The sequence below is a fragment of the Kordiimonas aestuarii genome (genome assembly GCF_025574465.1).
Lineage (GTDB): Bacteria > Pseudomonadota > Alphaproteobacteria > Sphingomonadales > Kordiimonadaceae > Kordiimonas > Kordiimonas aestuarii.
The window spans coordinates 54,019-111,689 of record NZ_JAOBPP010000020.1; the positions used below are offsets into that span (position 1 = coordinate 54,019).

50 protein-coding genes and 1 tRNA gene (1 of these 51 running past the window's edge) are annotated in these 57,671 nt (G+C 55.7%); 23 read left to right on the plus strand and 28 right to left on the minus strand.

Annotation, left to right across the window (positions count from 1 at the left end; all coding sequences use genetic code 11):
- A protein-coding gene (locus OEU85_RS09620; protein ID WP_262691258.1) for a TerB family tellurite resistance protein crosses the window boundary here: on the plus strand, positions 1–492 show its 3' portion. The gene continues 15 nt to the left of window position 1, outside the view; 492 of the gene's 507 nt are visible here — the last part of the coding sequence; the start codon falls outside the window, past its left edge; its stop codon occupies positions 490–492.
- Between the two features lie 66 nt (positions 493–558).
- On the opposite strand, the gene OEU85_RS09625 is transcribed toward OEU85_RS09620, so the two are convergent.
- Positions 559–1,020: a cupin domain-containing protein gene (locus tag OEU85_RS09625; RefSeq protein ID WP_262691259.1), complete on the minus strand. Its 462-nt coding sequence runs from the start codon at positions 1,018–1,020 to the stop codon at positions 559–561.
- Between the two features lie 107 nt (positions 1,021–1,127).
- Positions 1,128–2,279, minus strand: a complete 1,152-nt coding sequence (locus OEU85_RS09630; RefSeq protein WP_262691260.1) for an acyl-CoA dehydrogenase family protein — start codon at positions 2,277–2,279, stop codon at positions 1,128–1,130.
- 159 nt (positions 2,280–2,438) lie between these two features.
- Here OEU85_RS09630 and pcaF point away from each other — a divergent pair, with 159 nt between their 5' ends.
- The 3 genes from pcaF to OEU85_RS09645 all read left to right on the plus strand — a co-directional run bounded on the left by pcaF (position 2,439) and on the right by OEU85_RS09645 (position 6,639).
- The gene (gene pcaF / locus OEU85_RS09635; protein WP_262691262.1) at positions 2,439–3,644 is read left to right on the plus strand and encodes a 3-oxoadipyl-CoA thiolase; all 1,206 of its coding nucleotides are present in this window, start codon (positions 2,439–2,441) and stop codon (positions 3,642–3,644) included.
- 104 nt (positions 3,645–3,748) lie between these two features.
- Positions 3,749–5,848, plus strand: coding sequence for a 3-hydroxyacyl-CoA dehydrogenase NAD-binding domain-containing protein (locus OEU85_RS09640; protein ID WP_262691263.1), 2,100 nt, complete (start codon positions 3,749–3,751; stop codon positions 5,846–5,848).
- A gap of 8 nt (positions 5,849–5,856) precedes the next feature.
- Positions 5,857–6,639 carry an SDR family NAD(P)-dependent oxidoreductase gene (locus OEU85_RS09645; RefSeq protein ID WP_262691264.1) on the plus strand — a complete coding sequence of 261 codons (783 nt, stop codon included), beginning with the start codon at positions 5,857–5,859 and terminating at the stop codon, positions 6,637–6,639.
- Between the two features lie 114 nt (positions 6,640–6,753).
- Here OEU85_RS09645 and OEU85_RS09650 read toward each other — a convergent pair whose 3' ends face one another.
- The gene (locus OEU85_RS09650; RefSeq protein WP_262691265.1) at positions 6,754–8,961 is read right to left on the minus strand and encodes a TonB-dependent receptor; all 2,208 of its coding nucleotides are present in this window, start codon (positions 8,959–8,961) and stop codon (positions 6,754–6,756) included.
- Positions 8,962–9,417: 456 nt separating this feature from the next.
- On the opposite strand from OEU85_RS09650, the gene sfsA reads away from it, so the two are divergent.
- From sfsA to OEU85_RS09675, 5 genes are all read left to right on the plus strand, one after another.
- Positions 9,418–10,128 carry a DNA/RNA nuclease SfsA gene (gene sfsA / locus OEU85_RS09655; protein WP_262691266.1) on the plus strand — a complete coding sequence of 237 codons (711 nt, stop codon included), beginning with the start codon at positions 9,418–9,420 and terminating at the stop codon, positions 10,126–10,128.
- Positions 10,129–10,166: 38 nt separating this feature from the next.
- Positions 10,167–10,997, plus strand: coding sequence for a type I methionyl aminopeptidase (map, locus tag OEU85_RS09660; protein WP_262691267.1), 831 nt, complete (start codon positions 10,167–10,169; stop codon positions 10,995–10,997).
- An 18-nt stretch (positions 10,998–11,015) separates the two neighbouring features.
- Positions 11,016–11,708, plus strand: a complete 693-nt coding sequence (gene radC / locus OEU85_RS09665; protein ID WP_262691268.1) for a RadC family protein — start codon at positions 11,016–11,018, stop codon at positions 11,706–11,708.
- 92 nt (positions 11,709–11,800) lie between these two features.
- On the plus strand, positions 11,801–12,247 hold the full coding sequence (locus tag OEU85_RS09670; protein WP_262691269.1) for an NUDIX domain-containing protein: 447 nt from the start codon (positions 11,801–11,803) through the stop codon (positions 12,245–12,247).
- A gap of 16 nt (positions 12,248–12,263) precedes the next feature.
- Positions 12,264–12,767 (plus strand): CYTH domain-containing protein, encoded by a 504-nt coding sequence (locus tag OEU85_RS09675; protein WP_262691270.1) that lies wholly within the window; start codon positions 12,264–12,266, stop codon positions 12,765–12,767.
- Here OEU85_RS09675 and OEU85_RS09680 read toward each other — a convergent pair.
- Positions 12,764–14,083 carry an amidohydrolase family protein gene (locus OEU85_RS09680; RefSeq protein ID WP_262691271.1) on the minus strand — a complete coding sequence of 440 codons (1,320 nt, stop codon included), beginning with the start codon at positions 14,081–14,083 and terminating at the stop codon, positions 12,764–12,766. The two genes, OEU85_RS09675 and OEU85_RS09680, sit on opposite strands and share 4 nt — an antisense overlap.
- A 142-nt stretch (positions 14,084–14,225) precedes the next feature.
- On the opposite strand from OEU85_RS09680, the gene purB reads away from it, so the two are divergent.
- Positions 14,226–15,527: an adenylosuccinate lyase gene (gene purB / locus OEU85_RS09685; protein WP_262691272.1), complete on the plus strand. Its 1,302-nt coding sequence runs from the start codon at positions 14,226–14,228 to the stop codon at positions 15,525–15,527.
- Between the two features lie 77 nt (positions 15,528–15,604).
- Here purB and OEU85_RS09690 read toward each other — a convergent pair whose 3' ends face one another.
- From OEU85_RS09690 to OEU85_RS09700, 3 genes are read right to left on the minus strand one after another with little or no spacing between them, the layout of a single operon-like run.
- Positions 15,605–16,555, minus strand: coding sequence for a proline iminopeptidase-family hydrolase (locus OEU85_RS09690; RefSeq protein ID WP_262691273.1), 951 nt, complete (start codon positions 16,553–16,555; stop codon positions 15,605–15,607).
- A gap of 10 nt (positions 16,556–16,565) precedes the next feature.
- On the minus strand, positions 16,566–17,405 hold the full coding sequence (fghA, locus tag OEU85_RS09695) for an S-formylglutathione hydrolase (protein WP_262691274.1): 840 nt from the start codon (positions 17,403–17,405) through the stop codon (positions 16,566–16,568).
- Complete coding sequence (locus OEU85_RS09700; protein ID WP_262691275.1) at positions 17,405–18,508, minus strand: S-(hydroxymethyl)glutathione dehydrogenase/class III alcohol dehydrogenase; 1,104 nt, start codon at positions 18,506–18,508, stop codon at positions 17,405–17,407. The genes fghA and OEU85_RS09700 overlap by 1 nt, the downstream gene beginning before the upstream one ends.
- Positions 18,509–18,666: 158 nt before the next feature.
- Between OEU85_RS09700 and OEU85_RS09705 the strand changes: the two genes are divergently transcribed.
- Together OEU85_RS09705 and OEU85_RS09710 are read left to right on the plus strand one after the other, a co-directional pair.
- Positions 18,667–19,419, plus strand: coding sequence for a competence/damage-inducible protein A (locus OEU85_RS09705; protein ID WP_262691276.1), 753 nt, complete (start codon positions 18,667–18,669; stop codon positions 19,417–19,419).
- A gap of 75 nt (positions 19,420–19,494) precedes the next feature.
- A tRNA-Leu gene (locus OEU85_RS09710) sits at positions 19,495–19,581 on the plus strand.
- A 9-nt stretch (positions 19,582–19,590) separates the two neighbouring features.
- Here OEU85_RS09710 and OEU85_RS09715 read toward each other — a convergent pair.
- Together OEU85_RS09715 and OEU85_RS09720 are read right to left on the minus strand one after the other, a co-directional pair.
- Positions 19,591–20,814, minus strand: coding sequence for a folylpolyglutamate synthase/dihydrofolate synthase family protein (locus OEU85_RS09715; protein WP_262691277.1), 1,224 nt, complete (start codon positions 20,812–20,814; stop codon positions 19,591–19,593).
- A gap of 67 nt (positions 20,815–20,881) precedes the next feature.
- Positions 20,882–21,394 (minus strand): S24 family peptidase, encoded by a 513-nt coding sequence (locus OEU85_RS09720; protein ID WP_262691278.1) that lies wholly within the window; start codon positions 21,392–21,394, stop codon positions 20,882–20,884.
- A gap of 338 nt (positions 21,395–21,732) precedes the next feature.
- Here OEU85_RS09720 and flgK point away from each other — a divergent pair, with 338 nt between their 5' ends.
- The 5 genes from flgK to OEU85_RS09745 all read left to right on the plus strand — a co-directional run bounded on the left by flgK (position 21,733) and on the right by OEU85_RS09745 (position 28,514).
- Entirely contained in the window at positions 21,733–23,871 is a 2,139-nt protein-coding gene (gene flgK / locus OEU85_RS09725) for a flagellar hook-associated protein FlgK (RefSeq protein ID WP_262691279.1), read from the plus strand.
- A gap of 11 nt (positions 23,872–23,882) precedes the next feature.
- Positions 23,883–24,800, plus strand: coding sequence for a flagellin (locus OEU85_RS09730; protein WP_262691280.1), 918 nt, complete (start codon positions 23,883–23,885; stop codon positions 24,798–24,800).
- Between the two features lie 71 nt (positions 24,801–24,871).
- Positions 24,872–25,372, plus strand: coding sequence for a flavin reductase family protein (locus OEU85_RS09735; RefSeq protein WP_262691281.1), 501 nt, complete (start codon positions 24,872–24,874; stop codon positions 25,370–25,372).
- Positions 25,373–25,640: 268 nt separating this feature from the next.
- Positions 25,641–26,759 carry a DUF2336 domain-containing protein gene (locus OEU85_RS09740; RefSeq protein ID WP_262691282.1) on the plus strand — a complete coding sequence of 373 codons (1,119 nt, stop codon included), beginning with the start codon at positions 25,641–25,643 and terminating at the stop codon, positions 26,757–26,759.
- Between the two features lie 48 nt (positions 26,760–26,807).
- On the plus strand, positions 26,808–28,514 hold the full coding sequence (locus OEU85_RS09745; protein ID WP_262691283.1) for a sensor histidine kinase: 1,707 nt from the start codon (positions 26,808–26,810) through the stop codon (positions 28,512–28,514).
- A gap of 74 nt (positions 28,515–28,588) precedes the next feature.
- On the opposite strand, the gene OEU85_RS09750 is transcribed toward OEU85_RS09745, so the two are convergent.
- The 4 genes from OEU85_RS09750 to OEU85_RS09765 form a co-directional block, all read right to left on the minus strand.
- Positions 28,589–30,100: a S10 family peptidase gene (locus OEU85_RS09750; RefSeq protein ID WP_262691284.1), complete on the minus strand. Its 1,512-nt coding sequence runs from the start codon at positions 30,098–30,100 to the stop codon at positions 28,589–28,591.
- Between the two features lie 95 nt (positions 30,101–30,195).
- Positions 30,196–30,954, minus strand: coding sequence for an NAD kinase (locus OEU85_RS09755; RefSeq protein ID WP_262691285.1), 759 nt, complete (start codon positions 30,952–30,954; stop codon positions 30,196–30,198).
- 94 nt (positions 30,955–31,048) lie between these two features.
- A complete protein-coding gene (gene moaA, locus OEU85_RS09760; RefSeq protein ID WP_262691286.1) occupies positions 31,049–32,077 on the minus strand; it encodes a GTP 3',8-cyclase MoaA in 1,029 nt (342 codons plus the stop codon).
- A gap of 67 nt (positions 32,078–32,144) precedes the next feature.
- Positions 32,145–32,471 (minus strand): hypothetical protein, encoded by a 327-nt coding sequence (locus OEU85_RS09765; RefSeq protein ID WP_262691287.1) that lies wholly within the window; start codon positions 32,469–32,471, stop codon positions 32,145–32,147.
- A 114-nt stretch (positions 32,472–32,585) separates the two neighbouring features.
- Here OEU85_RS09765 and OEU85_RS09770 point away from each other — a divergent pair, with 114 nt between their 5' ends.
- Positions 32,586–33,212 carry a DsbA family oxidoreductase gene (locus OEU85_RS09770; protein WP_262691288.1) on the plus strand — a complete coding sequence of 209 codons (627 nt, stop codon included), beginning with the start codon at positions 32,586–32,588 and terminating at the stop codon, positions 33,210–33,212.
- Positions 33,213–33,398: 186 nt separating this feature from the next.
- Here OEU85_RS09770 and OEU85_RS09775 read toward each other — a convergent pair whose 3' ends face one another.
- From OEU85_RS09775 to OEU85_RS09785, 3 genes are all read right to left on the minus strand, one after another.
- Entirely contained in the window at positions 33,399–33,950 is a 552-nt protein-coding gene (locus OEU85_RS09775; protein WP_262691289.1) for an outer membrane protein, read from the minus strand.
- Positions 33,951–34,158: 208 nt separating this feature from the next.
- Positions 34,159–37,653, minus strand: a complete 3,495-nt coding sequence (mfd, locus tag OEU85_RS09780) for a transcription-repair coupling factor (protein ID WP_262691290.1) — start codon at positions 37,651–37,653, stop codon at positions 34,159–34,161.
- Positions 37,654–37,665: 12 nt separating this feature from the next.
- Positions 37,666–37,968 (minus strand): FAD assembly factor SdhE, encoded by a 303-nt coding sequence (locus tag OEU85_RS09785; RefSeq protein ID WP_262691291.1) that lies wholly within the window; start codon positions 37,966–37,968, stop codon positions 37,666–37,668.
- Positions 37,969–38,085: 117 nt separating this feature from the next.
- On the opposite strand from OEU85_RS09785, the gene recG reads away from it, so the two are divergent.
- A complete protein-coding gene (gene recG, locus OEU85_RS09790) occupies positions 38,086–40,170 on the plus strand; it encodes an ATP-dependent DNA helicase RecG (protein WP_262691292.1) in 2,085 nt (694 codons plus the stop codon).
- 29 nt (positions 40,171–40,199) lie between these two features.
- Here the strand turns inward: recG and OEU85_RS09795 are convergent, their stop codons facing one another.
- Positions 40,200–41,666, minus strand: a complete 1,467-nt coding sequence (locus OEU85_RS09795; protein ID WP_262691293.1) for an MATE family efflux transporter — start codon at positions 41,664–41,666, stop codon at positions 40,200–40,202.
- A 61-nt stretch (positions 41,667–41,727) separates the two neighbouring features.
- Positions 41,728–42,636 (minus strand): hypothetical protein, encoded by a 909-nt coding sequence (locus OEU85_RS09800; protein WP_262691294.1) that lies wholly within the window; start codon positions 42,634–42,636, stop codon positions 41,728–41,730.
- A gap of 247 nt (positions 42,637–42,883) precedes the next feature.
- On the opposite strand from OEU85_RS09800, the gene OEU85_RS09805 reads away from it, so the two are divergent.
- Positions 42,884–44,407, plus strand: coding sequence for an acyl-CoA carboxylase subunit beta (locus OEU85_RS09805; protein ID WP_262691295.1), 1,524 nt, complete (start codon positions 42,884–42,886; stop codon positions 44,405–44,407).
- Here OEU85_RS09805 and OEU85_RS09810 read toward each other — a convergent pair.
- The 6 genes from OEU85_RS09810 to lptF all read right to left on the minus strand — a co-directional run bounded on the left by OEU85_RS09810 (position 44,400) and on the right by lptF (position 50,517).
- Positions 44,400–45,086 carry a hypothetical protein gene (locus OEU85_RS09810; protein ID WP_262691296.1) on the minus strand — a complete coding sequence of 229 codons (687 nt, stop codon included), beginning with the start codon at positions 45,084–45,086 and terminating at the stop codon, positions 44,400–44,402. The genes OEU85_RS09805 and OEU85_RS09810 overlap by 8 nt on opposite strands.
- Before the next feature lie 12 nt (positions 45,087–45,098).
- Entirely contained in the window at positions 45,099–46,235 is a 1,137-nt protein-coding gene (locus OEU85_RS09815) for a hypothetical protein (RefSeq protein WP_262691297.1), read from the minus strand.
- Positions 46,236–46,299: 64 nt separating this feature from the next.
- Positions 46,300–46,641 (minus strand): tRNA-binding protein, encoded by a 342-nt coding sequence (locus OEU85_RS09820; RefSeq protein ID WP_262691298.1) that lies wholly within the window; start codon positions 46,639–46,641, stop codon positions 46,300–46,302.
- Entirely contained in the window at positions 46,638–48,170 is a 1,533-nt protein-coding gene (locus OEU85_RS09825) for a lipopolysaccharide biosynthesis protein (RefSeq protein ID WP_262691299.1), read from the minus strand. The genes OEU85_RS09820 and OEU85_RS09825 overlap by 4 nt, the downstream gene beginning before the upstream one ends.
- On the minus strand, positions 48,167–49,327 hold the full coding sequence (gene lptG, locus OEU85_RS09830; protein WP_262691300.1) for an LPS export ABC transporter permease LptG: 1,161 nt from the start codon (positions 49,325–49,327) through the stop codon (positions 48,167–48,169). Before lptG ends, OEU85_RS09825 begins: the two co-directional genes overlap by 4 nt.
- Positions 49,327–50,517, minus strand: coding sequence for an LPS export ABC transporter permease LptF (gene lptF, locus OEU85_RS09835; protein ID WP_262691301.1), 1,191 nt, complete (start codon positions 50,515–50,517; stop codon positions 49,327–49,329). The genes lptG and lptF overlap by 1 nt, the downstream gene beginning before the upstream one ends.
- Positions 50,518–50,703: 186 nt before the next feature.
- Between lptF and OEU85_RS09840 the strand changes: the two genes are divergently transcribed.
- From OEU85_RS09840 to OEU85_RS09850, 3 genes are all read left to right on the plus strand, one after another.
- Positions 50,704–51,240 (plus strand): DUF2141 domain-containing protein, encoded by a 537-nt coding sequence (locus tag OEU85_RS09840; protein ID WP_262691302.1) that lies wholly within the window; start codon positions 50,704–50,706, stop codon positions 51,238–51,240.
- A 136-nt stretch (positions 51,241–51,376) separates the two neighbouring features.
- A complete protein-coding gene (locus OEU85_RS09845; protein WP_262691303.1) occupies positions 51,377–52,375 on the plus strand; it encodes a diacylglycerol/lipid kinase family protein in 999 nt (332 codons plus the stop codon).
- A 6-nt stretch (positions 52,376–52,381) separates the two neighbouring features.
- Positions 52,382–53,323, plus strand: coding sequence for a hypothetical protein (locus tag OEU85_RS09850; protein WP_262691304.1), 942 nt, complete (start codon positions 52,382–52,384; stop codon positions 53,321–53,323).
- 44 nt (positions 53,324–53,367) lie between these two features.
- Here OEU85_RS09850 and spt read toward each other — a convergent pair whose 3' ends face one another.
- From spt to OEU85_RS09870, 4 genes are all read right to left on the minus strand, one after another.
- The gene (gene spt / locus OEU85_RS09855) at positions 53,368–54,570 is read right to left on the minus strand and encodes a serine palmitoyltransferase (RefSeq protein WP_262691305.1); all 1,203 of its coding nucleotides are present in this window, start codon (positions 54,568–54,570) and stop codon (positions 53,368–53,370) included.
- A gap of 6 nt (positions 54,571–54,576) precedes the next feature.
- Positions 54,577–54,822 carry an acyl carrier protein gene (locus tag OEU85_RS09860; protein ID WP_262691306.1) on the minus strand — a complete coding sequence of 82 codons (246 nt, stop codon included), beginning with the start codon at positions 54,820–54,822 and terminating at the stop codon, positions 54,577–54,579.
- Between the two features lie 70 nt (positions 54,823–54,892).
- Positions 54,893–55,864 (minus strand): NAD-dependent epimerase/dehydratase family protein, encoded by a 972-nt coding sequence (locus OEU85_RS09865; RefSeq protein ID WP_262691307.1) that lies wholly within the window; start codon positions 55,862–55,864, stop codon positions 54,893–54,895.
- Positions 55,865–55,876: 12 nt separating this feature from the next.
- On the minus strand, positions 55,877–57,628 hold the full coding sequence (locus OEU85_RS09870; RefSeq protein ID WP_262691308.1) for a fatty acyl-AMP ligase: 1,752 nt from the start codon (positions 57,626–57,628) through the stop codon (positions 55,877–55,879).
- Positions 57,629–57,671 lie beyond the last annotated feature (43 nt).

Sequence of the window (57,671 nt, forward strand, 5' to 3'; positions counted from 1 at the left end):
ATTTGGGTTGGTATCGGCGTGAACTTTATTCAGCATTTTGATGAGGGGAAGGGTATTATGCCGCTCGCACAACTAGAAAATATTCTAAACCTTTTTCGGGGCACGGAGCTCGACGAAGAAGGTAAACGCCAGTTGGTACGCGAGGCGCTGTTGATGGCGCTGTCCCGCGCCACCAATGCCGATACCAATATTTCAGGTATCGAGATTGCGACAGTACAACGTATTATCAAGGATCGCACAGGTGATGATGTCAGCGAAAAAGACATCCGCGTCGCTGCAATTTCGGATCTTTATAAAGAAGCCACGCTTGAACGATATCTGTCCAAGGTTCGGGGCAAGATTGGCCCAGATGATTGTAAAATGATTGTTGGTGCGCTTGCCGAGGTCATCAAGATTGATGGCAAGATCAGCCCGTTTGAAGTTGAATTCTTCAACAGCGTTGCATCGGCTCTTGGTCTTTCACACGCCGATTGTGCTGGTCTGATTGAATAGACTTAATCTCATAGAACGCGAAAAAGGCGGGTTTGGGCCCGCCTTTTTTATTGCTGCTTATCGGCTTTACTCAAGTGGCTCATCTGGCGAATAGATGACATAAATTTTCATGTAACCATCTGATTCCCAGACGCCGTGCCAGTCCTTACCAATGGTAACCGCATCCCCGGCCTTGATCTCGGTAACGGTGCCGTCGGCGGATGTCAGCGTCACGCCGCCCTCAATAAAATACATGAATTCGTCAACGCCGTAGTGCTCTATGGTGAACTTGCTGGGGCCTGACTTGTACATGCCGCTATCAAACTTTTTGTCGGCGGACAGAAAGTTCTCGAGATCTTCGGTTTTGTATTTCCCCAGTTCGCTATCGTGCATCTTTACAAGCGGTCTGTGGTCGTCAAAAAACTTTCCGGCAATCTGTTCCCTGGAAATTTTTTTTGGGTGGCTGTGGTCGCTTTTGCCCGGCATGTCTGCGGTTGCAGGCAGGGTGAACATCATTGTCGCCAAGACAGCGGCTGCGCTGAATTTCATTTGTCACTCCCCTTGATCATCGGTTGCCAACCTGCCTGCAGGCAGGTTGGCGTAATGCAGGGTATCATCAGATTGACATAAATGTGATCACATTTATGTGCGAAGGATCAGTTCGTGCCGGCGATTACATCCTTGGCAATGATCAGCTGCTGGATCTGGCTGGTGCCCTCATAGATGCGAAACAGGCGAGCATCACGGTACAGCTGCTCAATACCATAATCAGCAATATAGCCCGCGCCACCATATATCTGCACAGCCCTGTCGGCAACGCGGCCAACCATCTCTGAGGCAAACAGTTTTGTACATGACGCTTTGCGCTTTGTGTTCTCACCAGCGTCACGTGCTTTGGCGGCATCGCGAATCATGCACTCCGCAGCGTAAATATCGGTCTGGCTATCAGCAATCATGGCCTGGATAAGCTGGAAGTCGGTGATCGCACCACCAAACTGGCGCCGCTCTTTGGCATAACGCACAGTGTCGCGCAGGATGCGTTTGCCGAGACCTGTGCATACGGCGGAGATATGCAGGCGGCCTTTATCGAGCACTTTCATCGCAGTTTTGAAGCCCATATTCTCAACGCCGCCAATGATGTTTTCTGCAGGCACACGGCAGTCTTCAAAAATGACATCAGCAACCGGTGCGCCTTGCTGGCCCATCTTTTTCTCCGGCTTGCCGACCCTCAATCCGGGCGCGCCAGCTTCAACGAGAAAGGCTGAAACACCGTGCGCGTCCTTGCTGTCTGCGTCTGTACGCGCCATGACTGTGAACAGGCCCGCAAACGGTGCGTTTGTGATGAAGCGCTTTGTGCCATTGAGCACGTAACAGTCACCGTCTTTCCGGGCGCTGGTCCGCAGGGACCCTGCGTCGGAGCCGGCCTCGGGCTCTGTCAGGCAGAAGGAACCAATCAGTTCGCCGCTCGCAAGCTTGGGCAGGTATCTGCTTTTCTGTTCAGGCGTTCCGTCAAGCACAATCGCTTGCGAGCCGATACCCACGTTCGTGCCGAATATAGACCGGAAAGCCGGAGCAGCTTCGCCGATGACCATGGCAACTTCAACCTCTTCCTGCATGTTCAGGCCAAGGCCATCGTACTCTTCGGGAATAGACAGGGCAAAAAGTCCCAGCTCTCTGATTTCAGCTAAAATATCTTTCGGGATGGCATCCGTCTCTGCTACCACACGTTCGTGTGGGATCAGGCGCTCATGCACAAAACGTTCAAGGGTGGTGCAAAGCTGGTGCAGTGTTTCTTTTTCTAACGCCATGATCTGTCCTTCTCCGGTTCCGGGTTATAATTAATGTAAATGATTAGTTTGGCAAGTGGTCGCCCGTGTTACGCTTTTTATGTCATTCGGGTGGTCTTTTGTGAGCGATGATTTAGGTTAATCACCAAAGCTCTATGTGTCTGATTTCGGGAGGGAAGCATGCAACATGCGTTTATTTGTGATGGGCTCAGGACGCCCGTTGGGCGATATGGGGGCGGTCTTGCAGGTGTGAGGACAGATGATCTTGCCGCGCACCCGGTCAAGGCGCTGATCGAGCGGTATCCCGATGCAGACTGGGCTGCGGTTGACGATCTGTTTTATGGCTGCGCTAACCAGGCGGGTGAGGACAATCGCAATGTAGGGCGGATGGCAGCATTGCTTGCAGGTCTGCCGGCCGATGTGCCCGCCGTCACGGTGAACAGGCTGTGCGGTTCCGGCCTCGAAGCTCTGACGCAGGGCGCGAGGGCGGTGATGACGGGAGAGGCTGAATTTGTGATTGCGGGCGGTGTGGAAAGCATGTCGCGTGCGCCGTTCGTGATGCCAAAGGCGACGAGCGCGTATTCCAGGCAGGCAGAAATTTATGACACCACTATCGGCTGGCGTTTTGTCAACAAGGCCCTGAACACAGCTTATGGCACTGATTCTATGCCAGAGACAGCCGAGAACCTTGTTGAAGATCTGAAAATAAGCCGAGACGATCAGGATGCATTTGCCTATCGCTCACAGAGGCGGGCCGAGGCCGCGCAGAAGGCCGGGCGGTTTGAGCGCGAAATAACACCGGTGATCATTCCTCAGCGTAAAGGAGACCCGGTTATTGTCTCAACGGATGAACATCCACGCCACGGCACAACAAGGGAGGCCCTCGCCCAATTGCGTGCGCCGTTCCGCGCTGATGGGACCGTTACCGCAGGGAACGCGTCTGGCACCAATGATGGTGCGGCTGCTCTTCTCGTTGCCAGCGAAGCCGCCGCAACGAAACATGGCCTGACACCGATGGCGCGTATTGTGGGTGCGACCTGTGCCGGTGTGCCCCCGCGAACCATGGGTTTTGGTCCAGTGCCTGCAACCCAAAAGCTTCTGAAGCGACTTGGCCTCAGCCTTGGCGATATGGACGTTATTGAACTGAATGAAGCTTTCGCAGCGCAAGCTTTGGCCTGCACCCGTGGTTTGGGCATCGCCGACGATGCGGTGCACCTGAACCCCAACGGTGGTGCCATCGCGCTTGGCCATCCACTTGGCATGTCTGGCGCGCGTCTCGCGCTGACACTGGCTCATGAACTGGAAGCTCGGGGCGGCCGTTATGGCCTGGCCACCATGTGTATCGGGGTCGGGCAGGGTATAGCCATGGTGATCGAACGCGTCTGACTGTGCTTTTGTATGCGCATCTACTGGCTTTGGCGCATGTGCGCCCTAGTCTCTCAATCAAGGCATGCATGACTGTGCGCATGCAAAGTGAATGAGGGGAAGATATGACAACTGTTTCAAAAGAAATCCGCGAAGGTATCGCGATCATCACTGTCGATAACCCACCCGTGAATGCGCTATCGCACAGTGTGCGGGAAGGTCTGGCGCGCGAGATGAGGGAGCTTTCATCCAATGCGGATGTCAGGGCTATTGTTATCGCTTGTGCGGGGCGCACGTTTATTGCGGGGGCTGACATCCGCGAATTTGGCCGTCCGCCGCAGCCACCGCATTTGCCGGATGTCGTGACGGAAATTGAAGCCATGGAAAAGCCGGTCGTGGCGGCCATCCATGGCACGGCGCTTGGAGGTGGACTTGAGGTTGCACTGGCATGTCATTACCGGGTGGCCCTTGGCTCTGCCAAGATTGGCCTGCCGGAGGTGAAGCTCGGTATCCTGCCGGGGGCGGGGGGTACCCAACGCCTGCCGCGGATCGCGGGTCCAGCGAACGCTTTGGACGCTATTATCAGCGGTCGTCACGTTGGCGCAGGCGAAGCGAAAAACTGGGGTGTGCTGGATGAGGTCGTTGAAGACGATCTGCTAGACGCAGCAATTGCCTTCGCCCACGCATCGGCAGACAATGGCCCGCGCCGTACTGGTGAGATGGAAATTGACAGTGACAAGTTCGGGCCGGAGTTCTTCGCGCAATTCCGCGAATCCATTGCCCGCAAAACACGTGGCTACTTTGCACCGGAACGCTGCGTGCAATGTGTTGAAGCAGCGGTCAGCCTGCCGCTCGAAGAAGGCCTTAAGCGCGAGCGTGAGCTGTTTCAGGAATGTATGTCAAATCCGCAGGCCAAGGCCTTGCAGCATATGTTTTTTGCGGAACGGCAAGTCAGCCGAATTCCTGGTATCGACAAGGGCACCCCACGTCGGGATATCAAGCGGGTTGGCATCATCGGGGCGGGCACCATGGGCGGTGGTATCGCTATGAACTTTGCCAACGTTGGCATCCCCGTCACCATCCTTGAGGTGGAACAGGAAGCGCTGGACCGCGGCCTGGGTGTGGTGCGCAAGAACTATGAGCGCTCAGCTGCCAAGGGCAAGCTGACGGCAGAGCAGGTTGAAGGCCTGATGGGCCAATTTACCGGCACGCTTTCCTATGATGACCTTGGCGATTGTGACCTTATTATCGAGGCAGTCTTCGAGACCATGGAGATCAAGAAAAAGGTGTTTGGCGAATTGGACCGTGTGGCCAAGAAGGGTGCTATCCTCGCCAGCAATACCTCTTACCTTGACGTAAACGAGATTGCCGCCTCTACCAGCCGGCCTGACGACGTGCTGGGGCTACATTTCTTTTCACCCGCCAATGTGATGAGGCTGCTTGAGATTGTGCGCGCAGACCAAACAGCGCCGGATGTATTAGCGACCTGTGTTGGCCTTGCGAAAGCTATCCGCAAGGTGGGCGTAGTTGCCGGTGTATGCCACGGCTTTATCGGCAACCGAATGCTGTCTCCATATGGTCGCGAAGCTGCACTTTGCGTGATTGAGGGCGCGAAGCCTGAGGAAGTGGACGCGGCACTATTCAACTTTGGCATGCCCATGGGGCCGATGACCATGTCAGACATGGCAGGTCTTGATATCGGCTACCTGAACCGTCAGGGTCTTGGCCGCGAAAGCTATGAAACCAAAGCATACGACTGGATGGACCGGCTGGTCGAGTCCGGTCGCAAAGGGTTGAAAGTGGGCGCGGGCGTTTATGCCTATGACGAGGGGAGCCGCACACCAAAGCCCGACCCGGCAGTGCTGACGTTGATTGAGACCGAGAGCGCCAAAGCCGGTATTGAACGCCGTGCAATCTCATCTGAGGAAATTGTCGAGCGCTGCATGATGGCGCTCATCAATGAAGGGGCAAAAATCCTTGGCGAAGGTAAAGCATACCGGGCCAGCGACATCGACGTTGTCTATGTGAACGGCTATGGCTACCCGCCTTATCGCGGGGGGCCGATGCATTATGCTGACAGCCTTGGCCTTGAAAATGTTTATGCGAAGATTTGTGAGTTCGGTGAGAAATTTGGCCCGCGTTGGTGGCAACCCGCGCCGCTTCTGAAAGAGCTCGCCGAAGCCGGTAAAAGCTTTGCTGATTATGACCGTGAAAATGCAAAATAGGATGTGACATGAGTGATTATGTGAATGGAATTTTCGGCCTAAAGGGCCAAGTGGCCCTGGTAGCGGGTGCATCCTCGGGCATCGGTTCAGAATTTGCACGGGCACTGTCTCGGGCAGGCGCCGACGTGGTGCTGGGTGCCCGGCGTACCGACAGGGTGGAAGCGCTGTCGGTAGAAATTGCTAACGACACCGGTGGACGCACCCTGGCGGTAGAGTTGGATGTCACCAGCCGCGAGAGTGTTGAGAAGGCCTTTGCCAAGGCGAAAGAAGCGCTCGGGACACCGACGATTGTGTGTAACAACGCAGGCATTGCCCGGCCGAACTGGGCTCTGGAGGATACTGAAGAGGACTGGGACGCCACCATGAACACAAACCTAAAGGGTATGTGGCGTGTGGGGCAGGTAGCTGCTAAGGCGATGCTGGAGAACGGCAAGGGTGGGTCAATCATCAATACGGCATCGATCTTGGGGCTGGGCGTAGGCCCTCAACAGTTGACCTATGCAACCAGCAAGGCGGGCGTGGTACAAATGACCCGTGCCATGGCGATTGAGTGGCAACGCTGGAGCATCCGCGTGAATGCCATTTGTCCGGGCTATTTCAAGACAGAAATCAACGATACTTTCCTTGATAGTGACCTTGGCCAGCAGATGCTTAAGCAAAGCCCTGCCAAACGGGCGGGCAATCTGTCGGAGCTTGTCCCGGCGATGCTGATGCTGGCCAGCCCGGCATCCAGCTTCACCACAGGTGTGGCTTTGCCGGTTGATGGCGCTCATTCCGTACGGCTGGCTTAACCGCTGAAATGTTCAGATTAAAAGGCGACGAAAACTCGTCGCCTTTTTTGTATGTATCAGAAATGAAAACGGGGACCACAGGCCCCCGTTAAATTTGTTTGTAACCAGGCGGACTTAGAAATCAGCGCGGAACGCAACACCCAGAACGCGGGGTTCATTGACGAAGCCGGTCAGGTTGTTGAAGTCGATCACGCCCTTGACGTTTTTCTCGTCCGTCAGATTGCGGCCGAAGAAGGCAACTTCATAACGGTTATCATCCCAGCGGTAACCAAGGCGCAGGCCCAACTCATATGTGCCGGTGGAGCGGAATTCAGCAGCTTCATAAAGGGTGAAGTTGGTATCGCCCTGATAAGCCCAGTCAGTGAAGACAAAGAACTCTTCTCCGTCACCGGTTGGCTGTACATACTCGGCAGTAACGTTGAACGTCCAGTCAGGTGCCTGTGGCAGCGGGTTGCCATTGATGATGGCACGGCCAAAGTTGTCCAGCCGGTCCGTTGGTGTACACATGCCTGAGCCACAGACCGGAACCCTTACGCTGTTGTCATAGATTTTGGTGTGCGCGTAAGAAGCACCTGCTGTCAGGGTCAGGTTCTGGGTCACAAGGAACTCAAGATCGGTTTCAAAGCCATATGCTTTTACTTCGTTCAGGTTCAGCAGGCGTACATTGTTGGAGCCACCGCCAACGGCGGTAACCTGGAGGTCGTCCATTTCGTAGTAGAAGACGGCGCCATTCCAGCGCATGCGTCCCTCAACGAGGTCAGCTTTGAACCCGGCCTCATAGGACATGATGGTCTCTTCCTGAGCCGTTGTTGGCGCGCTGCCAAAAGCAACGTCACGGCCCTGAATTGACGGAGCACGGAAGCCTGTTGCAACACGCGCGTAGATTGACAGGTCAGGGTTGAGGATATGGTTTACGGCCACGTCCCAACTGAAGTCGTTCCCATCAAGATTAACGGTCGGAAGGGGCGCGCCCGCAGCACCGTCAAATGCGTCAGCAGATTTTTTATCATCTGTATAGCGTGCGCCAACGGTAAGTGTAGTGGCATCGCTCAAGTCATAGCTGACCTGACCAAATAGCGCCCAGCTTTCGTTCTGGTGACGGACTGTAGAATCTGGCACGAAAAACGGACGGGTGCGGATCGTAAAATCGCTATCAAAGTAGAAAAAGCCCATTTGATAGAAAAGCTTGTCAGTACCTTGACCGGAAAGGCGGACTTCCTGAGTATATTGGTCGAGGTTATCGATGCAGTCTTCCGTCGTGCTTGGGAACGGGATGAAGCCTGGTCCCATTTCGGGCAGGAATACCGCGCCATAACCGCCGTCAATGTCGCCGATACCACAGCCATTGGTGGTTTCGTAAGCGCTGACAGAGGTCAGGCTCATTTCATCACCAAAGTCCCAGACGAGCTTGGCAGATGCGCCCCAGCTGTCATAGCTTTGAGTGTTGTGGTGCGTGTCGTCGTGATAAACCGTGTCACGGTCGAAATTCTCATTTAGCTCAGGAGAACCTGTGTCGAAGATGTTGGCGCGGAAGACCTCCGAGGTGCCGTCAAGCGACCGGTAGTGGAAGTTCAGCAGCGCATCGAAATTCTCTGTTGGTTCGATCAGTACCTGTGCTCGCATGGCCGCTTCAACAAAGCCACCCATCACGTCTTCTTCACCGGTATAACCGTTATCAATCCAGTCGCTACGGCGGGTCATCAGGCCGGAGATGCGGGCGGATACTGCTTCGCTGATACCCCCGCCATATGCTGCTTCAACGGAAGATGTGCCGAGGCTGCCGTAGCTTGCACTGACATAACCTTCAGGCTCTTGCGTTGGTTTGCGTGTGTCAAACTTCACGATGCCAGCAGGGGTATTGCGACCAAAGAGCGTGCCTTGGGGGCCGCGAAGGACTTCTACGCGCTCGATGTCAAAGAGCGGGAAGCTTTTGAGGATCACGTTTTCAAGCACCACATCATCGACGATGATGGACACCGGCTGGGAAGCAGCAAGGTCAAAGTCGGTATTGCCGAGACCGCGGATATAGAAGCGTGGTGCAACCCGACCGTTTGAAGATTCTGCGTTGAGACCCGGTACGCGGCTTGAAAGCAAACGAATGTCTTCACCACCAGCCGCGAAATCTTTCACCTTATCGCCAGCAATTGCGCTGACCGAAATTGGAACGTCCTGCAGGCTTTGTGCGCGTTTTTGTGCAGTTACAACGATTTCTTCAAGTGCGAAGCCGCTGTCGCTGCTTTGCGCATGGGCACCGGCGGAGAGTGCAATCATCGAACAGCCGGCAATCAAGCGCGCGCTATTGTTAAACCAGGTTTTTTTCATGGTGTCTTTCCTCATTCGAAACACGCAGCTTCGTTTAGTCATTTTACTGTGGGGATTCACCCGGGCCGGCAGGACATTTGCTGGCGGACCAATCTGTGGGCGCCCGGGACTTTAGTTTGCATAGAAGCCAAAGTTTTGCGACGCAAATCCACAATATATAGAGAGGTCTAGGCAAGCAGGGCACAAGAGTGTTGCACTTTCGCAACCCGCCTTTATGTCGCCTATGGTTTCCCCGGAATTGAAATGCTGCGTTTCCTTTTAATGTTTTTCATTGGCGGGTTTCGAAAATGGGCGCTGGCCTATCCTGAACGCGTCGAAACCTGACCCTATAAACGCAGGGCTGAAGCCAACGGTACAATAGTGGACCGATCAGTCAAGGAAATCAGCGTCATCACCTTGGTGTGGCGCGAAAGGTGTTGCTTGATTGTAACACGGGGGGCAGGCTAGGGTGCCATCATGATTTTCGACCAAACATTACAGGAAGGTCGGCTGGTCAAGCGCTACAAGCGTTTCCTGGCTGATGTGGAATTGCCAAATGGTGAGGTTGTTGTCGCGCACTGTGCCAACTCCGGGTCAATGCTTGGCTGCAAGGAGCCGGGCAGTCGTGTCTGGCTTTCCCCGAACCAAAACCCGAAGGCCAAGCTGGATTGGCGCTGGGAAATGCTTGAGGCAGACGGCGCGTTGGTTGGCATCAACACCAGCCACCCCAATGGTATTGTTGCAGACGCGATTGGCGCTGGGCTGATAAAAGAACTAACGGGCTATGGCTCGTTGCGCCGTGAGGTGAAATACGGGGTGAACAGCCGGATCGACATTCTACTTGAGCGGCCCAAGACGGTTGAGGCTGCTGATAAGTGCTATGTTGAGGTCAAGAATGTGACGCTTAAGGTTGGTGCAGAGGCACAGTTTCCCGATGCTGTCACCACACGTGGCGCCAAACATTTGTGCGAGTTGATGGCCATGATTGACGAGGGCCACCGTGCTGTCATGTTTTATCTTGTCCAGCGCGGAGATTGCGAGGCCTTTGCTCCCGCTGAACACATTGACCCGGTATATGCAGGTGGCCTCAAGGAAGCTGCACAAAAAGGCGTTGAACTTCTGTGTTACTCATGCGACCTGACGCCTGAGAGAATAGAAATATCGGGAACACTTCCCATTCGGCTGTGACCGGCATAAAATAACGGGAAGCCGCGAAGGATAGATAAATGAACTATGTTGATGCATTGAATGCCCCGGACACCCGTACAGGGTCGATTAAAATATATGGCCCGGAGGCCATGGACGGTATGCGCGCGGCGGGTCGCCTTGCGGCTGAAGTGCTTGATTATATCACACCACATGTTGTGCCCGGCGTAACGACAGAAGAATTGGACCGGTTGTGCCATGATTTTATCACAGATAATGGTGCTGTCCCCGCCCCGCTGAATTATCGGGGGTTCCCAAAGTCGATCTGTACGTCGATCAACCACGTTATTTGTCACGGCATTCCGGGTCCGAAAAAGCTTCGTGAAGGCGATGCGCTTAATATTGACGTCACGGTCATTCTTGATGGCTGGTATGGTGACACCAGCCGGATGTTCTTTGTTGGTAAACAGAAGTTATTATCGGAACGGTTGTGCAAAGTGACCTTTGAGGCCATGTGGAAAGGTATTGAAGCTGTGAAGCCCGGCGCAAAGCTCGGCGACATTGGACATGCGATTCAGACCCATGTGGAAGCGCATCGTTATTCTGTCGTGCGGGACTTCTGTGGCCACGGCATTGGGCGTGTTTTCCATGATGAGCCCAGCGTAATGCATTTTGGGCGTCCAGGCGCCGGGCCCGAGCTGCGCCCTGGCATGTTTTTTACCATTGAACCCATGGTGAATGCCGGCAAGCCAGGCTCAAAAATTTTGGCGGACGGCTGGACGGCGGTGACACGTGACAAAACGCTCTCCATGCAATTCGAGCATACACTGGCTGTCACCGAAGATGGATATGAAGTTTTCACCAAGTCGCCAAAGGGCTGGTATTGTCCGCCATATGACCTGAGCGCCTGAAAGCAGGGGTAGGGGCTGATGGGGGATACGGCCAAAACAGCAAGCCACATGAACGGGCACCGCGCCCGTTTGAGAGAACGTTTTCTTGCGGGCGGCGCTGACGCCCTTCAGGATTACGAACTGCTGGAGCTTATCCTGTTTCTCGCCATTCCCCGCCGAGATGTTAAACCACTCGCCAAACAACTCATAGACCGTTACGGCAGTTATGCTGGCGTACTGAGTGCGGATGTGGATAGCCTGCGGGCAACAGCAGGGTTGGGCGACACGGCCGTGGCGGCGATCAAGTCCGTGCAGGCGTCGGCCCTTCGCCTATCCAAGGCTGGTGCAAGTGCACGACCGGTGATGTCAAACTGGTCGCTGGTCTCAGACTATCTTCAGGGCGCGATGGCGCACATTCCGCGTGAGCAATTTCGAATTCTGTTCCTTGACCGCAAGAACGTATTGTTGGCCGACGTGGTCATGAGTGACGGCACCGTGGACGAGGCGGCGGTTTATCCGCGTGAAGTGGTGCGCCGGGCGCTTGAACTTGACGCAACGGCGCTTATACTGGTGCATAATCACCCATCCGGGGACCCGACACCAAGTCAGGCCGACGTGATGATGACCAAAAATATTGTTGAGACCTGCGATCGCATCGGTATACGGGTTCACGATCACATAATTGTTGGCAAAACAGGCCAGGCGAGCTTTAAAGAACTTGGTTTAATGTAGTTTTAAAAATACAGGGCTAGCGTAAAGCCCTGAGCTGGGGACGGCACAACGAGGCTGGGCATTATGCCTCGCCCCCGGAGATTGAGAGACTGATGTATTGGGAACAGGTAAAATCCACCCGCGAAGCGCTTGAAGACCTGCCTATTTCTGCAAAAGTTGTGTTGATGTCAGCCGATGGCAAAGCACTCCTCATGCGTAAGTCCAGTGGCATATTTGACCTGCCGGGCGGCAAGGTGGAAAGTGGGGAAGACCTTTTTGGCGCGCTCAAGCGTGAAGTAAAGGAAGAGAGCGGGATCAAGGTGAAGAAAGTCGAATTCATCTCCTCGTGGGTAAAACACCACCCCACACTTGGCGATCGGCTCATGCTTGTGTTTCATGGACAGTTAAAAAAAGATGCTGCAGACATAATAGTGCAACTTTCTGACGAGCATAAATGGGGTGAGTTTAAAGGGCCGAAGGGCACCTTTAAACTCAAGGATATTCCACCGGGCTATGCCAATGCATTGCATATCTGTTTTGCACGTTACGGCATGCAGTAACGCATGAAGGTCTATCTTGTACGAGATCGAACGTAAATTCCTTGTCGACAAGACACGGTTGAAGCTACCGAGAAAATTCAAGTCTGTCGAACAGGGCTACCTGATGCGGGCCGAAAGCCGGTCCCTCAGAGTCCGGAAAATAGACGGGGATTATATCCTGACGTTGAAGATCGGAAAAGGTGCGAGACGGGTGGAAATAGAACGTCCACTGGGCAAAGCCGAAGGCGTTGCACTAATCTCCAAGGTACTGGACCCACTGATTGTCAAGAAGCGGTACGCAGTCAAATGTGATGGTCACGTGTGGGACGTTGATGTCTTCAAGGGCGAAAATAAGGGACTCGTGCTAGCGGAAATTGAGCTGGAGGATGAGGACGAAGCCTTTACCCGCCCTGACTGGGTAACGCGGGAAGTCACAGGCGACCGGTTATTTCAGAACTCGACTCTCGCAAGCCATCCGATTTCCATGTGGCGGGAAGCATTCGACGAATTCTGCTATCCCGCCGCCAGCTTGGTTGGCTAGTTTTTATACCTGTTGGCTATCTTCGCCAGGCGATTGTCGATATCTGCACGACTATACCAGCGTCCGGCTGCTATGACGCCGGCCTGTTTTGTGAGGTTCGCTGCATCGGCGCGGGGGTCTGCACCAAGAAGGATCAGGTCCGCGCGTGCCCCGACCTCAATCATGCCAAACTTGTCCTTATCGCTGAAATAGCGGCCAGGTGCCGCGATGCCGATTTCCAGAATCTGCGCAGGTGTTAGCCCTGCCTCGACCATCACGTCAATCTCGCGCCAGATTGAAAAGCCGGGCACCGAGAATGTTTGCGGAGCGTCGCTACCCATCGCGAGATTGACGTCTGCGTCTGCAAAAGCCTTTAGCAGTTTCTGCCGGTTTTTGATTACCAGCTTATTAGGCTGCGCATTGCGTGCTGTATTTTCCCATTGCTCGCGTGTTGTTTCAGGCACGTAAGCATTCTCTTGTCGGGCAAGAAGGGCGTCAATTTCTATTGAACTGAGCACCGTGCCAGCACCGTAGCCGCTATAGAAGGTGTTGAAAAGAACCTGCGTGGGCACGATCCACGTACCGCTTTCAAGCGTGATAGCGGTGGCGCGTTCAAGCTCCGCCTCGCTCAACTCATGGCTTTCGCCGTCCAGCCATTCGATATAACCATCCATATGGTCGATGGATATCTGTCCGGCCTCAAGCGCACGCTCGATACCCACATCCGCAGGCACATGGCCACCGAATGGATAGTTAAGGGCATGCGCAATTTCCGCCATCGCGTCATATTCCGCGCGTGTTAGGCCCGGGTGAATTTTCTGCAGGTCCCAGCCTTCGCCTGCATATTGCTTGGTCTTCGCTATCGCTTCCTCGACTGAACTGACTGAGTTGCCGTTAAGGCTGGGTGCAGCGAGATACAGCGTCGGCCCCGCGATCTTGCCTGATTTGATTTTCTCCCTCATGTCAAACTGCGCCGGGTCGCCCAGCATGCCGCGCACAGTGGTGACACCCCCTGCAATATAGAGGAATAAGGTCTCCTCCGCCCGCTCATCGCTCCAACCCGAAGGGGGCAGGTGGCCATGCATTTCAGTCATGCCTGCGATGAGGAATTTGCCGGTGCCGTCTATGCTGGGAAGCGTTTCCTTTAACATATCTGACGGTGGCTCGGAGCCCAATGTGTAAATACCAACAATACGATCACCGACGACAAGTACATCGGCATTTTCAATCACATCGTCCTCATGCATGGTAAGGACGGTGACATTTTTGATGATCGTGTCGGCACATGCGCCGACAGTAAACCCGAGAACCAGAAAAAGGCCGAAAATGAACCGCATGATGATGCTCCACGCCGGATAAGAGATGCGACAATGCTCTTTCTGAAAAGCCGGGGTGTCAAGGAAACTTGCGGTTGGCGGTCGTTTCTGCTAGCAGGTCGGCAGATTTTTATTTCTGTATTCCCCGTGAGGAGCGCGCCCCATGATCCCTCGTTATGCCCGCAAACAAATGACCGATATTTGGGAAGCTGAAAACCGTTTCCGTATCTGGTTCGAGATCGAAGCCCATGCCTGTGACGCCAATGCCAGACTGGGGCGTATTCCGGAGGCAGCAGCCAAGGCTGTATGGGAGCGCGGCAAGTGGGAAATTGACCGCATCGACGAGATTGAGCGCGAAGTAAAACATGATGTAATTGCCTTCCTGACTAACCTGGCGGAGCATGTTGGCGACGAGGCGCGTTTTGTGCATCAGGGCATGACGTCTTCTGACGTTCTGGATACCTGCCTTTCCGTGCAGTTGATGCAGGCGGCGGATATCATCATCGAAGACCTTGAGAAACTTCTGGCCGTGCTCAAGCGCCGCGCCGAAGAGCATAAATATACCGTGTGCATTGGTCGGAGCCACGGCATCCATGCCGAGCCAGTGACCTTTGGCCTGAAGATGGCACAGGCGTATGCAGAGTTCGATCGCTGCCTGAAGCGTATGAAAGACGCACGCGCCGAGGTGGCAACCTGTGCAATTTCAGGCGCGGTGGGGACATTCGCGAATATCGATCCGTATGTGGAAGAATACGTAGCTTCGAAAATGGGCCTCACGGTTGAGCCTGTCTCCACACAGGTTATACCCCGGGACCGTCACGCGATGTATTTTGCCGTGCTTGGTGTGATTGCAAGCTGTATCGAGCGACTGTCAGTTGAGGTCCGTCACCTGCAGCGCACAGAAGTGCTTGAGGCGCAGGAATATTTTTCCAAGGGCCAGAAAGGCTCAAGCGCCATGCCGCACAAAAAGAACCCGATCCTGACCGAAAACCTGACGGGGCAAGCCCGCTATATCCGCGCCATGGCGATCCCGGCAATGGAAAACGTGGCGCTGTGGCACGAGCGGGATATCTCCCACTCTTCCGTTGAACGCTACATCGGGCCTGATGCTACGATTGCCCTTGATTTCAGCCTGGCGCGCCTCACGAACGTGATGGACCAGCTTCTGGTGTACCCGGACAATATGCTGGACAACATGAACAAAATGGGCGGTCTGCCAAACAGCCAGCGCGTGTTGCTGGAGCTGACGCAGGCTGGTGTCAGCCGTGAGGACGCTTATCGGCTTGTGCAGGCGAACGCGATGAAGGTTTGGGAAAGCCGGGGTGAACTGCAGTTGCTTGATCTTCTGAAGGCGGACGAAACCGTGACATCCAAGGTGTCAGAAGCAGAACTAGATGAGCTGTTCAATATGGATTACCATACCAAACATGTGGATACGATTTTCAAGCGTGTGTTCGGCGAATAAGCTGGATGCGATATACGGAATAGAGAAGGGCGGCTCTCAGGCCGCTCTTTTTTGTATCTTACGCTTGGCAAAGGCCCTTAGTTCACGGACTGATGCAGGAAGTCACGCAGGGTCTTAAGGTATAGCGCTTCGTTTTCGCCCATCGTGGCGTGTCCTGCCTCGGGTATTATCATGGTCTCTGCGCCATCAATCATGCCTGCGTATTTTTTGCAGCTTTTAGGTGCGGCTTCGTCAAATTCCCCACAAATCATCAGGCTTGGCACATTGATATTCGGAAGACGTGGGCTAACGTCATAGTTCCGAAGCGTGCCGGGGGCAAAAAACTCTGACGGGCCCCACATATATTCATACATGTCTTTGTTGCGCATGGGGCCGTCCACGCGGTAGCGGGCGCCAGGGCAAGGGGATTTTCGGCACATGTGGCGCTGGTAAAATTCATCCTCAGCCGCGCGGTATTCAGGTGTATTGGTGGTGCCTGCTGCCTCATGGCGGCGGATTGTATCAGCCACATCTTTGGGTAGTTGGTCGATCCAGACCTGATTGTCGGCAATCCACTGCTGTGTGGAGATGAGCGGGCTCGAGAGGATGGCGGCCTTAAGGCCCTTCGGGCGGCGAACGGCGTATTCAGCCGCGAGTGTACCGCCCCAGCTGTGGCCAGCGATAATCACTTCCTCCAGGCCAAGGGCATCACGGATGTGGTCAATTTCGGCTACGAAACGTTCGACGTTCCAGTTGGCTCTGTCGTCAGGCCGGTCAGAATTGCCCGTGCCAAGCTGATCATACAGTATGACCGGGTACTCATCCGACAGCGCGACATAGGGCATGTTGCCGCGGTGCGTGCCGCCGGGCCCGCCGTGCATGACGACGATGGCCGGCTTTTTATGCAACAGCGCCGCGCCATTCATCCGGTACCAGATGCGACCACCATCCACTTCAATATACCCGGCAACCTCGGGGTCCTGATGGGCAGAGGCATTGGGGGGCAATAAAGCCAAAGCAAGAAAAGTCGCAAGGATAAGGCGGTACATAGATGTCTCCTTAACCAAGCTGGGTCGCGTGGTGGCGCAGATGGTCTTCAATGAAAGTCGATATAAAGAAATAGCTATGGTCATAGCCGGGGTGCCACCTGAGTATGAGCTTCTGGCCAGCCTTGTCACATGCTTTTTCAAAGAGTTCTGGCTTGAGCTGTCCTTCAAGGAAATTGTCAGCGAGGCCTTGGTCGATCAATACTTCGCTGTCATCAGCGCCGAGTTTTTCAAGAAGCGCGCAGGCGTCATAGGCAGCCCACGCTCCGCGGTCATCGCCCAGATAACCGGAAAGCGCCTTTTCGCCCCACGGGCAATTGAGGGGGGAGACGATAGGCGCGAAGGCGGAAACACTTTTATAGGTGTCCCGGTTTTTGAGCCAGATTGTAAGCGCACCATGCCCTCCCATCGAATGGCCGGTGATGCCTTGCCGGTCCATATCGGCAGGGAAGCTGTTCGCCACCACATCCGGCAATTCCCTGGTGATGTAGCTATACATGCGGAAGTTTTTTCCCCACGGGTCTTTGGTGGCGTCTACATAAAAGCCCGCGCCTTTGCCGAAGTCATAGCCCTCATCGTCCGGCACATCGTCGCCGCGTGGGCTGGTGTCCGGGCAGATGACCATGAGGCCGAGCTCGGCAGCCACACGCTGGAATCCAGCCTTGACGGTGGCGTTGTCTTCCGTACAGGTCAGGCCTGAAAGGTACCAGAGCACCGGTACCTTTCCGTGGCGTGACTGCTCAGGAGAGAAGACGGAAAACCGCATCTCGCAGCCAAGCTCTCTGGACGCATGCCTGTAGTGGCCTTGCGTGCCGCCGAAACAGGCTGTTTCGGATATAACCTCGAACGACATCAGTACATCACCACGGAGCGGATTGATTTGCCTTCGTGCATCAGGTCAAATGCGGTGTTGATCTCATCAAGTGGCATCTTGTGGGTGATGAGGTCGTCGATGTTGATCTTGCCGTCCATATACCAGTCCACAATCTTGGGCACATCGGTGCGGCCACGCGCGCCGCCAAAAGCAGAGCCGCGCCACACCCGCCCAGTCACAAGCTGGAATGGGCGGGTGGAGATTTCCTGCCCTGCGCCCGCAACACCGATGATGATGCTTTCACCCCAACCCTTGTGACAGCACTCCAGCGCCTGCCGCATGGTGTTCACATTGCCGATACATTCGAAACTGTAATCCGCGCCACCATTTGTCAGGTCCATGATGGCCTGCATTATGTCACATTCCTTGGGGTTGAGAAAGTCGGTCATGCCAAACTGGCGGCCCATTGCTTCGCGTGCAGGGTTGATGTCCACGCCGACAATCTTGTTGGCACCCACCATTCGAGCACCCTGAATGACGTTCAGACCAATGCCGCCAAGTCCGAATACTACCACGTTTGAGCCTGGCTCAACTTTCGCGTCGAAAGCAACGGCGCCAACACCCGTGGTTACACCGCAGCCGATGTAGCAGATTTTGTCAAACGGCGCGTCTTTGCGCACTTTTGCCAGCGCGATTTCGGGCAGTACCGTGTGGTTCGAAAAGGTGGAACAGCCCATGTAATGCAGGATCGGCTTGCCATCGATGGAGAAGCGGCTGGTGCCGTCCGGCATCACACCTTTACCTTGCGTCTCCCTGATGCTTTGGCACAGGTTGGTTTTTGGGTGCAAGCAATAATCACATTCCCGGCACTCAGGCGTGTAAAGCGGAATAACATGATCGCCCGGCTTCAGGCTTTTCACGCCTTCACCCACCTCCAGCACAACGCCTGCGCCTTCATGGCCAAGGATCGCGGGGAAGGCGCCTTCCGGGTCATCGCCGGAAAGCGTAAAGGCGTCCGTGTGGCAAACACCGGTGGCTTTGATCTCGACCAGGACTTCTCCGGCTTTTGGGCCTTCGAGGTCGACTTCTTCAACGGAAAGCGGTTTCCCCGCGCCCCAAGCGACAGCAGCACGTGTTTTCATGATTATCCCCTCTCAGGTCTGATACGTTTCTATGATCCAGTTTGCAGATCTGAGTGTACTAAAACCGAATGAACGATTAGAGTGCAACCCTTCTTGGGAACCGGTGTACCGAATTAACGGATCACCTTCAAGGAAACCGCATAAAGACGGGGGATTAAATGGCTGAGGATGTAAGCGCCGCACTATTGGTGATCGGGGATGAAATCCTCTCCGGCCGCACGCAGGACAAGAATATCGCCTATCTGGCAACCTGGCTTAATGAGGCGGGAATCCAGTTGAAGGAAGTGCGGGTGGTGCCTGACATTGAAGGCGACATCGCAAATGCCGTGAACGCGCTGCGCAGCCGCTATGATTATCTGTTCACGACAGGTGGTATCGGCCCGACACATGATGACATCACTGTCGACAGTATTGCTGCGGCTTTTGGTGTGCCGGTGGTGACCCACAAGGAAGCTTATACGCGCATGGAAGCGTATTATGGTGCCGAAAATTTTACCCCGGCCCGTCAGCGCATGGCGCGAGTGCCCGAGGGCGGTACGCTGGTGGATAACCCGGTCTCGATCGCACCCGGTATCAACATTGAAAACGTGTTTATCCTCGCTGGTGTGCCCAAGATCATGCAGGCGATGCTTGAAGACCTGCGCCCGCTGCTGAGAAGTGGACGGAAGGTTTGGACACAATCTCTGACCATCCATGCGGCGGAAAGCAAGCTGGCGGATGGCCTGACAACACTACAGGGTAAACACGGTGGTGTCAGTATCGGCAGTTACCCGTTTTATCATGCAGGTGTCGGCGCGCAGGTGGTAGTACGGAGCCCGGACAAGACGGCAGTATCTGCAGCGATGGATGAACTGAAGCAGTTTTGTCGCGACAATGCGTTTTCAACCGACGGCCCCAGCGAGATCGATTAATTTCTCTGTGGCGACGTTTCGTCATTGTTCTCGACATTTTTTTTGGTCTATAACGCCTGTGTCCAACCGACATGTGCCCGCATGGTGGAATTGGTAGACACACAAGACTTAAAATCTTGAGACCGTATGGTCGTGCCGGTTCGAGTCCGGCTGCGGGTACCATCTCACTTTTCAAATGTCGTTCATTGCCAGTTTGAACAGGCGGATATAGGTTTGCGTGCCTGCGATATAGATCATCTCGGGCGTGAATTCGACGATGGCGTTATCCAGCACTTTGCGGAAGGCGATGGGGTCATTGAAGGCGATGTCTGCCAACAGCCGTCCGTCCTCTCTCGCCTTTTCATAACGCAGGTAGCCGCGGGTGCCACTGAGCGAGACTTCCTGTACATCTGCGCCGGTTTCCTCAAATATCGTAAACAGGCCTTCCCTATCCTTGTCGTCAGGCAGGGACGCGAGGATGAGCGTGCGGTTGTCTTTGAAGGCTTCCTTATACAGTTTCGCGTCGGCCGAGGCGGCATTGATGATGGCGTCGTAGGCGATGCGGACACCGCTGTATTCAATCCAGCCGAAGGAAGGGGAGGCAAGCGTGACTTCCGTTGTCACCGCGCGGCCCAGGTGCGCCTCCACGGCGGTGCGGGCAAGGCGGTCGTTCACCTCAAACCACGCGGGGTAGGCGGGCAGGCTTTTTGCTTCCGCAAGCGGCGCGGGTGGCGCCGGGATGAGGTGTCCATAGGTTTCATAAAGCGCGGGCAGGCAAACAAGGTGGTCGCTTCGGTGCGCGACCGAAAGCTTGTCAGCCGCAATATCATGGATGGCGGGGCCGAGGTTTGCAGCATGCTCGAGCAGGATACTGGTCACCACCGAAACATGGCTTGCGATCTGCCCCATTTCATCATGCCGAGCGCCGCGCCCGGTCTCGAGCACAAAATGTGTGGCCGCCTGTTCCTTGAACCACACAAGTGCGATGAGCATGAAAAGCCCGGAAGGCGAAAGGTATGCCCCTTCTGGCATGGCTTGGAGAAGTGCTTCAAGTTGTGGCGCGAGCGCGGTATAAATACGGGTAAAGACGGTCTCGCTGATGGGTGTGCCGTTTATCTGTATGCGGTCCGTGTGTTCAAGTTCTTCGGGGGAGACGAGAAGGGCCACAGTGGCGTCCGGCACCTCGGCCTTGAGGTGTCGCGCCACCAGTCTGCTTGTAGTACCCTTGCCCTTGCTGCCGGTAACGCGGATGGTACGCGCGGCGTCTGGAAGCAGGTCAAGTTCCTGCGCAAGTTTGATGAGGCCTTCAGGCTGCCGGAACTCACGGTCAAACTTGCCCTTGTGTCGTGGCTTGGCCAGCATGTAGGAAGCAAAGATATCGTCCAGTGCGGCTTGGTATGTCAGCGTGTTGGGCATAAAGCGATCTTATAGAGAAGTTCCTCGCAGCTTTATGCCCCTTTATGAGCGTGTGCAATAGCCAATGTTAGGCGTCCATGCTGCCGATGATCAGCAGTACCCGCAAAATTTCCCGCCGGTCAAACCGAAGTTCAGATGCCGGATTGAACTGGTGCAGCACAAGTGTATCGCCATCCCAGCGATCAAACTGCTTTACAAGTCCCTTGTGGCCATCAAGTTCCACCAGCACATAGCGGCCTTTGCGTGGCTGTTTCTCCGGATTCACATAAACAAGGTCACCAGCGGCGTATTTGGGCACCATGCTATCGCCTGTCACCAGAACAGCAAATGCATCGGCAACACCTTCCAGGGGGACCGGGCGGTACGCCCAGTCTATTGCGCTGTCTTCCATGACGATGTTGCCGTCGCTGCCGCCCTGGGCGCGGCCAAGTACTGGCAGGTCTCGGACAAACTGGGATGACCAAAGGCCCGAGAGGCTGGGGCGTTGCGGCGAACTGCCTGTGCCATGCGTGTTGCGGAAGGGGCGCGACAGCGCACGATGAAGGCGCGGGCGTGGGGGGCTGTATGATGCTGCTGACATATTTGTTCTCCTTTTGTTCTATTATGCAAATTTAGCAGCCTTAGAAAAGCGTAAAAGTTGTAAGGGTGCATTTTTGCCGGAGTTTAATGTGAGGATGGTGCTTGGCATGCCTCTTGCTGTTGTACAGACGAGGCGCTCTGTCGGAATCATCCCGATAAGGGCAGGGCAAAAAGAACGTAAGCATAACAAGCATATGATTTTGAAAGATAAAATACTGAAGTGTGAACCAAGCTCCGCGCACGTGAACAAGCCAAAGTGCGCGTTTGTTGCCGGGTGGGGGAACATGTTGACGGTATTTTTTGCCTTGGTTTTCGGTTGCTTGATGCGGGAGGTGTCTGATGTCGCTTAACGGTATTCTCAATACGTCGCTCAGCGGCCTGTTTACCAACCAGTCAGCGATCCGCGTTACGTCGAACAATATCGCTAACGTCAATACCGAAGGTTACGCTCGTAACCGTGTGGTGACCGAGAGCCAGATCCTTCAGGGCGCATCCGCAGGCGTTAATATTTCCGAGATTCAGAGGGTTGTTGACCGTTTTCTCGAAGGGGCACTTCGCACCGCAGGTTCCAACACGGCGGAATATTCGGTCCAGCGCGAGTTTCATGACCGCTTGCAGGGCGTGCTGGGTGACCCCGCGTCCGGCAGCTCCCTGTCAGCACGCATCGATGATATTTTCTCCGCGGTATCCGATCTTGCCCTGAACCCGGCTGATGTGCTGAGGCGGCAGCAGTCGTTGTCCGAGATCGAAAGCTTTACCGACCAGATAAACCTGTTTCAGCAACAGATCCAAAACTTGCGGGCAGAAGCGAGCCAGCAGATATCTGAAACAGTTAACGATATTAACAGCGAACTTCAGCGTATTGCAGAACTTAACCCTTTGCTGGTACGCCAGAAGGCAACGGGTGGTGAAACAGGCGGCCTGGAAGGGCAGCTTGGACAGTCCCTGAATAAGTTGGCTGAATTGGTGGACATCAAGGTTGACCGCTTGCCTTCGGGCGGTGTGACTATTGCGACCCAGTCGGGCTATCCACTGTTTGATTCGTCCCTGACGCAGTTGGACTATGACGCGCCGGGCGTGGTGGACGGCAGCACGCAGTTTCCAAAAATCAACATTCACCATGTAGATGGCGACACGCTCGCGCAAACCTCGTCCTCGAAAAATTTCACGCAACACATTCGGTCGGGTAAACTGGCCGGGCTATTGGCAATGCGGGACGAACAGTTGGTTGATCTCTCCTTGTCGCTGGGTGAATTGTCCGCGCGGGTAATGGACGAGTTCAACGCGGTCCAGAACCAGTTTTCCGCCGTGCCGGCACCGAACACAATGACCGGCAAGCAGACCATTGTGGACGGCGGCCATGCGACGGGCTTCAGCGGCGTGGTTACGTTTGCGGTTGTGGATGCCAGCAATGATCTGGTTCAGAAGGTTACGGTGGATTTTGACAGCGCGCCGCCCGCGGATTTTGATGCGTTGATAAGCCAGGTAAATACAGCACTTGGCGGGGCTGGTACGCTTTCTCTCACCAATGGTGTGATGAGCTTTTCTGCAGCCAATTCTGCAAATGGTGTTGTTATTGCTGACGACGTAACCACTCCCAGTGATCGTGGAGGCCGTGGTTTTAGTCATTATTTTGGCATGAACGACCTGTTGTCTGCGTCGTCGCCCGGCATCTATGACACGGGACTGATTGGCACCGAAACCCACGGCATGGGCGCCACCGAGACAATGAGTTTCAAAGTCGTCAGTGCGACGGGTGCCGAGCTCGATACGGTGACGCTGACGGTAGGCAGTAACTCCACCTTTAATAACATGGTCACCGCTTTGAATAACGGGGCGACCGGCCTTGGCAACTATTTCAACTTCACTCTTGGGGCTGACGGCGAGATGACTTACGCGCCGACGTCCACTTATAGTGGCATCAAGCTTGAAGTGATAAGTGATAATACCAGCATTGGTGGCACAGGCTCGACCGGGGATACCGGAGTCACCTTTACCCAGGCATTTGGTATCGGTGATAACCACCACGTCAATGCAGCCAAAGACATTGAACTGAAGCCGGCGATCAAGTCGGACCCAAATCTGTTGGCGCTTTCTGTCTTTGATACCAGCGCAGCCATTGGCGAAGTCGTCCTGACGGATGGCGATCAGCGCGGGGCGCTTGCGTTCCAGCAACTCGAGACATCATTGGTCAGTTTTGCCGCAGCGGGTGAGCTCAAGAGTAGTTCGGTAACCCTTAGCCAGTATGTGGCGCGTTTCCTGGGTAACGCGGGCCTGCAGGCTCAGCGGGCACAAAACCTAGAAGAAGACAATATCGCGCTGCAGCAGGAAGTGGCGCAACGTAATGCGGATGTGTCAGGCGTTAACATGGACGAGGAGCTTGCCAACCTTGTTGTGTACCAGAATGCCTATAGTGCCGCTGCCCGGGTGCTTTCAAGCGTGCAGGAACTTTACGATAACCTCCTCGCGGTGGTTTAAGGAGACGATAGATGGTTCGCGTATCCTCATTTGGCCAACAGCAGCTTCTGATCAGAAGCATTATGAACAATCAGCAAAAGCTGTTCGATGGCCAGCGCCAGATTTCAACCGGCAAAAAGACTGACGAATATCGTGGCCTCGCCGGCGAAACGAGCACAGTGCTTGGTGCGAGGTCTTTCAAATCGCGTGTGGATACTTATCAGCAGACCATTGCGACCATCCGCGGCAAGCTGGACGCCAACGATGTTCAGCTTGAGGGCATGATCGGCGCCATGGAAAAGCTGAAAGAGACCATGCAATCCACGCTCGCGAACGGTCAGGCAGAAGGCTTTTCCGAGATGCTGAGCCAAACCTTCAAGTTCGTCGTTAACTCTCTTAATACCAACTTTGACGGCACGTATCTTTTTTCGGGGGCAAAAACAGGGTCCGCTCCTATCAATGTGAAAGAGCTGTCGGATTTGGCTGGGCTTGGTACGGTTGCTGAGGCATTTGATAATGGCAACGTCGGGTTTGAAGCCAGGATAGCTGATGGTGTCGAACTTGATTTCGGCCTGCTGGCGGACGATGTGGCCAGTGGCATGTTTCAGGAAATGCTCGACCTCTATAATTTCGATCAGTCTGACCCGCTTCAGGGCGAACTTTCCCAGACCCAATTTGATTTTCTGCAGGGCCAACTCGCATCGCTTGATACGGCGATTGATAACATGCGCCAAGTCCATGTTTCCAACGGGTTGGCCTATGAGCGCCTTGAGGTGGTGGACGAGCAGCACAAAGACACGGCAGTCTTTCTTGAGACCTTCATCTCCGATCTTGAGGATGTGGATATTGCGGAAGCAGTGACCCGCCTCAACAATGATCAGGTTGCGCTCGAGGCGTCCTACCGCGCCATTGGCACGCTTTCGCAGCTTTCGCTGCTCAATTTCCTGTAAGCTGCGCAAACCCGTTGCATTTCTCTCAAGGCCGGATAGATTGGGCAGCCCAATCCTGGTGAGGAAATGTCATGCCCGTTTCAGCTGAAGAATTCCGGCAAGGAATGCGCCGCCTTGGCGGTGCCGTGAATATTGTCACGGCAGCCAGCGGAGATCTGTGGGCAGGTCTGACAGCAACGGCCGTAACCTCGCTTTCGGCGGAGCCGCCACGTCTTCTGGCCTGTATTAACAGGCAGGGGGCGACATATGATATTGTCTCCAAGGGCCGTACGCTTGCAATCAACGTGCTTGGCTGCGCCCACCAGGCGCTGGCAATGCGGTTCGCGGGATTGAGCGGTGAGCCGGAGACCGAACGCTTCAGTGATGGCGAGTGGGAGACCTCTGTGACGGGCGCACCACTCCTGCGTGATGCACTCGTTGCTTTTGACTGTCGTGTTGAGAGTATTCTTGACGCCGGCAGCCACGCCATCGTTATTGGCAATATTGAGGCCGTGCAGGTACGCCCTGGCGACGTTGAAGACCCGCTTTGCTATATTGACGGAAGATGGGCAACACTTGCGCCATTTGAATGATTTTCCCCTGACGACAGCCTGAACTTTACCGAATGCCGGTATTTTGTCAAAAGTCGAATCGCCATATATAGACTCTGCGAATCAATATGATTCGATATCTAGTGGTTTTTCATTGGCTTAGCGTGATTTGCTTGAACAATATGCTCTAAGGTATTGATTCTTCGTCTGGAATCTATATTCTCTAAGCCTGCTAGGTATATGTGTGCGTTTTTCAGTGCCTGAATGATGGGTGGCGGAGTCGCGCCAAGGGGCTGTCGGGAGACAATTGTTGGTCAGCAAGGAACTGCAAGAATTGCTGTTGTTGGCGAAGAATAAATCTTCGGAAGGGCGCGCGCGCCTTGTTGAAAACATTACCGATCTCTTCCTGTCTGATGATGGAAGACTAAGCGAGCATGAACGCGCGCTGATGTCTGATATACTTGGTAAACTTGTAAGTCAGGTGGAGACCGATATTCGTAGGGAGCTGTCAAATGCGCTGGCAGTGTCAGGTGTTGAATTGCCCGATATCGCGAAGATGCTTGCAAATGACGATATAGAGATCGCTCGTCCCCTCTTGGAGAAGAGCGCGCTTCTAAAAGACCCGGATCTTATTGAGATTATCCGCATGCGAACGGACGAGCACCGTATGGCGATTGCCATGCGCGAAGATGTGTCCGAGCAGGTCTCAAACGCGCTGGTGGAATATGGCAGCGAAGATGTGATCGAAACGCTGCTGAATAACCACGATACGACCATTTCCAAACGGGCCATGGAATATCTGGTGGCGGAATCCCGTCGTGTGGACCGGTTCCAGGAGCCGCTTTTGCAGCGCTCGGACCTGCCGGGCGATCTGGCCTACCGCATGTATTGGTGGGTGTCGGCGGCGCTCAGGAAACGCATTCTCACAGATTATGAAGTTGACCCCATGCTGTTTGAACAGGCGGTTCGGCGCGCAGCCAACACAGTGCTTGTTGATCAAGGTGATCAACAAAGTGCCTATGTGCGGGCGCAAAAACTTGTGCGCCGCATGGTAGAAAATGGCGAGTTGACGATCCAGTTTCTTGTCAATGCGCTTAGGCAACAGCGCGTCGCGGTCTTTATCGCGGGGCTTGCTGAGCTTGGTGGCATTAACTTCCGGACGGCATGGCGTATTTTTACCGACAAGGGCGGTGAAAGTTTTGCCATCCTTGCCAAGGCGATTGGGGTTGACCGCAACCAGTTTACCAGCATTTACCTGCTTGTTGTGCAGGCGCGCGAAGGCGGCGCGGCCAAATCGCCCGGTGTGTTGAAAGAAATTTTGGCGCTTTTTGATTCGACATCCGAAGCCAATGCAAAGGGAGCCTTGCAGGTATGGCAGCGGGACAATGCGTATCAGGAAGCAATCGAGGAACTAGAAAGGGTAGGGTAGCCTTGGCCTGTAGGGGGCAACAGGGGCATGCTCGGGAGGACACCTGAAATGAAGCTCGAGAACCAGTTGAATGATCAGAAGATCGTCGATCTTGCCGTGCGCAGATCGGGCGAGACCGTGGACGGGGCATTTGGGGCCAGCATCCGCCGCGAGGGCAATAAGCCTCCTGCGGCAAACGAGCAGGTCATGGGGCTGGTGGCTCGCATCATCGTTGATGAATCGCTGCCGTTTTATGTGTGCACGCTCGATGGCACCGTAATGCATGTGAACGACCATTATAGTGCGCTCGACAAGGCGCTAGGAGAGGTGACCCTTGCGCCGGGTGAAGCAGTGCTGGCAGGCCGTTTCCAGGTACCATCGCTCAAGCCGGTTATTGATGATGTGCTGGCCAGCGACACCACTGTACGCGCGGAGGAAATTGTGCGTATCGGGGGCCATGAACGCATTTTTCTGGGCCGGCACTCGCCGGTGAGGAATGAGCGCGGCGATGTGGTCGCGATTGCAGGCACATATGAAGATGTGACTGCGCAGGTCCGCGGCATCGAGGAGGCCAACCGCACACAAAGCCGCTTTCAGGATTTTGCGCGCGCAAGTTCTGACTGGTTCTTTGAATGTGATGCAGATATGCGCATCCGTTCGCTCTCAGATCGCTTTACCGCTATCGTCGGCCAGCCAGCTTCCCTGTTTATTGGATCACGGTTTGAGCAGTTTGGCCGTTTTGAAGAAAACCTTGAGGGACGCCTTGACGGCGCACACAGTATAAAGGCACGCAAACCCTTCCGAGAGCAGCTTTTCATTATTGCAGAGCCTAGTGGGGGGGAACTGAAGTTTCATTTGTCTGCTGTGCCGGTTTTTGACCGGCAGTCAGGGGATTTTCGAGGATACCGCGGTGTGGGCATGGACGTTACTGCCCGCTATAAACAAGCTGCAGAAGCGGACTATATCCGGCAAAACCTCGAGGCGTTGCTCAAGGAGTTGACCCGCAAGAACCTTGCCCTTGATGAAGCAACGGTGCAGGCGACGAGTGCGCTGCGAGCCAAAAACGAATTCCTTGCCGCGATGAGCCATGAGCTCAGGACCCCGCTGAACGCGGTTATTGGGTTTGCGGAAGCCTTTGAGCACCAGACCTTCGGCCAGCTCGATAAATCCTATCTCTCGTATGCTACAGATATCCGTAAATCCGGCCAGCACCTTCTGGGGCTGATCAATGATATCCTTGATGTCGCGGTCATTGAAAGCGGTGGTTTGTCGTTGTCGGTTGATGACCTGCCACTTGAGCAGGTGTTCGCAAAAGCGGTGCAAATGAACAAGGAAGCCGCTGTCAAGAAGAGCCTTGATACCAACGCACTTCAGATAAAAACAGACGCACTCATTCGCGCGGATGACCGCCGGACCACACAGATTTTTGTAAACCTTCTTTCGAACGCCATCAAATTTACCCCGGAAGCGGGGGCGATTGGCGCTGAAGTGACGCTGGACGCCGCCAAGGGCCATGTCTGCCTCACGGTATGGGATAGCGGGATTGGTATCGCTGAAAACCATATGGAACATGTGTTTGAAAAGTTCCATCAGGTGACCGATCACATCTACTCCCGCAAGCAGGAAGGCACAGGTCTTGGCTTGCACATCAGCCGCGAACTGGCGCGCAAGATGGGTGGCGATATTACGCTGACCAGTGTGGAAGGCGAGGGCAGTCGCTTCACTGTGACCTTGCCGGTTGCAACAGGCGTGAATGAGAACGCAGACTTTATCTAGACTATAAAACCCGGAAAAATTCGGGACGGGAGTTGGGGCGCGTGCGGGATAACCTGCTGCGCCCCAATTTAATTTTATTTGCCTTTCAGGAAGGCACGAATGTCTTTCACCAGTTTCTCGATTGATGGCTGATGCACATACATCATGTGGCCACTTTCATAGTAGGTGAACTCAACGCGGCTTGTATCTATACCGTTGGCATTAAAGGTGTTTTCCGTCGCGAAGAAAGGTGTTGCAAGGTCATAGTAACCATTTGCCACCATCACGCGGAAATCCTTGTTCTGGCGCATGGCCTCCCCAACGTGCGGCGCTACATTGGGGTAGCCTTCGCTGTAGCCGCGCTTGCGCGGCTCCGCCCAATGGCGTCCGGGCGTGCCGGAAAGTACCTCATAGCGGCGCTCTATATCCACCCCCAGATCGTTTTGCAGATACTGGTATATGCCCGCGGTATAGGCGGCATCGATACCGTAACCTGACGGGTCACCATCAAAGGTGTCACCCGTGCCTTCATAATCCTTGCCTTTATAGCGGCTATCGAGCCGACCTGTCACATAACCTTCGTCTCGCAGCAGCTCTTTCATGAAGCGCATGTTGTTGACGCGCAGGTTGGCATTTTTCACATATTGCAGCTTCAGGCCCGTATAACCTGCTACTTTTGCTGCGGTGTCGTTGAAGTCGGCGTCGCTCAGGCGGTTGCCCTGCAGAAGCGCACTGGCATATTCGCCCAGCGTAAAGGCGCGTACCTCGTCAAGGAAACCTTCGAGCGTACGGCCTGCCTTATCCACTTTGCCGTGATACCACGCCGTTGCGGCCATGGTTGGCAGGTAGGAAATGTAGGGTGTGTCATTACCGGGTTGGTAGCGTGCTGTCTGAAAATCAAGGATTGACGAGATGAAGACAATGCCGTTCATGGCAATGTCGGACCAGCCGCCCTGCAGCTCTTCCATCAGTGCTGCCGCACGGGTGGTACCGTAGCTTTCGCCAGAGAGATATTTCGGGCTGTTCCAGCGCTTGTTTTTCACCAGCCACAGGCGAATGAACTCGGCGATGGATTTGGCATCATTCTCAATGCCCCAGAAATCCTTGCCTTCACCTTTGCCAACAGCGCGGCTGTAGCCGGTGCCTACTGGGTCAATGAAGACCATATCGGCAACATCAAGAATGGAAAGCGGATTATCCTCAAGCCGGTAAGGCGCGGCGCCGTCATCCTGGGCATCTGACGGAAGCACAACGCGCTTTGGGCCATACACGCCCATATGCAGCCACAGGCTAGCCGAGCCAGGGCCGCCGTTGAAGATGAAGAAAACCGGGCGCTCGGCACTCGACTTCACGTCTGTGCGCAGATAGGTGACGGAGAAGATAGAGGCAGTTTCCTCACCCTTGTCATTCTTAAGGTGGGTTTCCCCAGCGATGGCTTTGTAGCGCAGTTTTACACCGTTGAAGGTGCCGGACTTTTCGCTTTCAAAGGCTTTTGCTGCTTCAACAGGCGCAGGCTTTTCCCTGGCTTTTTTCTCGTCGGCGTATGATGGCAGCGCGACGAGACTGATCAGCGCTAGGCTGGCTAGAATTTTGGGTACTGTATTCATTGTCTGTCCCCCCGATTAAGACTGGTATTATGGATGCTCCCTCGCTAACGCGAGGGAGGGGTGCCTGTCCGCCCAAAAGCGACCAAAGGTGCGCGTCAGTAGGCGAACTGTTCGGTAAAAATACGCTCAGCCAGCGTATGTTCTTTGTCAAACATGAGTGTGAAGGAAACATCGTGGGCTTCTTCCACCACAACATGGCGCACGTCGCGCACCTCATGCATGTCAGCAACAGCGGAAACCGGCCGCTTTTGCGGCTGATTGATGGTGAAGGCGACACATACGTGATGTGGCAGCAGCGCCCCGCGCCAGCGCCGTGGGCGGAAGGCCGACAAAGGCGTCAGCGCCAGTAACTCGGCACCCAGCGGGATGATGGGCCCATGGGCCGAGAGATTATAAGCTGTGCTGCCAGCTGGTGTGGATACCAGCACGCCGTCTCCCACCAGTTCAGGCATGCGGACCTTGCCGTCAATTGAGATACGGATTTTGGCGGCCTGGCGCGTTTCCCGCAACAGCGAGACTTCATTTACGGCCAGATATTCAACCACCTCACCGTCACAGCGCGTCGCTCGCATCCGCAAGGGGTGCATGGTGTAACTGTCGGCGCTGCTGATACGGGCCATCAGTTCCTGATCATCAAACTCGTTCAGCAGGAAGCCAACGGTGCCCTTGTTCATGCCGAATATAGGTATATTACGGCCCATGTAGGCGTGCAGGGTTTGCAGCATGAAACCATCCCCGCCCAGAGCGACGATAACATCTGCATCCTTGGTGCTTACGGCCTTATACCGGTTCCGTAATAATTGAGCCGCTTGGGCGGCCTCGCCAAATTCACTGGCGATGATGGCGATTTTCATAAGTCTACGTCCCTATATAGCACGGCAGTATAGGGAAATTTTGCGTGAGGGCGAGGGGATTTTAATGCCTGAAAATACAGCGGTTTAGCAGAGCCTAGCCACCGGTATGGCTCATGTGTCGGCCAACTTTGCCAACCATGCGGCCATCGGACATGGCAAAATCATGCCCCTTGGGTTTCGCCCCGATGGCTTTATCGAGCGCGGCATGCAGGTTCGCCTGCGGGTTGTCAGACCTGAGCGCCGCCCGAAGGTCCACGTGGTCGTCTTGACCGAGGCACATGTAAATACGGCCGGTACAGGTGACCCGCACCCTGTTGCACCCGTCACAGAAATTGCCGGTCAGCGGCGTGATAAGCCCCAGCTTACGGCCAGTTTCGGCGATATCATAATAGCGTGCCGGTCCACCTGTGCGGTGGCCAGACGGTGTGAGGGCCCAACGTTCCCCGAGGCGTGGCAGCACGGCGGTGAGGGGCAGGTAATTATCTTCGCGGGCGTCGGCGACGTCACCCAGCGGCATGGTTTCAATGAGGGTCAGGTCCAGGCCTTCGCTTACGCACCAGTCAAGGATATCAATGAGTTCATCTTCGTTTTTACCTTTCAGTGCGACAGTGTTGATCTTTACTTTGAGGCCTGCGTCACGTGCGGTTAAAATACCGTTCATGACATCCGTGAGCCGGTCGCGGCGGGTGATTTCCGCGAATTTATCGGCCTGCAGGGTGTCGAGCGATACATTGATGCGCTTGAGCCCGAACTGTGCGAGCGTGTGCGACATGTGTGCCAATTGTGTGCCATTGGTCGTAATGGTGATCTCATCCAGATTGCTGCGTTTCACTTCGTCGCCCAGCGCCTCAATCAGCCACAGGATATTCTTGCGGACAAGCGGTTCGCCACCGGTAAGTCGAATACGCCTCACGCCCCGTTCCATGAACGCGCGGGATAGTGACAGCATCTCCTCAAGGGTCAGAACTTCCGGCTTGGGCAGGAAGGTCATGTGTTCCGCCATGCAGTAGCGGCAGCGCAGGTCGCAGCGGTCGGTGACCGACAGGCGCAGATACGTGATCCTACGCCCGAAGGAGTCCTGCAGCGGCGTCGAGGCCGGGATATGTGAAACGTCGTCAGGCATGGCTATAATGTTGGCGGTGGGAAGCCCGCCGTCAAGTCATTTGCATGTGAGAAAAGTGTTATCCGGCCTAGCCCTTGTCGTCCAGAAGTGAGCCAAGCGTATCGTCAATGCGCTTGAAAGCCTTGGCATTGGCTTTGAACGTTTGCTCTTCAGCCTTGAGGTCAACCATTTGCTGGAGAAGGTCGGAATAGCCAGCGTTCCCCCCGGTGCTGCGCGCCACTGGCGCACCGGTTGCAGCAGCGGACGGCGGTGAGGTGGTGTCGCTGGCTTCGGTCACATCAAGCTTGAACGATGCCGCTTCACCCGACAGCCTCAATATCTCTTTTGCGATATCGGTTGCGCGGCGTTCAGCCTCCAGCATTCCAGTAGCGGCGGTGTTCAAAGCTTTGATCATATTCTGTGACCCTCCGAATTCGGCGCCATCATACACAGGTTATGCTAAAATGCGTCTTAAGAAATAGACCCAATTTTATTTAGTTGGCTGAAAAAGGCGGAAGTGGAGCGATTGATGGAAATGGATGTGGTGATTGATGTGGTTTGCCCGTGGTGTTTTGTTGGCAAACGTCAGCTTGATCGCGCGCTTGAAATGCGCCCCGGCGTGGTAAGTGAAGTACGCTATCGTCCCTATCAGCTTTCGCCGGAGACACCGGCAGAAGGCGTTGACAGAAACGCTTATTACGAGAAGAAATTTGGTAACAGTCCGCAGTTTCAGACGGCACGCAAGCATCTCCTTGAAATGGGTGAGGAGCTTGGCATCACTTTCGACTTCGAGAGCGAATGCCGTATTGCCAATACGCTGGACGCACATCGGCTGATGCGTTGGGGGTTGAGTGCGGGCGCGCAGGAGGCGGTGGCTGAAGGCCTGATGCGGGCTTATTTTGAAAAGTGCCAGTTTATCGGTGACCATGGCTTGCTTATCGAGATCGCGGCGGGCGCCGGTATGGACAGCGCGCTGGTCGCAGACCTTCTGGCAAGTGATCGCGATAAGGAACTTGTGGAACGCGAAGTGGCAAACGCCCGTCAGATGGGCATAAGCGGCGTGCCGATGTTTATTTTTGACGGCAAGGGCGCACTATCGGGGGCACAAGGGGCCGAGATGATCGTCAAGGCGATTGATCAGCAGGAAGCTGCCTGAACCAACGCCGTTCCTGAAGAGGGTGGAGCATCCCTCAGGGAAAAAGGGATGCTCCGGCTCGGTACAATGGGGTACTCGAAACTCCGGCCAGGGGTGGTGGCCGGGTGGATAACCGGGAGTATAGGGGGGCTCCCGGGTGGGGTGGGCGCTGCCATCAGGAGGAAAAGCGCCCGAATTCTTCAAGGCTTAGAAGCTTGCCAGCAGACCTGCTTTACCGGTCCACTGTTTAACGCCATCACCATAGCTGGTGTAATCCACGCCGGTACGGAAGCTCAGCCCGTTCATCAGGGCACGCTCATAGCCCGCACCAAAACGCCAGCCACCGTCGTTATAGGCGCCGCCTTCAGTGGAGTCCGTCAGGTCAAAGCGGGTGCGGGCATAACCAGCCTTACCGTACACAAGGTTGCGGCCGTCAGGCCCGAATGCCTGGCCAAGAATCAGCGAGCCGCTATATTCGTAATCAGTGTTGCGGGCATCAAGCTGGTTGTAGCCGGTGTCACCAAGCGTGCCTTCCACGCCAAATACCATATTGGTATCTGATTGCATGCGGTAGCCAAGCACACCGCCATAATAAATACTGCGGTCACGTTTTTCGGTTGCACTCATTTTGGTCCAGTCAACACCTGCTTCGATCCCGCTGTAGATGCCCTCAAAATATTTTGCGTCTTGCGCGGTTGCTGCGCCTGCAAACAGGGCGGTTGCTGCGGTCGTTGCAATAAGAGTTTTGGTAAATTTCATAGGTCGTCTCCAAGTTCTATCCGTTGCTGCTAGCCAATTGTTTTTTTCTGGCTCGGTGATTGGACTTTCGCGCCGGACTAAGGCCCGGAAATGGATGGGAAACGGCGGAATTAAGAAAAATTGTGTCCTTTTGTGGCGGCCAGATGAATGGCCGTTCAGCTTGGTCGGAAATAAGGAGGACCGGGGTGCTCGCTGGCGGTCTTGGGCCCTATGTTGCCAGGGATGCCAACTTGCGGGTGATAGACGCCACGGTCTTGAGCCGTGCGCCGATTTTATCCATGCGAGCGAAGTAAACCAGTTTGTGATCGGGCCTGAGTTTGGCAGTGGCTCCAGTGGAGGAGATAAATTCAACAAGGCCCGCCGGGTTCGCATATTTGTCGTCCCGGAAGGAGATGGTCACGCCCTTGGCACCCGCCTCAAGCTTTTCAATGCCTGCACGTTTAGCGTGGCCCTTGATGATCATGATGGCAGCAAGCTGTTTCACTTCACCGGGCAGCGTGCCAAAGCGGTCTATGAGTTCCGCACAGAAGGCATCTACGTCTTCACGTGTGTCAAGGTCGGCCAGACGGCGGTATAGCGCCATACGTTGCGTGAGATCAGGCACGTAGCGCTCAGGGATCATGACCGTGGCACCCAGATTGATGGTAGGCGACCACTGGGTATCCTCATATTCATCATCCGCACCGCCTGCGCGTGCTTCTGCTACGGCTTCCTCCAGCATTTTCTGGTACAGCTCAACGCCCACTTCCTTGACGTGGCCGCTTTGCTCGTCGCCCAGCAGGTTACCGGCGCCGCGGATGTCCATATCGTGGCTGGCGATGGTGAAGCCAGCTCCAAGGGTGTCGAGTGCCTGCAAGACCTGGAGGCGCTTGTCTGCGTTTTCCGTCAGCATGCGGTTGGCGGGTGTAGTGAGGTAGGCATAAGCGCGTGTCTTGGAACGCCCGACACGCCCCCGCAACTGATAAAGCTGCGCAAGGCCAAACATATCCGCCCGGTGCACCACCATGGTGTTGGCGGTGGGGATGTCGATCCCGCTTTCAATAATGGTGGTCGACAGCAGTACATCATATTTGCCGTCATAAAAGGCGGTCATGACATCTTCAATGGTTTTGGGCGGCATCTGGCCGTGGCCGGTGATGAACTTTACCTCCGGCACATGTTCCTTGAGGAAGGTGGCAGCTTCTTCCAGATCAGCGATGCGGGGCACCACATAGAAACTTTTGCCGCCCCGGTAATGCTCGCGCAGTAGCGCTTCACGCACGACCACAGGGTCAAATGGCAGCACGAAGGTGCGTACGGCAAGGCGGTCAACAGGCGGTGTGGCGATGATCGACAGGTCCCTGATGCCGGACATGGCCATCTGAAGCGTACGTGGGATTGGTGTGGCCGTCAGCGTAAGCACATGTACATTAGCCTTCAGTTCCTTGAGCTTTTCCTTGTGCGCCACGCCAAAATGCTGTTCTTCGTCCACGATCAAAAGGCCCAGTTCCTTGAACTCGATCCCTTTGGCCAAAAGTGCGTGCGTGCCGATGACGATATCCAGTGTGCCCAGGCGCATTTCTTCCTTCGTCGCCTTGGCTTCTTTTGCGCCCACAAGGCGGGAAAGCTGCGCCACTCGCACCGGCAGCCCTTTGAAGCGTTCGGTAAAATTCAGGAAATGCTGGCGCGCAAGCAATGTGGTCGGCGTAACCACCACCACCTGGTGCCCGGCCATGACGGCAAGGAAGGCGGCCCTGAGCGCTACCTCTGTTTTACCAAAGCCCACATCGCCACAGACAAGTCGGTCCATCGGGCGACCGCTTGACAGATCTGCCGCCACGTCGCCAATGGCGCGCAGTTGGTCGTCGGTTTCCTGAAACGGGAAGCGCGCGGCAAATTCGTCATAAATGCCTTCGGGTGTCACAATACGCTGGCCTTCGCGCATTTCGCGCTCGGCCGCCAGTTTGATCAACTGCCCGGCCATCTCGCGGATGCGTTCCTTGGCCTTGGCCTTGCGTGCCTGCCACGCAACACCACCAAGCTTGTCGAGCGCACCGCCAGAATCCTCACCGCCAAAGCGCGATAAGACCTCGATATTTTCAACGGGTACATAAAGTTTGTCACCGCCGTGGTAGGTCAACAGCAGGCAGTCGTGCGCCGCGCCGGATACCGTAACGGTCTCCAACCCCTCAAAGCGACCGATGCCGTGGCTGGCGTGCACGACAAGATCACCCGGCGCCAGCGCGCTGGCTTCCTTCAGGAAGTTATCGGCGCGTTTGCTGCGCCGTGCCTTGCGAACCAGGCGGTCACCCAGCACGTCCTGCTCGGCGATGATGGCAAGGTCTTTGGTCTCAAACCCATGCTCAAGTGGCAGCACGGTAACGGCAATGCCGGTCTTGTGCTCGCGCCTGATTTCTTCCCAGTTGTCCGCCAGCCCCACCGGCATCAAACCATGGTCTTCCAGCACACCTTTAAGCCGGTCCGCCGCACCTTTGGAGTAGCTTGCAAAAACCACGCGTTTGCCCGCTACACGCAGGGCCTTCACATGGTCGCGCACGGCGTCATAGACATTAACGTCCTTGGTGTTGCGTTCAGGCCCGAAGTCCCGGCCCTGGCGTGCCTCAAAGCTTACCACATTGATCGCCGGTGGTTCTTCAAACGGCGTGAAACGGCGCACATTCAACTCCGTCAGCCGGTCATCCCATTCCTCATCGCCAAGATAGAGCTGTGCGCTCGGTACTGGCTTATAGGGCGGGGAGGTGATGTTTTTGGAGGTTCGGGCAATGTCCCACGCTTCCTTGCGGGCAGTATAATAGTCATCAACCGCCTTGAAACGTTCGGCAGCCGCTTCATCGGCCTGATGGTCCAGCGTGAAGACCGGTTCTTCCAGATAGTCAAACAGCGTGGACATCTCATCATGGAAGAAGGGCAGCCAGTGCTCAGCGCCCTGATATTTACGCCCTTCGCTGACGGCCTCATACAGAAGGTCATCACCCTTGGCGGGGCCGAAGGTGTTTACATAATTGCGGCGGAAGCGCTCAATACCCGGCAGCCCCATGGAGAATTCACTCGCGGGCTTGAGATGCAGGCGAGGTGCGGTGCCAGTCGTGCGCTGGTCAAGGGGGTCAAACCGCCGGATGGTGTCAAGCTCGTCACCAAAAAAGTCAAGCCTTAGCGGGCTTTCTTCGCCGGGCGGGAAAATATCCAGAAGACCGCCACGCACAGCAAATTCACCCGGCTCCATCACTTGGCCCGTTCGGTTATAGCCGTTCGAAGCAAGGAAATCCGCGAGCGCCACCATGTCCACTTCGTCGCCGGGTTCCGCGTGGAAGGTAGCGTCTGCCACGGCGCCTGGCGCTGGTACACGTTGCAGCGCCGCATTCACTGTGGTGATCACCAGAAGCGGCGCTTTCAGGCGGCGGGTGGAAAGGCGCGCCAACGCCGCCATACGCTTGGCGACAATATCCCCCTGCGGGCTGACCCGGTCATAGGGCAGGCAGTCCCATGCGGGTATCTCGACAACCTCAAGCTTCGGGGCAAAGAAGCGTACCGCGTTTTTGAGCGCCATCATGCGCCCGTCGTCGCTTGCCACATGCAGCACCGCGCGCTTTGTGTCGCCAAACGCCCGCGCCGCGAGGTCGGCAAGCAGCATGGCGTCATACCCGCCCGGTACACCGGACGCGATAAGCGGCATTTCAGCGCTGACAAGCTCCTTGAGTTTCATGGGGTATATGCCTCAGCGCGCCTTGAGCGTCATAAAATCAAGTTTCTGCAGGCGGTCCATCATTGGGCCCGCGAAAGCTTCCGGCACATTTTCGCCCTTGGTAACCCAGCCAAGAATTTCATGGTCCTGCTCTTCAAACAGGCGTTCGAACCATGCACAGTCTTCGGCGTCAAAAGCATCACCATAAGCGTGGACAAAATTGCCGAAAATGAGGTCCAGTTCCTTGATGCCCCGGTGCCATGCCCGGAACTTCAGCCGCCGCCTGCGGTTCTCAAGGTCCAAGTCTCGGTGCGGGTCATAGGAAGGTTTCTGCATGCCTCGTGCCTCTGTCAGTATGTTTTTGATTGCCCGATTGATGGGCGGCACACCATAAGCTAAGGTCTGGGCTCGTTAAAGCAAAACTTCGCATATTTTCAGGGGGAATGCTGCCGTATGCGGCCTGAAGCGCTGTTTGATTATTTTGCTGATATTGAACGCCTGCCGGGCATTGGCAAGCGGAACCGGCTGGCGATCGAGAAGCTTGCAGGCACGCGCACCCGCGACCTTTTGTTCCATCTGCCCACAGGCCTGATCGACCGCCGCTATCGCCCCACGGCGGCGGTCGCCGCACCCGGCAGTGTGGCCACGCTTGAGGTAATCGTTGAAGAACACCGCCCGTCCCAGAACCGTCGTGTACCATACCGCGTGGTGTGCCGCGATGCGTCGGCCGAATTGACGCTCGTCTTCTTCAACGCGCGGGCGGATTACCTGCGCAAGCAATTGCCGGAAGGCGAAGTGCGGCTGATCAGCGGCAAGGTTGAGCATTACCTGAACCAGGTTCAGATGACCCACCCGGATTATATAGTTGCACCCGAGAATGCGGCGGAGCTTCCATCGGTGGAAACGGTTTATCCCTTAACAGCAGGCCTGTCGGGCAAGATCCTCAGGAAAGCCATCCATGCCGCGATTGAAAGCGTGCCGGAACTACCCGAATGGCAGGACCCCAGTGTGATGGCGCGTGAAGCCTGGCCGACCATGCTGGAAGCTGTGCATGCCATCCATCATCCCGAAGGGCCGGAAGTGCTGGCGCCAGGCAGCAAGCCACGGCGGAGGCTTGCCGCGGATGAACTGCTGGCGAGCCAGCTTGCACTAGCTATTGTGCGGGACCGTACCCGGAAAAAAAGGGGTCGGCCCCTCAAGGGTAGCGGCCACATAAGGGAACGCATTCTCGCAGCACTGCCATATAGCCTGACGGGCGACCAGAAAACGGCGTTGGCGGAGATTGTCACTGATCTGCAGAGCGACCGTGCCATGCTGCGTCTGATGCAGGGCGATGTGGGCAGCGGCAAAACCGTGGTGGCGCTGCTGGCCATGGCGGCAGCGGTGGAGGCAGGGGTGCAATGCGCGCTGCTTGCCCCCACCGAAATCCTTGCAAACCAGCATTTGGCAACCATTCAGCCGCTAGCGGAGGCCGCAGGGCTGAAGGTTGCGCTGTTGACCGGGCGCTCCAAGGGTAAGGCCCGTAAGACGGTGCTGGAACCGCTGGTTGCTGGCGAAATTGATATCCTGATCGGTACCCATGCACTCATTCAGGGCGATGTGGAATTCAAGGACTTAGGCTTTGCCATCATTGACGAGCAGCACCGCTTTGGTGTGCAACAGCGTCTGGCGCTTGCCGCCAAGGCGTCTGCGGGGATTGATGTGCTGGGGATGACTGCCACACCTATCCCGCGCACGCTGACGCTGACGTCCTATGGGGACCTTGATGTCTCCCGCATCATGGAGAAACCGCCGGGGCGCCTGCCGGTGGATACCCGCGTGGTCGCGCTTGACCGCATCGCGGATGTGGCGGCAGGTGTGCACCGCGCTGTGCAGGGCGGGGCACGTGCTTATTGGGTGTGCCCGCTTGTGGAAGAAAGCGAACAACTTGATATCGCGGCAGCTGAAGAACGCTTCGCCAGTCTTAAAGGCATGTTCGGCCCGCGTGTGGGACTGGTGCACGGCAAGATGAAAGGGCCTGAGAAGGACGACGTCATGGGCCGTTTCCAACGCGGCGAATTGAGCGTGCTGGTTTCTACCACGGTGATCGAGGTAGGCGTGAACGTGCCGGAGGCGACGATCATGGTGATTGAGCATGCCGAACGGTTCGGCCTTGCACAGTTGCACCAGCTTCGCGGCAGGGTCGGGCGCGGCAGCGACAAATCAAGCTGTATCCTCTTGCGCACAAACGAGATTGGCGACGTGGCCCGCGCACGTCTCAAGATCATGCGTGAAAGCGAAGACGGCTTCCTGATCGCGGAGGAAGACCTACGCCTGCGCGGTGGTGGTGAGATTTTGGGCACAAAGCAAAGTGGTTTGCCGGAGTTCAGGTTGGTGGATTTCGCCGAGCACGCATCCTTGATCGAGCTTGCCCGCGACGATGCCCGTCTTATCATCAATAAAGATCCGAACCTCGAGACAGGCAGGGGGAAGGCGCTTCGCCACCTTCTGTACCTGTTTGAACGCGACGAGGGCGTCCGGCTGATGCAATCAGGCTGAAATAACACACCTGACGCTCCTCGCTTTCTCTATGGCAGTCGCAGCAGTTCTGGTTGGCGGCAGCCACGGGCATGCAGCCAGAGAGCTAATGCCAACGCAATGACCCCGCCAACAAGAGCACCAAACAACAGTGACTGCAATGCCAGCAGCGAACCAAGCGCGATTAGCACACAGGCGATAGCTGACCAGATGAACATCCATTCCAGAATACGCAGCGCGCGGCACAGGCTCATATTACATGTTACCGACATGATAGCTTGCAATGCGATAATGGCTGCAAGCCCGATCCCAAGGCCCAACAGCACGGGGACAAGCGGAGGAAAGGTACTGAAGGCAACGACCCACGCGACGATAAATGCAAACACGAGGATCATCAACGCCGCATAGAGCAGCCCACACAGGCTGAAATTCCAGTTCCAGTCATCATCATCGTCGTTGCTGCCATTATTGCCGCCATTTCCGGGGCCGTTTCCAGGGCCATCACCCGGCCCATCGTCAGGTTGGTCGTCGGGCAAGTCGGGGTTTGGGTCCTCAGGTTCAGGTTCCGGTGTCATGGCCTCCCCTTCGGCTGAGGTCAGGTCTACGGCCACCGGGATAGGGGGGCAGCATTCGCTGGTGTCGGCCACCACCAATACCCGCGTTGTGTCACCCATGCCCTGCAGCTGAAAGCTTTGCTCTGTCTCCGGGCCAGCGTGCACCAGTACACCCTCCACCACGTAGGTATATCGTATCTGCTGCCCAACGGGAGACAGTACGCGGATGGTATATTCCCCGCTTTCGAGGTTTTCATAGGGTGGCGCGACGACGGCACCATTTTTGCGAATCTCGTAGGTCACCGTATTGGGGCAGGGCCCCGCATGGCGGTCAGGAAAGACAACGGTGCGGGTGACGGGCGGGCACGCCTGTGGAATGACGGTCACAGTCAACGATATGACCTCATTCCCTGCAGGAAGATGCACCGTGGTCGGGTTCACGCCGGGGGGAACACTTGGGTTGCCAGCAATCTCCAGCGTCCAGAATATTTGTGACCCGGGTGGTACGTTGGTGGCGGTGGCGGTGAAGTCACCAGATGGTATGCAGTTGCCTGCCAAGTCCACCGCTTGTCCGGCAAATGCGAGGTCAATGTCAACATCACCCGGTTGCGGGCATCGTGGTTCGTCGATCCCCTTGCAGTCAACCGATGTAGTAGCGGTGGTGGTGCATTCAGCACTGTCAATGCACGTCAGGGTAACAGTGACCCTGTCATTACAGTGCAGCCCTGCAACGGCGTTGTCAAAGCTGGCGCGAAGGTCGCGTGTTTGAAGGCCTGCATTGTTACCAACGTTCTGCGATGCGTCTATGTCGCTCTGGAAGATCGGCACGTTCTGGCTGTTGCGTATCTCGACATGGACCCTGCGGCAGGTGCTCTCTACGCGCGCAAAGAAGTCAATTTGAAGCGGTAATCCGCCGGGACCAAGATTGGCACCCTTGACCGATATTTGTAGGAATTCACACATGGGTTCCCCCTTTTTTCAATGCATATACTTCAACTGAGCATGCGGGCTCTGGCTTGGGCCCTCAAGGCGACCAGATTGGCGTGTAAAACCGGGTGGCGCGTGGCGCGCCGCGGCTTTCGGCCGTGATCTGACCGATGGCCCGTGCGTCGGCGCCGCCAAAAACCCGTATTTCCTCAATCACGGTAGCAAGGGTAAAAAAGCCGGTCATGGCGGAGTGGTCCATACTGTGGCCAGCCTCATGTGAGGAAACACTGGCGCCGAGGAAATCACCTGGTGCAATGGCGGGGTTGTTGCCATTCAGTACGGTAAAATTGCCGTTGCTGAAGGCGGTTGTGCCGCCGCCAAGGGGCGTTCGTATTTCAAGAACGCCAGCCGTGGCGTCAAAGCGGATGGCACCGCGTCCATAATTCGCAAGCCCCATTGGCCCCAGCACAAGCGCGAGCAGGAAGCCAAAGGCGTTCAATAGCCAGGACACAGGCATGACCCAGGCCATCCAGCCCAGGATGCCTTGATAAAAGAGATTGTGCCTGATGGGCCGGATCACTGCGAGGGCAGGTGTCACCGCAATAATGGCCAGCGTGAAACTGACTGGCCCCGGCAGCGGAAACGCGGCCCAGATGACCATGTTAACAGTCGCAGCGGTACCGAAGCCAAACCCGTGCAGGAATAGCTGTTCCGATGTTTCTGCAACGCGACCGGGGAGTGCAGGAAAGACAAGTGAGCGCTGCCCGAGCACGGTAAAAATCCAGAAGATCAGGACGTTGAACAGCAGATAATAAAGGATACCCAACAGAGTGAGCACCCACAGCGGAGCATTGGCCGGGAACACAAAAATGGCAAGCAGTGGCTGCACAACTGGTAGCAGGAAGGAAAAGACGCCCAGTGCGACGTTCTGCATTACAAGAATGTGAAAAAGTGCGCCGGATATAAGCCCAAAGGCAAGCCCGATAACAAGTCCAACGGCAATCATGTCATCCCCCTATTGATGATGGTTGATTATCCAGGCAGTCGTATACAATTTTAAGAAATGTATAATACATCTATGGGAAGCATTGTACATCCATTCGCCAAACCCGAATTCTTTATAGGTTCGACTCCCGCCGGGGTTACCGCCGACAGATCAAGCGGCCTTGCCGAACCTGTACGACGGGTTATCTTTAACCTTGGCAACAACGTGCAGATGGTGCGGGGCGTATCAGCAAGAAGGGAAACCGGGTTTGGCGTGGGATAAAGAGCTAGCTGAGAAGAAGCAGCGTGAAGCGTTGGCAGAGAAGATGGGCGGCGATGACAAGGTTGCGCGCCAGCACGGCCGGGGCAAGATGGACGTGCGCCAGCGTATCGCCAAGATGGCGGACCCCGGCTCCTTCCGCGAAATTGGCAAGCTTGCGGGCAAGGGCAGTTATGACCCTGAAGGTGAGCTTGAGGACTTTAAGCCCGCCAACTTCCTGTTTGGCCGAGCCGATATTAACCGCAGGCCGGTTGTTCTCACGGGCGATGACTTCACCGTGCGCGGCGGCGCGGCGGACGCTGCCATCTGGCGCAAGGCCGTGCTGGCGGAACAGATGGCGCATGAATACAAACTGCCGCTGATCCGCCTCATCGACGGCACCGGCGGTGGCGGCAGCGTGAAGATGCTTGAGGACATGGGCCTCACTTACGTGCCGTACCTGCCGGGCTGGGAACATGTGGCCAAAAACCTCGACAGCGCGCCGGTGGTGGCGGTTGCGCTCGGTTCCGTTGCCGGGCTTGGTGCCGCGCGGGTGGCGGCGAGCCACTATAGTGTGATGGTGCGGGGTATGTCGCACATCTTCACCGCCGGGCCCGCGGTTGTGGCGGCAATTGGCGAAACCCATGACAAGGAAGCCCTCGGCGGGGCGGACATTCACGGCCGTAACGGTACCGTGGATGATGTGGTGAACACGGAAGATGAGGCGTTCGAGGCTGCAAAACGTTTCCTCTCCTACTTGCCGTCGTCAGCGGGCAGCCTGCCGCCACGCGGAGAGACGACAGACGGCGTTGAACGCCGGGATGAAAGCTTGCTCAGCGCCGTGCCCGAAGATCGCCGCGCGGCATACTCCATGCGCAAGATTTTGAACACGGTGATGGACCGCGGCAGTTTCATGGAAATCGGCCGCATGTGGGGCCGTAGTTCGATCACCGGGCTGGCGCGACTGAACGGCTGGCCGGTGGCGGTGATCGCGAGCGACCCGTCCTTTATGGGCGGCTCCTGGTCGGCGGACGGCGCGCGCAAGGTGGAACGCTTCGTGAAGCTCGCCAATACCTTCTCGCTGCCGGTGGTGCATTTTGTCGACAACCCCGGCTTCATGATCGGGCTGGAGGCGGAGCGTGCCGCCACCATCCGTTTTGGTGTCGAGGCCCTGAATGGCATCTACAAATCCACCGTGCCATGGGCCAGCGTGATCATCCGCAAGGCCTACGGCGTGGGTGGCGCGGCGATGAGCGACCACAGCCGCTTCCAATACCGCTTTGCGTGGCCATCGGGGGATTGGGGCAGCCTGCCGCTTGAGGGCGGTATCGAGGTTGCCTATAAGGCGGAACTAGAGAAAGCTGAAGACCCGGCAGCAGCACTCCAGGAGATCAAGGCGCGGCTCGACAAGGTGCGCAGCCCCTTCCGCACCGCCGAAGCCTTCATGGTCGAAGACGTCATAGACCCCCGTGACACCCGCCCGCTGCTGTGTGAATTTGCCGAGCTAGCGCAGGGGAAGATGGCGACTAGGTAATTGAGTTCATCTCCTCAATAAACCCTTCCAGCGTTTTCACAATGGTGTCGCGGTTTTTGGCGGCTTTGATCCATGTGGGCAGGTTGGTGAAATAGCTGTGCCGGCCTTGATCCGCCTTGAACTCGCGCAAACCAGCGCTGATGTATTCAAGAAGCGCTTCGGCGTGTTTCGCGTTGAACACAAACAGGGTGCCGTCGCGCAAGGTTTTCTGCAGGAATAGCTCACAGCCGAAGGCAGGGTCGCGGGCGTCATGGCTGCTGTAGGCTGGGTGCCACACCGGCGTGAAGCTGTTTTCGCGGCCGCAGCCGTCACACGTGAGCGTTATGTCACGCGGCAGATTGGCTGCGTTTGACCGGGTGGCAGGGGCTGCAAGGTCCTTGCCGCAGCTCGAGCAGGTGTAGCGAAGCGGTGTGCCGCCCTTCAGTTCAAGCACCGGCTTTACATTGCCAAACCAGTTCTTAACACCGGCACTGGTCTGGAAGTTGCCGATCAGCGCGGATGCGCGTGCGGGCGCGTCTTTCGCCTCGATGCTGGCATGACAGCTGGTGCAGGTAAGGCGCGTGCCGCGGATGATGGCGGCGGCACCGCACTTGGGGCAGCGCACTAGAAACTCACCCGTGAAGCTTGAAAGCGCCCGTGCTTTCCCGCTGTCTTCAAAGCGTGCGATGTTTCCGGTCATATATGCCCCTAATCAGCCGATGGCTTTCTCATAAACCCGGTAGGTTTTGTAAATCTCGCAGCCGATCTCCTCAAGGATGGAGATCATGCCGTCGTTATCCTCCAAAATCCAGCCGAGCTCGCCGAAGGTGGCGCCGCGGTCGACTACGTTTTGCTGGCTGACGCGGATCATCCACATCGCCATGGCGGCGCCCAAGGGGCCTTTCTGGAATTTTTTGCGCACGCCCATCAGCGGCACGCGGCAGCGGTCTTCCTTGCCGTTCATCATACGGTACATCAGCTTGAAAATACCGAAGGGGAACAGTTTGCCGTCAAGGTCGCGGATTTTATGGTTCACGTCCGGGATGGTTAGCATGAAGGCAACCGGCTCGCCGTCATATTCACAGATATAGGTACGGTAGGGTTTCACCACCGGCTTCAGGCCCTTGGCGCCGTGCTCCACCTCATGGGGGGTGAAGGGCACATAGCCCCAGTTGTCGGACCATGCTTCGTTATAGATATCTAGGATGGTGGCAACCTCGGCGTTGAAGTTTTTCATGTCGATCGGGCGCATGGTGACGCGTTTGTTCTTCTCGGCCATTTTCACGATACGCACCGCGCGTTCGGGCGGTGGCATAGTCAGGTCAAGCCGGAAGGCGTGCATGTCACGGGCTTTATCAAGGCCGTGTGCCTTCAGCCAGCCGTCATACTCAGGCCTGCCATGGGGCATCATCACACACGGCGGGGTGTCGAAGCCGTCAATAAGCGTGCCGACTTCTTCCGCGGTGGAGAAGGACCATGGCCCCTGCATGCGCTTCATCCCACGCTCAGTCAGCCAGCCTTGAGCGATTGCGAGCAGTTTGGCGGCGACTCCCGCGTCAGTGGCTTCAAAAAAGCCGAAGTGGCCGAGATTTGGCCCCCATTTTTCCTGCGCCAACTTATCGATCTGGGCAGAGATACGACCTACAAGCCTGCCGTCTTGCTGCGCGACCCACAGCGCCACGTCGGCGTGCTCATAGTAAGGGTTTTTATCGGGACGCAGCGCATCCATACGTTCCATCGTCAGTGGCTGGACCCAGTTTGGATCGTCTTTGTATACCTCGCGGGTGACGTTGATGAAATCCTTGATGCCCGCGTTGTCGGTGATCTGGCGGATATTGATGCTGCTCACGGTTTTTCCCTTAGGTATGGTCGCGTATGGTCTTTGGATAAAGAAGGAGCGTGAAATTGCAAGCCTAAAGCAGGCGGGTGCCGTTCGGCACTGGCTGACTGGGTGTGATCAGGACCGCTCGGCCGTCTTCCTCAAGCGTGGCAAGGGTCAGGACTTCGGACTTTACACCTGCAACCCGTTTGGGCGGGAAATTTATCACCGCCAGCACCTGCATGCCGGGCAGGTCTTCAAGGCTGTGGGTGTCGGTGATCTGGGCCGAGGTTGTCCTGGCGCCGTATGCGTCGCCAAAGTCAATCTGCAGCACATAGGCGGGTTTACGGGCTTTTTCGTTTGGCTTGGCTGACATAATGGTGCCAACACGCATATCGACCTTGAGAAAATCGTCGAAGCTTATTTCGTCCGTCATGCCGCTTTCCGTTTTTTGATTTTGCCAAGCTTGCCAAGTGCTTCCGCATCTTCATGGCTGAGGCCTAGACGTACGAGGATCACGGCCGATAGGGCGAGGCCTGCTATTGCCGCGCCAAAGCCCACCGGGGCGGGCCACGCAGCACTTGCGGGCACCAGAGCCATCAGCGCACCTGTTGTCAGCACAGAGACCACAAGCGGGCGCAGCATATGCCGGTCATAGGGCCACAGGCGGAAGAGGAAATGGCCTTCAAGTAACGCCAGAAACGCTGTGATATTCAGCCCCACAGCAGCGGCTACGGCTGCCCCCGTTACGCCGTGCACCGGGATCAGCCACACGCCGAGACCAAGCAGCGCGGCAAGCCCCATCAGGCCATTGATCGCAGGCAGGAGGCGGTGGCCCAGCATCTCTATAATCGCGGAGGACGGGCCGGTGGCTGCCTCAATGACCCGGCTAAGGCACAGGATGGCGATGGCGGCGGCGGCGGCCTGAAACTCAGGATCCATGGTGACGAGAATATCGTGGCGCGCCAATACAAGCGCCCCGCCGAAGGGCAGGGCAAGACACAGTGACAGCCGGGTGGCGTAGCCGTACATATCGCGCAGCGCCTCATGGTCGCCGTGGCCGTCCTTCTCCGCTGCCAGCGGAGCCATGACATATTCAAACGTCATGCGCACGGCCTGAAGGGAGCTGGCGATCTTGCGGGCGACGGCATAATAGCCGCCGGCCGCAGCGCCGGCCGCACCTGGCAACATGAAGTTGAGGAACATGACCGGAAACTCGCTGAAGAGCTTCTTGATCGTGTTGGACGGCATGACAGAGATGCCGTACCGGCGCATTTCGCGGGCAATGGGGCCGGTGAGGGGGGCCCTCAGCACCGACTTGAGGTCATAGTGTTTCGAGATCAACCTAAGGGCTAACAGCGCTGCCAGGATAACACTGGCGAGATGGGCGAGAAACAGGCCATAGGTCATGTACCCCATGAAGCCGAACCCCATGGCAGCGATCAGCCGCAGGCCTTGCTCATAAAAGATACGCACGCGGATTTCCGGGCCAAAGGTGCGACGCGCGCGAATGGCGGCGGTGGCAACCTCCACCATCGTCCAGAAAGGCAGTACCCACACATAAATACGGATAATGGTGACAAGTTGGTCAGCGTCGGCGTCGGATGCACTGATGAAGCTTGAGAGAGCGGGCGCGAAATAGCAGCCGAGCACAGCCAAGAGGCTTGATATGATGAAACTGAGCTTGAGCGCATGGCCTGCCACCATGTTGGCGTCGATATCATTCGCCTTGGGGACATAGCGCTGTAGTGCTGTGCTCATGGCGAGGTCAGAGAAGGCGGTGGATACCTTCACGTAACTCCAGAGAACGGCGAAAAGGCCAAATGTGGTGGCGCCGTAAACCCAGGTAAAGGCGATAACGGACACCGCTTCGACCAGCGCGCCAAGGCGGCCAAGGAAGGCGAACCCGGCACCACCGGCGACGCGTGCACGGTGGCTTGGCGGTGTGTTCCCTTCGCTGCTCACTCGGCCGCGCCCTTTTTCCTGGGTTTGAACTTGGGCTGACCTTCCTCGGTGTAGAAGATAACGCTATACCCCAACAGCAGGAACAGCAGAAACGGGGCCCATGCGGCAAGAAAGGGCGGTGCCACACCAAATTCCCCCATGGCGCGCATGAAGTTGTCGGCGACAAAGAAGCTGAACCCAAGGGCCATACCAAAGACGATGCGGATGGCAAGATTGCCTGCGCGGGTCACGCCAAAGGCGGCCACGGCCGCCAGAAGCGGCATGAGAAGCGTAGAGGCAGGCCCCGCGATCTTGTGCAGGAATGACGCCATGAGGCGATCCGTGGGCAGGCCATCTTTCTCAAGTTCCTTCATAGACAGCCAAAGGCCGGGAAAGGAGACGTGGTCAGGCTTGATGGTCAGTGCGAGGAAACGTTCTGGCCGGGTGGGGATGTCCCAGGTTTGCGTGGCGTTGATTGTGAGTGCATGGCTTTTTGTGTCAAATTTGCGCACTTCGTGAAGGGTCCACTTGCCGTCCTGATACCAGCCGAAATCAGCGCGTATCATACCGGTGAGGCGGCCAACATTGTCGCGCTCAAAAAGCGAAACTTTGTCCAGCACCACGCGATTGCGGATACGGCTTACGGCTTCCACTAAAACGATCGTATTACCTTCCTTCAGCCAGACCCGGCCGGCAAGCCCCTCATTTGGCGGCAGGTCGACGGCATAGTCGTGTGCCTCCCAATATTCCAGCTCTGCGTTCGCTTTCACGACAATGGTTTCATTGAAGGCGAAATGGGCAATCCCGATGATGCCGCTGGCGATGCCAAGGGGCAGCAGGATGCGATGCGCCGATAGGCCGCTCGCTTTCATGATTACCACTTCGCTATGCTGGTTCAGTGTCGCGAGTGTCAGCAGTGACGCGAGGAGTGCTGCGAAAGGCGTGAATTGACTTATGAGTTGTGGCGCACGCATACTGACGAAGGATACAAGCGATACCCAGCTTGCACCGTCGGCCGCCATGATTTCATCTGAAACTGCCATCAGTACAAGAAGTTGCAGTATAGCGGTCAGCCCAATCAGGATGCCAAAAAAGCGTCCGAGTTGCATGCGCACCATGTAGCGCGCAAGTGTGCGCGAGGGCACAAGAAGGCGACGAAGTGTTCTGATCATTTCCATCAGTCGCTAACCCCCATAAGCCGTTTGGATACCTTTTTGATGGGCCCACTGATAACAGCCCAGCTTTTGTCTATCCACGCCAGTGGCTCACCCCCCACCTTGTAGGCTGTGATGCGGTAGAAAAACAGGCTTATGGCGGTGAAGATGCCAAACAAAAGCCATGTGGTGGCATAGGGCGATGCGCCGTTTGATACGGCTGTTTCCATTGCCTCCATAAACTCATTGTAGAGGATCAGCAACGAGAGGCCGGCGACAATGCCGGTCCCTCGTCCTGTTCGTTTATTGGTGATTCCCATGGGGATCGCGAGGAACGGCAATACCAGAAATGTCATGCTGTGCATGAGACGCCAGTGGAAATTGGCATTGAACGCATTGAGTTCGGCCACACTGAGGTCTGGATTATATCGTTCGCGGTTGAGCTCCGGCAGGGTCAGCTCCAACTGTTCTCCGCCGCGATCACGGAAGGTTTCCTTGGCGGGCAGGGTGACAGTCAGGTCCTGCTGGTCGAAACTCAGGACCCGTGGTTTGTTCTGGCTTTCGTTCAGATCGACCAGCACGCCGTTATACAGGCGCAGAAGGATTGTCTGGTCGTCACTGGTGGCGTAAAAACCGCCACGCTCGGCTGTGACGGAAATTGTGTTGTCGTCGTCCCGGCGCTCAAGGAAAATGCCGATAAGTTCCGCGCCCTGTTTGCGGGACTCTTCGATCATCAGCGTGATGTTGTCGCCAAGATCAACAAACTCGCCCACACGGACACTGGCTCCGAGGGCCCCGCTTCTGAGGTCAAATACGAGGTTACGGTAAGCATAGCGACCGTAAGGCTGGATCCAGCCAACAAGGATGGTGTTGACGAGCATCATGACAAGGGAAAGGAAAAGCACAGGCCGCATCAGCCGGGGCAGACCAACACCCGATGAGACGATGGCGTCATATTCGCTCGACAGGGATATTTTCCTGAATGCCAGCAATACCCCCAGCAACAGGCCGACCGGCAGGGCCAGCCCCAGGTAATGGGGTATCTGGTTGGCAAGCATGCGAAAGACAACTTCCACTGGCCCGCCTTGGTTCACCACAAAATCAAAAAGTTTGAGCATGCGCTCGAGAATGAGCAAAAGGGCCGCTACACCAAGCGTGGTGAAAAGAGGCCCCATGATCTGGCGAAGGATATATCGGTCGATGCGAGTAAACATGCTTTGGCGCTACACCTGTTAAGGGCCTGTTTCAAGTGACATTTCATTATCATTCAGTCGCCGAACGTGGCAAAACCATGTTGGTCTTATACCCAATTTGGAAGAATGGGGACATATTTTCGCCACCATCGGACGCCATCTGCATGACAGAGGCTGGCCTTCATGGCGTTACGCCAGGAGAAAAATATGCTGAGTAAAAAGCGTTTGGTTTTGTGTATGGCATTAACGGTGCTTGCAAGTGCAACTGTTTTTGCGGACAAAGACGATCCGGCTTATGTCGCAAACGACATGGCAAACTGTGCCGAGGGCATCAGCGGGGCGGCAGTTCTGCTTACGATCGAAGATTTCAAGGACGTGGAAGGGAATGTACGCGCGCAGGTCTATGGTAGCGACCCGGATGATTTCCTTGAGAAAGGGGCCAAGCTGGTACGTGTGGACGTGCCGACGACCGGTGATGGGCAGGCGCTCTGCGTTCCTCTCCCGAGTGCTGGCCGATATGCGCTTGCTGTCATGCACGACCGGAACGCCAACGGCAAAGCTGACTTTTTCAGTGAAGGCTTTGGTTTTTCAAATAATCCCAAATTGTCGTTCGGACCACCGGATGCAGATGAAGTAATGTTCGAGGCAAAACCTGGCGTGACTAGAATGTCGATAAAGCTTTCCTATATATTTGGTGGTGATGAAGAGCAGAAGGAAAAGCGCCGACAGCTGCGTCGGCGATAGGCGAATTGTTACAGATTTGCTAAAACCAGCGTTTGCGGTTATAAGGCAGCGCGAATGCCACTTTTTTGGCTAACAGGAAGTATGACTGTCGGGGCATCGCACACCTCGACTGTTTTTGTATGGAGCACCACGTCTCGTGAATGTGGATCGTCAAAATATTGCCTGCGGTACCGTCATACCGCTTGTAGCTATTATCTCAAACCCCAAGAGCACCACAAATGCGGCACGCATCGATGCTGTGCGCAAGGTGGTGGATGATAGCCCGAACGTGGTGCATTACGAGCTTGACGGAATTAGCTCGATCCCTGATGCGCTGGAGCTTTTTGCTCGGGCTAACCCTGCCGTGCTTGTGGTAAATGGCGGCGACGGCACAATCGGTGCTGTGCTTGCGGCACTTTTGCATCGCAATCCGTTTTCGGTGACGCCGCCAATTGCCTACCTGCCTGGCGGCAAGACCAATATGACAGCAGCGGATCTCGGCTTTAAAGGCCGGCCTGAGCGAGTGCTCAAAAAGTTGATCGCGCTTACAAATGCTGGCAAACTTCCAGAACGCCTTACCCGTAAGCACCTTATTGAAATGGATATGGGGGATGGCCAGCCTGCACGCGTCGGCATGTTCTTTGGAACGGCGGGTATTGTCAAAGGCATCGAATGGTGCCGCCAACACGCTTATGATGCAGGTCTGCCGAACGGACTCGCGCACTTTGTTGCAGTGTCCAAACTGCTTTTGTCTGCTTTTGGCATTGGCAAGGATAAAACATTGATGGTCTCGGACCCAATGACAATCACGGTGCCCGGTAGTGGGCGCATGGTTGGCCAGTTCTCGATGGTGATGACGACGACCTTGGACAGATTACTGCTTCGCCTCAAGCCTTATGGTAAAGAAGGCAAGGGTGGGCTTCGCTTTTCGGCAGTGGAAGCTGGTGGCAGCAATGTGTTTGGTGCTATGCGTGGTTTGATTACGGGGGCATATGGTAAAAAGACCATAGATGGCGTGCATACCCGACGGTCAAACGAAATTCGGGTCGAGGGTAGTGACCCTGTAACACTTGATGGTGAAATATATTACCCTCTGCCCGGAAAGCCGATTATATTAAAAGGCGACCGAACGTTGACGTTTGTTTCCCTAAGGTAAGATAAGATGGCTGCTGATCCGAACAAAGAGATACAAGATTTTATTCTTCAGGAATGGCGCCGCAAAATCCCTGAAGAAGTGACCGTTGCTGCTCAGCGCATCGCAGAGCGTTTCAATGGTGCGGTATGTGGCATCCTTTTTTATGGGTCCTGCCTGCGCACAGGGGATATCATTGAGAAAGTACTCGACTTCTATGTGATTGTAGACACATACAGCGCGGCGTATGACAATCGTTGGTTGGCGGTTGCCAATCAGGTGTTGCCGCCAAATGTCTTTTACCACGAGACAGAAGTGAATGGTGTCACCGTCCGGTCAAAATACGCTGTACTTTCCCGCGCGGACCTTGCTTTTCGTGTGCGACCTGAATGCCTGAATGTTTCGGTTTGGGCCCGCTTTTGCCAGCCATGCCTTTTGATGCTGGCACGGGACGAGGAAACAAAAAAAGATATCGCTTCGGATATCGTTCAGGCTGTTAAAACCATGCTGGGTAGTTATCTGGACCTTGTGCCCAGCGCGAAAGAATCCCGGGACCTTTGGGTCGGTGCCTTTGAACAGACCTACTCTGCCGAGCTTCGGTCTGAGCGGAGCGGTAAAGGGCTGGAAATCTACCTGTTGGACCAGGACCGATACGACGCTCTCACCGCGCTTGTGGAAGAGGTGCTTAATGTGGTGCCTGATCCGTTTCCACCACTCAAACAGCCGTCGCGCACTGAACGGCTTGCGCCGCGGCTGCGCTGGATGCTGCGTCGCTGGAACGGAAAGGCGGTCAGTTTCCTGCGGCTCGTGAAAGCCTCTGTGACCTTTGACGGCGGTATCGACTATCTTGCATGGAAGATAAAACGTCACTCGGGGGTCGAGGTTGAAGTGACCGACCGCATGCGCAGGCGCCCTGTGCTTTCAGGTATTCGATTGTTTTGGGGGCTAAAGCGCCGGGGCGCGTTCAAATAAAAAAAGGCGCCTTGTCGGGCGCCTTTTTTATGGCATGTAGCCTGCTAGGGGTTCAACGCAAGTCCAACTTTCTCAGCGGTGCGGTTGAAACGGGTGATGATCTCGTCGATCTGTTCTGTTGTGTGCTGTGCACAAACACTGACGCGCATCAGAAATACGCCAGACGGCGTTGCCGGTGGTGCAGCCATATTGGCGTAGACACCTTCAAGTAGAAGCTGTTCCCAGAAACGGGTGCCGAGCATGGGATCAGGCAGATGCACGGCGATGATCGGGCTTTGGGCGTCAGGTGTGGCAAGATGGAAACCCGCCTTCTTGAGCCCGGCATGCAGGCGGCGCGCATTTTCCCACAGGTGAGCCCGGCGGTTGCCGCTGCGCTTGATTGCCTCGATCGATTTGGTTGCGGATGCAACAACGCTTGGCGGCAGGCTGGCGGTGAAAATGTACGGTCGGCTGACAAGCCGCAGCACATCAAATTTTGGATGACTGGAGACCGCGAAGCCGCCAACAGTACCAACGGATTTCGAGAAGGTGCCGACGTAGAAATCCACGAGGTGTTCGACACCAAGTTGCTCAGCAATGCCACGACCGTTTTCACCACAGAAGCCCATGGAATGGGCTTCGTCCACGAGTGTCATACAGCCATATTTTTTTGCGACTTCCAAAAGCTCCTTCAGTGGAGCGGCGTCACCAAGCATGGAATATATACCCTCAACCACCAGAAGTTTTCCTGCGTCTTCCGGCAAGCGCTTCAGACGGCGTTCCATATTTTCGACGTCGTTGTGCCGAAAGCGGACGATGGTTGCGTTACCCATGGAGCAGCCGTCGTAAATAGAAGCGTGGCTGTCGGCATCAATAATGACAAAGTCATCCTTGCCACCAAGTGCCGATATCATACCAAGGTTCGCCTGATAGCCAGTGGAAAATACCATGCAGTGTTCCATGCCGTAGAACTCAGCGATGGTTGCCTCTAATGCCTTATGGCCGCCATAGGTGCCGTTAAGAACACGTGAGCCAGTAGTTCCGGTACCGAAATTATCCAAGGCTTCTTTGGCTGCTGCAACAGCTTCTTCGTTGAAGGTCATACCCATATAGTTATTGGTGCCAGCAAGAATGGTATGTCGACCATCAATCACGGCTTCAGTTTCGGAAATGATTTCTTCCATCACGACCTTGAACGGGTCAGCTTTCTCAAATGGCAGCGAGTCACGCAGCGCAACCGTTGAGTCAAATTTGTCGAGGAGATCCACGGTTAATCAGCCCTTGTTGATGATTTTCTCTACGGCATCGGCAACCTGCTCAATGGTCTCGAGTTCGGGCAACAGATTAAGGGGCAAAACGATATCGAACTCGTCCTCAATGTCTGCGACAAGGTCCATGACAGTAAGAGAATCAAGTTCAAGGTCAGAGGCAAAAGTAACGTCTGGCTTAAGTTCAATGCCCTTCCTGTTGAGTGGGGCAATCAATTCATAAATCTTTTCAATGATTTGCTCGTTAGCCATCCTGTTTGCCTACCTGCGATTTGATTTTTGATAATTTGTTCAACCCCGTCTTATATCGGGGACAGCGCTATCATAAAAGCCCGTTTTTTCGATACCAGCGAATGGTATCCTCTAGGCCCGCTTTAAGGTCAAATTGCGGCGCCCAATTCTCTAGCTTTGGTCGACGTGATGCACGCACTGTCCAGTCGCTGTGACATAGGTACCGGGCGGTTGACAGCGTGAGCATCGCTGGCCGGCGCAAGGCCCAGGCCAGAAGGCCGTTGAGAAATCCAATGAAACCAAGAACCGCAAAGGGTAGGGAGATGATAAACGGCTTCTTCGTGTCTTCGCCACCAAGTGCTTCGGCGACATCGGCCAGAGTGTAACCACTGGGTTTGCGGTCATCGATCTCTGCAATGGCTCGTTCATTGCCGCCTTGCGCAAAGGCGACGAGCGCCTGCGCCATATCATGGCCATGGATCATGGCAAAACGGTTCGTCTTCTTGCCCGGAGCGGGCAGGATACCAAAGCGGGTCGCCTTCAGCAGCTTCAGGATTTCCTTGTCGCCTGGGCCATATATGGCCGGTGGACGCACGATGGTCCAGCTAAACGGCCAGTCCCGCGCTGTCAGCAGCAGTTCGGATGCAGCCTTGCTGGCTCCATAATGGCTGAGTTGTGGCTCCCGGGCAGCAAGCGAAGATACGTGAACAACACGCTTTAGACCCTGCTGGCGCGCGGCAGCAAACACACGCTTCGTGCCACCAACATTAATGTCGAAAAAAGTATCTCGTGATAATGCCTTTGTCAGGGCGGCCATATGCACAAGTGTCTGGGCCTCTGCCATCAGGCGCTCCAAGGCATCCTCGTCTCCCAGGTCCCCTTTCACCCAGGTGACACCACCCCGATCTTCCTGATCACGCCGCGTAAGTGCACGGACTTTAAAGCCAGCGTTCAGAAAGCAATCGATAGTATGCTGGCCCAGAAAACCGGTTGCACCTGTGAGCGCAACCGTTGGCTGGAAGGTGTGGGGACCCGATGAGGGGCCATCCGATGATGGGGTCATGCCTTTTGTAACCTAGCTTGCGAGCGCCTGCAGGTTCCCGGACAGATATTGATTGCGGGCCTTCACGCGGCTCAGTTTACCGCTGGATGTTCGCGGCAGGGAACGCGGCGGCACGAGCTCAATCATACAATTGATGCCGGTCGCTTTCTGAATGTGCCGCTTGAGATCTTCAACAAATTTGAGGCGATCCGAGGATTCCGAGAAACGGCACTGGGCCAGAATCATTGGTACTTCTTCAGCATTTTCACCCGGCACAGAGATTGCGGCAACATCGCCTGTCTTCACACCGGGTAGTTGTTCGGCAGCCCATTCAATGTCCTGTGGCCAGTGGTTCCGTCCATTGACAATGATCATATCCTTGGCGCGGCCAACGATATAAATACAGCCTTCCTTCATGTATCCCATATCTCCGGTGTCAAGCCAGCCCTCGGGGCTCAGCACCGCACGTGTGGTCTCGGGATCGTTGAAATATTCACGCATGACCGAAGTGCCGCGCAAATAAACTCTACCAACCTGTCTGTCGGGCAGCGCCTTGTCTTCTTCGCTGCGGATCTCAATGTCGTATTCCGGAAGCGGCTTGCCGCAATTGACGACCTCCCGAATACGGGCGTTGTCGTCTTTGCCGTTGACAAGCACGTGTTTGTCCCCGGTCAGGGCAGCTTCTTCAATAAGGTCAACCTCAAGGCCAACGCCTACTGCACCAAAGCTGACGCCCAGTGTGCATTCGGCCAGTCCATAGCTTGGCAGGAAGGCTTCCCACTTGTAGCCGATGGGCGCGAAGGTCTCGTAGAAATAGCGCAGCACATCGGGGCGGATCATTTCTGCGCCACAACCAGCGACACGAACGCTGGAGAGGTCAAGATCCTCAAGGGCGCTTGAACGCAGAGCAGCACGGCGCGCACAGATATCAAAGCCGAAGGTAGGGCTATAGGTTATGGTGCCCTTGTTCCGTGTGATGACCCGGAGCCAGCTTAAGGGACGACGGGCGAATTCCTCCGTCGGGATAAAGTCGACGGAAACCTGACATGTCAAGGTAGTCAACAGCGTACCTACAAGGCCCATGTCGTGATAAAACGGCAGCCACGAAACACAGCGGTCATCTTCGTTGAGACCAACGCCGTGGTAGCCCATGCCGTGCGTATTCGACAACAGTGAACGATGAGTTACAGAGACACCATGCGGGAAGCGGGTACTACCGGAACTATACTGCAGGTAAGCCAAATCATCCGGCACAGGCAGACGGAGGCCGCCATCGCCTTTTTGTGCCATATAATCGTCATAGGAGCCAGTGAAGCGGAGGTCGAGACCTTCGGTCGCTTCCTCGATAATCTCTGCCATGAATTCTGGTGCCATAAGGCCGTTTGCCGCACAGCTCTGCATTTGCATCTGTAGCTGGGATACGTAACCGTCCTTGCCGCCAAAGCTGGTGGGTAACGGCAGGGGGACTGGCAGGACGCTTGCGTATTGGCAGCCTACGAAAAAGGCAACAAAATTGGCGCTGGTCTCTGCAATGAGGGCGATGCGGTCGCCTGCTTCAAAGCCCATGGCTACAATCTTGCGGCCAAGAACTTCGGCGCGGTCACGCACTTCTTTCCACGTTACAGAATCGGTCAAGTCACCGCGGGCATTATAGAAATTAGCCCCACGCACCCCCTTGGCTGCATACTCTATCGCTTCAACAAGCGTGTCAAAATCCGCATAACGCCGCTCGAGCGTAGGATCTTGTGTAGGTGTCTCTACCTTCATAACGTTGGCTTCAACCATAATTGTCCCGGCATACCTTAGCCGGACCCTACAAAAACAACAA

Coding starts and splice junctions, on each gene's coding strand:
- radC (WP_262691268.1), top strand. CDS start 11,016: ATGGGGGATACGGCCAAAACAGCAAGCCACATGAACGGGCACCGCGCC.
- OEU85_RS09850 (WP_262691304.1), top strand. CDS start 52,382: ATGGCTGCTGATCCGAACAAAGAGATACAAGATTTTATTCTTCAGGAA.
- OEU85_RS09785 (WP_262691291.1), bottom strand. CDS start 37,968: ATGCAGAAACCTTCCTATGACCCGCACCGAGACTTGGACCTTGAGAAC.
- recG (WP_262691292.1), top strand. CDS start 38,086: ATGCGGCCTGAAGCGCTGTTTGATTATTTTGCTGATATTGAACGCCTG.
- pcaF (WP_262691262.1), top strand. CDS start 2,439: ATGCAACATGCGTTTATTTGTGATGGGCTCAGGACGCCCGTTGGGCGA.
- fghA (WP_262691274.1), bottom strand. CDS start 17,405: ATGTCGTTCGAGGTTATATCCGAAACAGCCTGTTTCGGCGGCACGCAA.
- OEU85_RS09680 (WP_262691271.1), bottom strand. CDS start 14,083: ATGCGGTTCATTTTCGGCCTTTTTCTGGTTCTCGGGTTTACTGTCGGC.
- OEU85_RS09820 (WP_262691298.1), bottom strand. CDS start 46,641: ATGACGGACGAAATAAGCTTCGACGATTTTCTCAAGGTCGATATGCGT.
- OEU85_RS09800 (WP_262691294.1), bottom strand. CDS start 42,636: ATGATTGCCGTTGGACTTGTTATCGGGCTTGCCTTTGGGCTTATATCC.
- OEU85_RS09670 (WP_262691269.1), top strand. CDS start 11,801: ATGTATTGGGAACAGGTAAAATCCACCCGCGAAGCGCTTGAAGACCTG.
- OEU85_RS09715 (WP_262691277.1), bottom strand. CDS start 20,814: ATGCCCAACACGCTGACATACCAAGCCGCACTGGACGATATCTTTGCT.
- map (WP_262691267.1), top strand. CDS start 10,167: ATGAACTATGTTGATGCATTGAATGCCCCGGACACCCGTACAGGGTCG.
- lptF (WP_262691301.1), bottom strand. CDS start 50,517: ATGTTTACTCGCATCGACCGATATATCCTTCGCCAGATCATGGGGCCT.
- OEU85_RS09865 (WP_262691307.1), bottom strand. CDS start 55,864: ATGACCCCATCATCGGATGGCCCCTCATCGGGTCCCCACACCTTCCAG.
- OEU85_RS09795 (WP_262691293.1), bottom strand. CDS start 41,666: ATGTGTGAATTCCTACAAATATCGGTCAAGGGTGCCAATCTTGGTCCC.
- OEU85_RS09860 (WP_262691306.1), bottom strand. CDS start 54,822: ATGGCTAACGAGCAAATCATTGAAAAGATTTATGAATTGATTGCCCCA.
- sfsA (WP_262691266.1), top strand. CDS start 9,418: ATGATTTTCGACCAAACATTACAGGAAGGTCGGCTGGTCAAGCGCTAC.
- OEU85_RS09700 (WP_262691275.1), bottom strand. CDS start 18,508: ATGAAAACACGTGCTGCTGTCGCTTGGGGCGCGGGGAAACCGCTTTCC.
- purB (WP_262691272.1), top strand. CDS start 14,226: ATGATCCCTCGTTATGCCCGCAAACAAATGACCGATATTTGGGAAGCT.
- OEU85_RS09640 (WP_262691263.1), top strand. CDS start 3,749: ATGACAACTGTTTCAAAAGAAATCCGCGAAGGTATCGCGATCATCACT.
- OEU85_RS09650 (WP_262691265.1), bottom strand. CDS start 8,961: ATGAAAAAAACCTGGTTTAACAATAGCGCGCGCTTGATTGCCGGCTGT.
- OEU85_RS09810 (WP_262691296.1), bottom strand. CDS start 45,086: ATGACCGGAAACATCGCACGCTTTGAAGACAGCGGGAAAGCACGGGCG.
- mfd (WP_262691290.1), bottom strand. CDS start 37,653: ATGAAACTCAAGGAGCTTGTCAGCGCTGAAATGCCGCTTATCGCGTCC.
- OEU85_RS09730 (WP_262691280.1), top strand. CDS start 23,883: ATGGTTCGCGTATCCTCATTTGGCCAACAGCAGCTTCTGATCAGAAGC.
- OEU85_RS09720 (WP_262691278.1), bottom strand. CDS start 21,394: ATGTCAGCAGCATCATACAGCCCCCCACGCCCGCGCCTTCATCGTGCG.
- lptG (WP_262691300.1), bottom strand. CDS start 49,327: ATGGAAATGATCAGAACACTTCGTCGCCTTCTTGTGCCCTCGCGCACA.
- OEU85_RS09750 (WP_262691284.1), bottom strand. CDS start 30,100: ATGAATACAGTACCCAAAATTCTAGCCAGCCTAGCGCTGATCAGTCTC.
- OEU85_RS09705 (WP_262691276.1), top strand. CDS start 18,667: ATGGCTGAGGATGTAAGCGCCGCACTATTGGTGATCGGGGATGAAATC.
- OEU85_RS09735 (WP_262691281.1), top strand. CDS start 24,872: ATGCCCGTTTCAGCTGAAGAATTCCGGCAAGGAATGCGCCGCCTTGGC.
- OEU85_RS09630 (WP_262691260.1), bottom strand. CDS start 2,279: ATGGCGTTAGAAAAAGAAACACTGCACCAGCTTTGCACCACCCTTGAA.
- OEU85_RS09690 (WP_262691273.1), bottom strand. CDS start 16,555: ATGTACCGCCTTATCCTTGCGACTTTTCTTGCTTTGGCTTTATTGCCC.
- OEU85_RS09645 (WP_262691264.1), top strand. CDS start 5,857: ATGAGTGATTATGTGAATGGAATTTTCGGCCTAAAGGGCCAAGTGGCC.
- OEU85_RS09765 (WP_262691287.1), bottom strand. CDS start 32,471: ATGATCAAAGCTTTGAACACCGCCGCTACTGGAATGCTGGAGGCTGAA.
- moaA (WP_262691286.1), bottom strand. CDS start 32,077: ATGCCTGACGACGTTTCACATATCCCGGCCTCGACGCCGCTGCAGGAC.
- OEU85_RS09625 (WP_262691259.1), bottom strand. CDS start 1,020: ATGAAATTCAGCGCAGCCGCTGTCTTGGCGACAATGATGTTCACCCTG.
- OEU85_RS09770 (WP_262691288.1), top strand. CDS start 32,586: ATGGAAATGGATGTGGTGATTGATGTGGTTTGCCCGTGGTGTTTTGTT.
- OEU85_RS09870 (WP_262691308.1), bottom strand. CDS start 57,628: ATGGTTGAAGCCAACGTTATGAAGGTAGAGACACCTACACAAGATCCT.
- OEU85_RS09775 (WP_262691289.1), bottom strand. CDS start 33,950: ATGAAATTTACCAAAACTCTTATTGCAACGACCGCAGCAACCGCCCTG.
- flgK (WP_262691279.1), top strand. CDS start 21,733: ATGTCGCTTAACGGTATTCTCAATACGTCGCTCAGCGGCCTGTTTACC.
- OEU85_RS09840 (WP_262691302.1), top strand. CDS start 50,704: ATGCTGAGTAAAAAGCGTTTGGTTTTGTGTATGGCATTAACGGTGCTT.
- OEU85_RS09755 (WP_262691285.1), bottom strand. CDS start 30,954: ATGAAAATCGCCATCATCGCCAGTGAATTTGGCGAGGCCGCCCAAGCG.
- OEU85_RS09745 (WP_262691283.1), top strand. CDS start 26,808: ATGAAGCTCGAGAACCAGTTGAATGATCAGAAGATCGTCGATCTTGCC.